The sequence below is a fragment of the Aestuariimicrobium ganziense genome (genome assembly GCF_015352975.1).
GTDB classification, from domain to species: domain Bacteria; phylum Actinomycetota; class Actinomycetes; order Propionibacteriales; family Propionibacteriaceae; genus Aestuariimicrobium; species Aestuariimicrobium ganziense.
Genome location: NZ_JACYIZ010000004.1, coordinates 229,920 through 286,334, shown reverse-complemented (window position 1 = coordinate 286,334; position 56,415 = coordinate 229,920). Strand labels below are relative to the sequence as shown.

The following is a 56,415-nucleotide window of genomic DNA, read 5'->3' as shown; positions in this document are numbered from 1 at the left end:
TTTATCGTTCGAGGTCTGACCGGGGGTGGCGTCCTGTCCCCGAGACACGCCCCCGGGTTGGTCGAGCAGGGCGAGGCACGAGCCCGTTGCCCTGGTTGGTCGAGTAGGGATGGTTGGTCGAGTAGGGCGAGGCACGAGCCCGTGTCGAGACCACCCCCCTCACTCCCCTGTACCGTCGCCCCATGAGCCAAACGCTGGGCAACCGCCTGCTGAACGCCCTGGGGCGGGCGCTGAAGGACACCTTCACCAAGCAGGTGAACCGCCGGACCACGGCCACCAAGCGTCGATCGACCACCAAGCGCAGGACCACCACCCGCGCCAGGCAGACCACCCGGACGACGCAGAGGACCACCCGGCGCAGCCCCGAACTGTCGCGTGACTACCCCGGCGACTTCACCGGCAGGCCCGACATCAGCTACGCACCGGTGCCCGGCAACCGGCCTGACCCCGGCGAGGTGGTCTGGTCGTGGGTGCCCTACGAGGAGGACCACACCGAGGGCAAGGATCGTCCGGTGCTGCTGATCGGACGAGACGGCGACTGGCTTCTCGGGTTGCCGCTGACCAGCAAGGACCACGACCGCGACGAGGAGCAGGAGCGCCGGGCCGGCCGCCACTGGGTCGACGTCGGCAGCGGTGCCTGGGACCGCTCGCGTCGTCCCTCGGAGGCCCGGGTCGACCGGATCGTGCGGATCAATCCCGATGACGTGCGCCGCGACGGCGGTGTGCTGGACGAGCACCGCTTCAACGAGGTGGCCACTGAGGTGCGACGCCACCACCCCTGAGCCCAGCACCGGCTGAAACTCGCTGTCACACCTCCTCACCCCCCTCGATGCGTCGGTAGGCCAAGGACCCCTTCACGAATCGAGGTCGACCGACGCGAAGCCCATCGATCCCCCCGGCCCCAAGGCCTACAGCTGGCTCGGTGTGCTCTCGAACAGTGCAGGTGCAGAAGAGGTCGAGTTCACCTACAGCGAGGACCTGGTCACCGACGACGGCACCGCGAAGAAGTACGGCAAGGGCTGGTACGTGGTCGAGGAAGCAGTGATCGCCGACGACAGTGCCCCTCCCGCAGATCCTCGGCGCGAAGCGCGCACGGTCTGGTTCGTCAAGGACGGCAAGATGGTGATCCTGACCCAGCGCACCAACCACCCAGAACTGCTCAAGAACAACCCGGTGCTCGACGAGCCTCTGATCACCGTCGAACAGGTGCTGCAGGTGCTCGACACCGTGATCTGAGCTCCCCTGGGGCGACGAGTCGAGACCACCTTCACCCGGGTGGTCTCGACTCGTCGTCAGTGCGCCCGGCACCACGGTGACAACGCCGAATGGGCATGAAGAGAGCGGGCGACGGGAATCGAACCCGCGTGTCCAGCTTGGGAAGCTGGCGCTCTACCATTGAGCTACGCCCGCGTGACCTGAGGTCGGACCCGACTCTAGCGCACCGAGCAGCCGGGCTCACCAGCACCCGTTGACCAACACTTGCACAGGATCAGGATCGGGCCATGACCGAAGAAGAACGCGCACTCAGTGGACAACTGTTCGCTCCCGGACACCCCGACCTGGTTGCGCTCAAGACGAAGTCGCACCTGCTCAGCCAGCAGTTCAACGCCCTGCCCGAGACCGACGCCGAGGGACGCCAGCGCATCCTGGAGGACCTGTTCGCCGGCATCGGCGAGAAGACCCGGGTTCAGGGCCCGATCCAGATCCATTACGGCTGCCACACCACGATCGGGCACGGCTGCTTCATGAACTTCAACTTCACCGTGCAGGACGACGGGCTGGTCACCATCGGCGACCACTGTTCATTCGGGCCCAACTGCACGATCGTGACCCCGCAGCACCCACTGATCGCCGAGGAGCGGCGCAGCGTGGTCGGCAGCGACGGGGTCGGACGGGCCCTGTGCTGGGCCGAGCCGGTGACCATCGGCAACGACTGCTGGTTCGGCGCCAACGTCGTGGTCACCCCCGGCGTCACGATCGGCGACAACTGCGTGATCGGCGCCGGCAGTGTGGTGACCAGCGACATCCCGGCCAACTCGATCGCCGTCGGGGTGCCAGCTCGGGTCGTCCGTCAGGTCAGCCCGGACGACACCATCCGCAACCGCTTCACCGACCTGCACTGACCAGTGGCCGCGGGCTGCTCGTCCAGTTCGCGGACGAGCAACCCGGCAGCCCAGTCGGTCTCGGAACCTGAGGTCACCAGACCAGACGCTCGGTGGGTGCGCTTCGCGCCGTGGCCGAGGCGTCGCGGTTGACCGAATCGCCCAGGACCTCGTCGATCCGGGTCAGCACGTCGGACGGCAACTCGATGTCGGCCGCGGCCGCAGCGGCGGTGATCTGCTCGGGCTTGGACGCCCCGGCGATCGCCGAGGCCACGTTGTCGTTCGCAAGGATCCAGGCCAGCGCGAGCTGGGCCATGGTGATCTCGAGTTCATCGGCGATCGGCTTGAGCTGCTGGACGCGCTCGAGCAGGGTCTGGTCCTGCAGCTTGTTGGTGAGGAAGGTGTTGACCCCCTCGGTGGCTGCGCGGGTGCCCTCGGCAGGGGCCTCACCCGGCAGGTACTTGCCGGTCAACACACCCTCGTACAACGGGGAGTAGACCACCTGCGAGACTCCGATCTCACACGAGGTCGGCACCACCTCGGGCTCGATCACGCGCCAGATCATGTTGTACTGCGGCTGGTTCGACACGAACGGGATGTGCAGTTCGCGCGCCAGCCGGTGGCCCTCGCGCAGCTGGTCGGCGGTCCACTCCGAGACGCCGATGTAGAGCGCCTTGCCCGAACGGACGACGTCGGCGAAGGCCTCCATCGTCTCTTCGAGCGGGGTGAAGTGGTCGTAGCGGTGCGCCTGGTAGAGGTCGACGTAGTCCATGCCGAGCCGCTTCAGCGAGGCATTGATCGACTCGTGGATGTGCTTGCGGCTCAGACCGGTGTCGTTGGGGCCCTTGCCGGTCGGGAAGTAGACCTTGGTGAACACCTCGAGGCTCTCGCGACGCTGGTCCTTCAGGGCCTTGCCCAGCACCTCTTCGGCGCGGCCCTCTGCGTAGGCGTCGGCGGTGTCGAAGGTGGTGATGCCCGCCTCGAGCGCGGCCTTGACGCATGAGAAGGCGATGTCCTGCTCGACCTGCTCACCGTGGGTGAGCCAGTTGCCGTAGCTGATCGCCGAGACCTTGAAACCCGAGTTGCCCAGGTAGCGGAACTTCATCGTGCATGTCCTCTCTGTCGTCCCGGCGGACGCCTGTCTCTGACGCTACTCGACCCTCACCCGACTAGCGGGTGGCTTGAGAGGTGCTGGGAGTGCCCCCTCCGCGACGGGCAGCGGACCCGGCGGTTCAGGACGTCCAGCGGCGCTGGTGCGCACCAGCGCCAAGTTCCTCCTGGCTGCCACCCGGACGACGCAGCACCGCCGGCACGTCGTCGGGGACGAGCACGTCGACCACGATGTCGTCGCCGTCGCGCCGCCAGGCGCACTCGACTCGTCCACGCGGGGTCTGGCGGGCAGCCTTCGCCCAGTCCAGTCCCTCACCGGGCACGGGCGCGAGCAGCACCGACGCATAGCCGGGAGCGCCGGGGCGGATCCCGCCGACCACCTGGTAGAGCCAGTCGCAGACCGCTCCGAGCGCGTAGTGGTTGAACGAGGTCATCTCGCCGGGGTTGATCGAGCCGTCGGGCAGCATCGAGTCCCAGCGTTCCCAGATCGTGGTGGCACCCATGGTCACCGGGTAGAGCCACGAGGGGCACTCCCTCTCGAGCAGTAGGCGGTAGGCCGACTCGGGATGACCGTGCTCGCTGAGGGCCCACGTGACGAACGCGGTGCCGGCGAAGCCGGTCGACACCCGGTGGTCGGCCTGCTCGACCAACTCCGCCAGCCGGTCAGCGGCCGCCTGGACGAGGTCGTCCGGCATCAGGCCGAAGTGCAGGGCGAGCGCGTAGACGGTGGCGCAGTCCGACAACACCTGCCCGTTCTCGGACACGTAGTGCTCGACGAAGGCAGCCTTCGTCTGATCGGCGAACTGCTGCCAGCGGGGGGCGTCGTCGTCCAACCCGAGCACTCGGGCGGCCTCGGCGGTGAACGACGCCGAGCGGTACAGAGACGCTGTCGCCACCACGCCCTTGTCGGCCTTGGCGGCGGCGGGGTCGTCCGGCGGGGCGTCCGGGTCGAGCCAGTCCGCGAACTGGAACCCGGTGTCCCACAACCCGGTGGGCGAGAGCACCTTCTCGACGCCCTCGAGGTGCTGCACCATGCCCGAGTACTGCTCGTCGAGCCGGGCCGGGTTGCCGTAGGCCCACCACAATGCCTGCGGCACCCACACCGACGCGTCACCCCAGATCGCGGTCGGGGTCTTCATGGCGAACGGCATCTTGTGGGCGACCAGCTTGAGCGCATCGGGAACCACGTTGGGCACCAGCCCGGAGTGGCGGGTCTCGAGCTCGAGGTCGACCAGCCACGAACCGAGGAAGTCGGCCACGTCGAACTGGCCCGCGGCGGTGGCGGCGTAGGCGGCGATGTCACCGGTCCAGCCCAGCCGCTCGTCGCGCTGCGGGCAGTCGGTCGGCACCGACAGGAAGTTGCCCTTCTGCCCCCAGATCGAGTTGCTGACCAGTTGGTTGACCTGGTCGTCGGAGCACTCGAACCAGCCGGTGCGCTCGAGTTCGGAATGGACGACCACGGCCTCGATGGCGCCGTAGTCGACCGCGGCGGCCAGGTCGCCCGGCCAGCCTGACACCTCGGCGTAGCGGAACCCATGGAAGGTGAAGGTCGGCTCGAACACCTCCGGCTGGCCCGAGCAGACGAAGGCATCGGTGGCCCGGGCCCCGCGCAGCGGACGCACGCCCAATTCGCCGTGCTCGAGCACCTCGGCGTGACGCAGGGTGATCTCGGCACCGGCAGGACCGTCGACGCTCACCCGCAACCAACCGACCAGGTTCTGACCGAAGTCGAGCAGCTGGGCACCGCTCGGCGAGGTGCTCAACGTCGGGCGGAGCACCTCGTGTCGGCGCACCGGCGGCGAGGCCTGCGCCACCAGGGTCTCGCGGTCGAGGTCGAGGGTGGTCACGTCGAGCGCGGTGGCCGGTTCATGGCGCAGCCGGGCGTCGATGGTCTGGCCGTTGTAGAGGGAGTTGGCGACCGTGTCGGTGGTGGTGCAGGTCCAGTCGGGGCTGGTGGACAGTCGCTGGATCGCGCCGTCGCCATGCTCGACCTCGAGCACCGCTGCCACCCCGATCCGGTCGCCGTAGTTGGCCTCGGCACCGAGGAAACCCAGGTCGCCCCGCCACCAGCCGTTGCCCAGCCGCAGCCCCACCTCGACGGCGTTGTCACCGCCCCGGACGAGGTCGGTCACGTCGTCCTCGATCACCTGCAGCCGCCATTCGTAGGCGGTCCAGCCGGGATTGAGCACGGCATCGCTGGTGGGCTGGTCGTTCACGGTGGCCTCGAAGACTCCGTGCGCGGTCGTCCACAACGTCGCGCGGCGGATCTGGTCGGCCGGGGCGTCAAGTTCGACTCGACCGGTGAACAGCAGCACCGCCCCGTGGTCGGCGTCGGCGGACAGCAGTTGCGCTTCGGCGAACAGTTCGGGCAGGGCGGGGGTGGGCGTGGGCATCAGGTGTCCTCAAACGGGCAGAAGTTTGGTCGGTCACACCAGCCTGCCCCGGTCACCGCCAACTTGTGCCGGTTTCCGGACATCAGATGACGGCCAACCCAGCTGGCTGCAACGGCCGAGGGCGCCCGCGAGTATTGAGTACATGGGTGTCGACGACGTCGAGCAGTGGTACCGCGACCACGGCCGCGCGCTGATCGCCTTCGCCCATCTCGTCGCGGGTGAGCGGGAGATGGCCCGCGACGCCGTCCAGGAGGCCATGTCACGCTGCCTTCCACACTGGCCTCGCATCGAACCGCGTGGCCGGCTGGCCTACGTCAAGCGCGCCATCGTCAACCACGTCTCGAGCGCACGCAGCCGCGGGCCGCATTTGGTCCTGGTCGACGACCCTGTTTCGCTGCAGGGCTCGGCGACCGACCCCGACCCGGCAGACGACGCGCTCTGGGCCCTGTGCCGAGAGCTGCCTGCCAACCAGTGGGCCGCCCTGGTGCTGCGCTACCACGACGACGCGTCCTACGACGCGATCGCCGCAACGCTCGGGTGCACCACCAGCACCGCCCGCTCACACGTCCACCGTGGCCTCGCCACCCTCAGGAAGCAGTTGGACCATGACTGACGACGACCTCGAGACCAGACTCCGCTCGATGATGGCGCGTCGGGCCGCTGATGCCGGTGCTCCGCCCCCGCTGGCGGCCCCTCCAACCCGCCAAGGCGGGGGACGACGCAGCCTGGTGGTGCTGGCCGCCGCGGCAGTGCTGTTGGTCGCCCTGGTGGTGGGCGTCTCGCAGTTGACGGGGGGTCGCAACGGCTCCCCCGCGCAGACAGCGGCTCCCGCCACGACCAGCACCGCCCCGAACCGCACGACTTCACCGTCGACGCCCCCACGTACCCCTGCGCCCACGTGGCGCACGGCCTCTCCCTCGCAGACCGAAGTCGACGGCAAGCGTCAGGAGAGCTGGCAGACCCCGTGCGGCCCGGTCAGGCTGGTCGACGGTCGCGTGCACCTCACCGACCAGCCAGCGTCGCTGTCGCCCGGGGCCACGTCGATGCTGCTGTGCGACGCCGGCTCCCACGGACTGCAGGTCCAGCCACCAGCCGAGGTCCTGACCACAGGTGTGGCCGGGATCATCGACGCCTACAACCAGAGCCCTGACGGTTCGTGTGAACCCGAACTGTTCCCCGCCGCCTTCCAACTGATGTTCAGCTATCCCGACGGCCACACCGAGGCGGTCACCGGCCAGCTCTCGTCCTGTGGGCCGGTCGGGAAACGCACCGGGGCGGCAGGAGTGATCACCGCGGTGCGAGCCGCCTTCGACCAGCAGCAGACGCCGTCTACAACGCTGGAACCACCCGCCGACCCGTGCTCGATCCCCCGGGACAGCTGGTTGCCCGCTGATCCGAGCACCACGGTGCGCGTGTACCGCTGTGCCTTCCCGCAGGTGGTGGGAAGGACCGCCACCCAGTTCGAGGTCACTGATCGTGCGACGCTGGACGAATTGCGGACGGGCCTGCGCCGACAGACGAGCGATGAAATGGGCGGCTCTGCCGATGGACCGTGGTTCGTCGCCGTCGACCAGCGGGGACGGACCTACCAGTTCGACCTGGTCAGCGACACGGTCTGGGCAGGCATCGGTGGGAAGGCTCACAAGTGGCAGCCGTCGCCGACTGCACTGGCCGCCCTCAACGAGCCGTGCTCGTCCACCGTCGCCTGCCAGACGCCGACGGCACGGGCCCCGGGCCGCTGACCGGCGGCTGGGAGGGCACCCTGAGCGACCCCCGAGATCGTCCCTGAACAGCCTCACGCGGTGCTGACACCGACCCGACGGCCGCTTACGGTGAGTCCATGACCAGCCATCCGCTCCCCCAGCCCAGCCACGACCCGGGATCCATGCGGGTCTCCGACGCCGACCGTGACCTGGTCACGCAGGTGCTGAACTCGGCCTACGCCGAGGGGCGGATCACCCACGACGAACTCGACGAGCGGATGGACCTGGTGCTGGCGTCCAAGACGTTCAACGACCTGCGCCCGATCACCGCCGACCTGATGCCGTCGCCGATGACCGAGCAGTACGCGACTCGTCCGGCCGGCATGGTCAACCCGGTCGAGTCCACCGGAACCGGCCTGGTGGTGCTGGACGATCCTGCCGCGGGCCACACCAGCGACACGATCACCGCAATCATGGCCACCCGCCGCCGCGAACCCGGTTGGCAGATGCCGCGGCGCACCTCGATCAACGTCGTGATGGGCGATGCGATCCTCGACCTGCGCGGTGGGGTGATGCAGGCCCGCGAGTGCGAGATCAACGTCAACTGCGTGATGGGCGACGTCAAGCTGCACGTGCCCGACGGTGTCATCGTGATCGACCGCACCACCTCGGTGATGGGTGACATCACGGTCAAGGGGATGCGTCCTGCTCCGGTCGGCTCACCCACGATCACGATCACTGGCTTCGTGATGATGGCCGACGTGAAGGTCTACGGACCCGACCACGAGAGCTTGGGCGTGAAGCTGGGCCTGACCAAGAAGAAGTGACCACGCGGTTGTGCCCGTGACCGCCGGGGCTGGCAGGCTGACCGGCATGGACGAGCTCTTCGCACCCCCCACCGAGCAGTGGCGCCGGCTCTCGCCGCGCTACGCGTCGATGAAGCGGGTCAGCGTGCTGATCGGTTGGGGCATCTTCGCCCTGATCGTGATGACCCCGCTGGTGGTGTGGGCGCCGTGGTGGGTGTCAGTCGCGGTCGGTGTGGCGCTGCTCGTCCTGGTCGCCTGGCGCTACGTCCGTCAGGGACGGCTGGCAGCCTCGTGGGGCTACGCCGAGCGGGACGACGAGCTCTACGTCACCCACGGGCTGTGGTTCCGCCACCTGTCGATCGTCCCGTACGGCCGCATGCAGGTGGTCGAGGTCAGCTCAGGTCCGGTGATGCGCCACTTCGGACTGGCTCGCGTGCAACTGGTGACCGCGTCGGCGTCGACCGATGCCAGCATCCCCGGCCTGACCGCGGACGACGCGATCGCCCTGCGTGACCGGCTCACCGAGCGCGCCCAGCACCGGCAGGCCGGCCTGTGACCCAGCCACCTCGGTTCCCCGATCCGCCGTGGGGCTCGCAGCCCCCGCAGGTGCCGCCAGTGCCCCCGGTTCCGCCGGGGCCTCGGGCACCCGGCCCGGACGAGCGCCCCACACCCCCGACCGGCCACCAGCCGCCGGCGCACGGCCATGACCTGCAGCCGGGGCAGCAACCCCTCGCTCCGTGGACTCCGCCGGCACCGGCCTCGCCGCCCGACCCCGGGCAGCGCCCGCATCCGCTGAGCCCGTTCGTCCAGGGGTGGATCGGTCTGGTCGCACTGATCTTCTTCCTCGGCCGCGACGTGCTCGAGAACGGCTTCGACCCCGAGAACTGGACCGGGGCACGGTTGTGGGTGAGCCTGGGCGTGCTCGTGTTCATCGGCCTGATCACCGTGGTCATCGGCTACTTCAGCTGGCGCTACACCCGCTTCGTGCTCGACGACGACGGCCTGCGGATCGACCACACCTTCATCCAGCACCAGTCCGACCGGGTGCTCTACAGCAAGATCCAGTCGGTCGACATCGTCCAGCCGTTCGCCGCGAGGCTGCTCGGTCTGGCGGCGCTTCGCGTCGACGCCGGTGGCGAGGCCAAGAAGATCCAGTTCCTCAAGCGGACCGCCGCCGAGCAGTTGCGTGACGAGTTGCTGCGGCGTGCCACGGTCACCCGCCACCCCCAGACCGCACCCGCGATCGCGCCCCCACCGGCCCAGCCGACTCAGCCGGGTGCCGCACCGTCGTGGACGCCCGGGTCGACCGGTGCACCGGTCCAGCAGCCGGCACCGGCCACCTCGGGGCAGCCCGGTGACCCGGCACCGTGGACCCCACCGGGTCAGTGGCAGCCGACCGTCGTCCCCTCCGCACTGCCGCAGGAACCGACGCGGGTGCTCGTCCGGCTCACCCCCGCACAGCTGGTGCTCGGCGCGGTGACCTCGCCCGAGTTCGTGATGTCGGTGGTCGGCCTGCTCGCCTTCGGGCTGGTGCCCTACCTGATCACCGGCGAGGTCTGGAGCGCGGGCATCGTCGTCCCGGCCGCCTTCGGCCTGTTCGGGTTCATCTCGAACCGGCTGATCAAGGAGTGGAACTACCAGCTCAGCGAGTCGTCCTCAGGCACGGTGCGCATCGGACGAGGCCTGACCACCACGGTCACCCAGACCGTTCCGGTGCACCGCATCCAGGGGTTCTCGATCAGCCAGTCGGTACTGGCCAAGCCGTTCGGGCTGTGGCGGGTGCAGATCGAGGTGCTCGGCTACAGCGGTGAGGAGGCCGACGAGGGTGGCTCGACGGTGCTGATGCCGGCCGGTTACTGGCCGCAAGTGCTGACCGCGCTGCAGGCGGTGTGGCCGGGCTTCGACCCCGAACAGGTCGCCCTTGAGCCACTGCCCGAGCGTGGACGAAAGCTTCGTCCGCTCACCTGGCACACCCACCGCTGGGGCCTGGACGACCAGGTGCTGCTGCACCGGGGCGGGCTCGTCCAGCACACGGTGTCGGTGGTGCACCACGCGAGGGTGCAGTCGGTGCAACTGTCGCAGGGGCCGTGGCAGCGTCGTCTGGGGCTGGCCAGCGTCCATGCCCACATCACCAATGGCCCGGTGACGCTGTCGATCCCGTCGATGGACGCAGCCGAGGCCGGGCACCTCGTACGCACTGAACTCTCGCGTGCCCGGCAGGCCGCGGCCTTGGCTGCCACACCGGATGGGGAACGGCCGGTCGGTGGTGTTCCACCCACGGCGGCGCCGCCCGCTGCCCCCAGCAGCTGGGACGCACAGGCCCCGCACCCCGGGAACCCGAACTCGTCGCAACAACTGTGACGCATGGTCGAGGCTGATCCATTGTTCGGGTCGCCGCGTTCTGCAAACCCCCAGGCTCTAGGCTCAGCGCATGAGCATTGTTCTTGGCATTGACATCGGCGGCTCGGGGGTCAAGGGCGCCCCGGTCGACCTGGAGACCGGCGAGTTCGCCGAGAAGCGGCTGCGGATCGAGACGCCCTCGAAGTCGACGCCGGAGAACGTCGCGAAGGTCGTCAAGGAGATCGTCGACAACTTCGCCGACGTCATCGGCGACTCCCCGGTCGGCATCACCGTGCCGGCCCCGGTCGTGCACGGCAAGATCCCCTTCATCGCCAACCTGCACAAGGACTGGACCGGGCTGGAGGCCGAGAAGTTCTTCACCGAGTTCCTCGGGCGTCCGACCACGATCGTCAACGACGCCGACGCCGCGGGTCTGGCCGAGGTGCAGCACGGCGCGGCCAAGGGCGTGCCCGGGTTGGTGCTGCTGACCACGCAGGGCACCGGCATCGGCTCGGCGCTGATCTACGACGGGGTACTGATCCCCAACACCGAACTCGGTCACCTCGAGATCGACGGCCACGACGCCGAGAGCCGCGCGGCCAGCTCGATCAAGGACAAGGAGAACCTGTCGTACAAGGAGTGGGCCGAGGAGCGGCTGCAGCGCTACTACTCGTTCCTGGAGTTCCTGTTCTCCCCCGACCTGTTCGTGGTCGGTGGCGGCGTCAGCAAGGACCACGCGGAGTGGATGCCGCTGCTGAAGCTGAAGACCCCGATGATCCCCGCGGCGCTGCGCAACAAGGCCGGCATCATCGGTGCCGCCGCCCAGGCCGACTACCGGCGCGCCCACCCCGACATCGTGGTCAGGGTCGACTCCGACAACGAGGTCGTGTGAGGCCCAGCTCCTGAACTGATCTGCACGAGCGGCCGCCGGAGTGATCCGGCGGCCGTTGTGCATGATCAGGCCAGGGCCGACGTCACATCCGCTCGGGAGCCTCGATGCCCAGCAGGTCGAGCCCGGTCGCCAGCACCTTCTGGGTGGCTCGGCACAGCGCCAGCCGGGACGAGCGCACCTCGCCTTCGCTGCGCAGCACCGGGCACTGCTCGTAGAAGGTCGAGTAGGCACCGGCCAACTCATACAGGTAGCCACACAGCTTGTGCGGGGTCAGCGACTGCGCGACCTCGTCCACGATCTCGCCGAAGCGCGACAGCAGCAGCGCCAACTGGTGCTCGGCCGGTTCGGCGAGCACGCTGATCGCTCCGACGGCATGGCCCTGGGCCTCGGCGGTGCGCAGGATCTGCGAGCACCGGGCGTGAGCGTACTGCAGGTAGGGGCCGGTGTCGCCGGTGGTCTTGGTCATCCGCTCGGCGTCGAAGGTGTAGTCCTTCTGCAGCCCCGACGACAGGTCGGCGTACTTGATCGCCGCGATCGCGATCGAGGGCGCGGCATTCTGTTCGGCCAGGTCGAGCAGGTCGCTCAGCTTGGCCGCCGACCCGTCACGCGACTTGAGCGGACGACCGTCCTCACCCAGCACCATGCCGTAGCCGACGTGCTCGGCCACCACGTCACCGGGCAGGAAGCCGGCCTTGCGGGCGGCGGCGAAGACCTGGGCGAAGTGGCCGGACTGGCGGGCGTCGGTGACGTAGATGATCCGGTCGGCGTCCAGGTCACGCACCCGGTGGCGGATCGCGGCCAGGTCGGTGGTGGCGTAGCCGTAACCACCGTCGCGCTTGCGGACGATCAGCGGCGCCTCGAACCCGTCGACGAACACGCACAGCGCACCGTCGTCGACCACCGCGACCCCGGAGCGCTCCAGTTCGTCGACCAGCACCGGCAGGTCGGCGTTGTAGGTCGACTCACCGGCCAGGTCGTCGTCGGTGAGCAGCACGTTGAGCCGCTCGTAGGCGGCGTCGAAGCCGACCTTGGAGACGTCGACCAACTGCTGCCAGATGGCCAGCGACTGCTCGTCCCCACCCTGGAACTGCGAGACCCGGGCACGTGAGCGGTGGGCGAACTCCTCGTCGGCCTTGAAGTGGGCGGCGGCCCGCTTGTAGAGCTCGTCGGCCTCGGCCAGGGTCAGCGTCGAGGCGTCGATCCCCTCGTCGGTGATCTGCTCGATCAGCATGCCGAACTGGGTGCCCCAGTCACCGATGTGGTTCTGGGCGATCACGGTGTGGCCCTGGGCCCGCAGCACCCGGTGGAAGCAGTCGCCGATGATCGTGGTGCGCAGGTGGCCCACGTGCATCTGCTTGGCCACGTTCGGGGCGGAGTAGTCGATCACCACGCGGCGGGGCTCGTCGGTCTGGACGATGCCGGCGTGCGGGTCGTCCAACACTGCGGCGGCCTCGGCAGCGAGCACCTCGGCCTTGATCCGGAAGTTGATGAAGCCAGGGCCGGCGATCTCGAGCGGCTCGCACAGGTCGTCCAGGTCGAGTCGGCTGACGATGTCGGCGGCGACCTCGCGCGGGGGTCGTCCCTCGGTCTTGGCCAGGCGCAACGCGACGTTCGACTGGAAGTGACCGAACTGGGGCTTGGTGGCCGGACGCATCTCGGGATCGACCCCGGCGACGGCCTCGACCCGCTGGGAGAGCTTCGAGGGCAGAGACGACATGGGCGCCATTCTTCCACGAGCGAACGACTGCCCTGCGCGACCGTCTGACCGGCCACCGCAGCTGCCATAGGGTGGTGCTGAACCCCCATTCAGAAAGGTGCGGCATGTCTGTTCCCCAGATCACCCTCAACGATGGCGTCCAGATCCCCCAGCTCGGCTTCGGCGTCTGGCAGGTCACCTCGGACGAGATCGTCCCGGCCGTCTCGAAGGCCCTCGAGGTCGGTTACCGCCACATCGACACCGCGGCCGGCTACCAGAACGAGGACGGCGTCGGCAAGGCCATCGCCGAGTCCGGCATCGCGCGTGACGAGCTGTTCGTCACCACCAAGCTCGACAACCCCGACCACAAGCGTGACGACGCCCGTCGCGGCATCGAGAAGAGCCTCAGCCTGCTCGGGCTCGACCACGTCGACCTCTACCTGATCCACTGGCCGAGCGTCATCAAGCACGGTGAGGCCTACATCGAGGCCTGGGACGCGATGCAGGAGTTCAAGGCCGAGGGCCTCGTCCGCTCGATCGGCGTCAGCAACTTCAACATCGAGCACCTCGACAAGCTCAACGGCGCGGTGCCCAGCGTCAACCAGATCGAGATCCACCCGACGTTCGTGCGCGAGGACTTCCTGGCCCAGCTGCGCGAGCGTGGCATCGCCCCCGAGTCGTGGAGCCCGCTGGGCAACTCGACCGAGCCCAAGGACATCGACCACGAGGTGATCAAGGGGATCGCTCGTGAGCTCGGCGTCGAGCCCGCCCAGGTGATCATCCGCTGGCACCTGCAGAAGGGCCTGATCGTCATTCCGAAGTCGGTCACCCCGGCCCGGATCGAGCAGAACTTCGACGTGTTCGGCTTCGAGCTGAGCGATGCCCAGGTCGAGCGGATCACCGCCTTGGACGCCGGCCGCCGCATGGGTGGCGACCCGGTGACCGCCACCTGGTGACCCATTCCCCCGCACGACAATCGAGTCCCCGCACCAACGTTGGTGCGGGGACTCGATTCTTGTGCGGGGGAACGGGCTGTGGCGGTGCATCGTCCGCGCTGCACACCACGCGTTCGCTGACCACCCCACTACCCTCGGAACCATGAAGATCGCCATCGCAGGGCTCGGCTACGTCGGCATGTCGATGGCGGTGACCCTGTCGCAGCACCACGAGGTGATCGGGGTCGACGTCAACCCCGAGCGGGTGGCGATGGTCAACGAGCGCCGCTCGCCGATCATCGACGCCGACCTCGAGCGTTACCTCGCCGAGGTCGAGCTGAACCTGCGGGCGACCACCGACGCCGCCGATGCCTACACCGGCGCCGACGTCGTCGTGATCGCCACCCCGACCAACTACGACGAGGTGGCCAACTTCTTCGACACCTCCACCGTCGAGTCGGTGGTCGCCCAGGTCGCCCAGTACGCCCCGTCGGCCCTGGTGGCGATCAAGTCGACGATCCCGGTCGGCTTCACCCGCCGGCTGTGCGCCGACCACCCCGGGATGACCATCCTGTTCTCGCCGGAGTTCCTGCGCGAGGGACGAGCGCTGCACGACAACCTGCACCCGTCACGGATCGTGGTCGGTGACGTCACCGAGGTCGGACGACGCTTCGCCGACCTGCTGGTCGAGGGCTCACTCGAACCCGACGTGCCGGTGCTGCTCACCGGGTCGACCGAGGCCGAGGCGATCAAGCTGTTCGCCAACACCTACCTGGCGATGCGGGTCTCGTACTTCAACGAGTTGGACTCCTACGCCGCCGCCCACGGCCTCGACACCCGCCAGATCATCACCGGCGTCGGGCTCGACCCGCGCATCGGCGACCACTACAACAACCCGTCCTTCGGCTACGGCGGCTACTGCCTGCCCAAGGACACCAAGCAGTTGCTGGCCAACTACGCCGACGTGCCCCAGGTGCTGATCCGGGCGATCGTCGACTCCAACACCACCCGCAAGGACTTCATCGCCAACGACGTGCTCGCCCGTGACCCGAAGGTGGTCGGGGTCTACCGGCTCACCATGAAGGCCGGCTCGGACAACTTCCGGGAGTCGTCGATCCAAGGGATCATGAAGCGGATCAAGGCCAAGGGCATCACCGTGATCGTCCACGAGCCGGCACTGGAAGCGCCCGAGTTCTTCCACTCCGAGGTGGTCAACGACCTGGACGAGTTCAAGCGCAGGGCCGACGTGATCATCGCCAACCGCCGCACTGACACGCTCGACGATGTCGCCGACAAGGTCTACACCCGCGACCTGTTCGGCTCGGACTGACCGTTCGCGGGGAGTCGTTCGGGATGAGCCAGCCGGTGCGCGCACTGCGGGTGGTGTTCGTCTGCACCGCCAACGTCAGCCGCTCGTCCTATGCCGAGCACCGGGCCCGGCAACTGTTCGCTGACTTGGGCGTCGAGTACAGCAGCGCCGGCATTCCCGGCCTGGTCGACCAACCGATGGATCCCAACATCGCCCGTGAGATCGAGGCCCGTGGCGGGTCGGGAGCGAGCCACCGCAGCCGTCAGATCACCCGCGAGATCGTGGACGAGGCCGACCTGCTGGTGGTCGCGGCGCGACTGCATCGCAACCTGCTGCTGCAGCGCTGGCCGGACGTCGGTGCGAAAGTGGTGACCTTCGGTCAGGCCCGACGTGCGATCCGTGAGGGCGGCGAGGACGACGACCTGCTGGTTCGGCTGCGTGACCACCAGCCGCGCCCCCGCTGGAGGGAGGACGTGCTCGACCCGTTGTGGATCGGGCCTTGGTCACCGAAGCGCTGCGCGCGCGTGCTGGACGACCATCTGCGCACGATCATCCCGAGGCTGGCGAAGTCAGCGGCCCGTTGAGTCTGCGACTCTCTGGACACGGTGCTCGTACCCTCGCACCCACTCGATCACCCCGCGGGCGTGGGCCTCAGCCACCTGCCAGGGCGTCACGCACCGCACTCGACGGGGCACCCAACTCGTCCCCGCTGACCAGGTCGTAGGGCAGCTTGAGGTTGGCGGCCCACTCCCGCGAGACGCCGTAGTCCCAGGTGGAGCGGTAGGTCTTGACAGTCGAGTCACCCAGGCCCTGCACATCCAGACCCACCATGCGGCAGGTCGCCACCGCCCGCGGCAGGTGGTAGCTCTGGGTGACCACGGTCAGCCGGTCGACGCCGTAGACCCGCTTCGCGCGCAGGCAGCTGGCGTGGGTGTCGAGACCGCCGGGGTCCTCGACGATCCGTCCCTCAGGTACCCCGTTGGCGACCAACCAGCGCTTCATCGCCCGCGGCTCGTTGTAGTTCGACTCCCGGTTGTCGCCCGAGACCAGCACCACCTTGGCTCGTCCGGTCTCGTACAACTCGGCCGCCAACTGCAGCCGCGCCCGCAGGAACGGGCTGGGCTCACCCGAGGGCTCCACCCCGGCTCCGAGCACCAGCACCACGTCGGCCGATGGCACGTCACCGACCGCGTCGTGCACTCGGCCCGCGGCCAGCGCCCGCACCGCAACCTGGGGGCCGAGCCCTGCGAGCAGCGCCAGCACCAGCGACGACACCAGCAGCGTGCGCACCCAGCGTCGTCGCCGGGCCACCTCAGTCCTTCCGCTGGCTGCGGTACCAGCGCACCAGGGCAGCGGTGGACGAGTCCTGGCCCTCCAACGCCGACTCGTCCCCGTGCACCGCGGGGGCGATCTGCAGTGCGAGCTTCTTGCCCAGCTCGACACCCCACTGGTCGAAGGAGTCGATGCCCCAGATCACGCCCTGGGTGAAGGTGATGTGCTCGTAGAGGGCGATCAACTGGCCGACCACGCTCGGGGTGAGCGCGGGCGCCATGATCGAGGTGGTGGGCCGGTTGCCCTCGAACACCCGGGCGGTGACGATCTCTTCAGCGGTGCCCTCGGCGCGCACCTCGTCCTCGGTCTTGCCGAAGGCGAGCGCGGCGGTCTGGGCGAAGAAGTTGGCCAGGAACAACTCGTGGACGTCGACCTCGCCGTCCTTGGTGGGGTGCGCGGGGTTGGCGACGGCGATGAAGTCGGCCGGGATCAGCCGGGTGCCCTGGTGGATCAGCTGGTAGAAGGCGTGCTGGCCGTTGGTGCCGGGCTCGCCCCAGAAGATCTCGCCGGTGTCGCAGGTGACCGGGGTGCCGTCCCAGCGCACCGACTTGCCGTTCGACTCCATGGTCAGCTGCTGCAGGTAGGCGGCGAACCGGTGCAGGTACTGCGCGTAGGGCAGCACGGCGTGGGAGTCCGAGCCGTGGAAGTTGACGTACCAGATGTTGAGCAGACCCATCAGCAGCGGCACGTTGGACGGCGGCTCTGCGGTGAGGAAGTGCTGGTCGATGCGGTGGAAGCCGTCGAGGAAGTCGCGGAAGTTGTCCGGGCCGATGGCCACGGCCACCGCGGTGCCGACGGCGGAATCGACCGAGTAGCGCCCGCCGACCCAGTCCCAGAAGCCGAAGGCGTTCTCGGGGTCGATGCCGAACTCGGCGACCTTGTCGAGGGCGGTCGAGACGGCGACGAAGTGCTTGGCGATGGCGGCGGAGTTGCCGTCGAGGTCGCCGTTGATCGCACCCTGTTCGGCCAGTCGTCGCAGCAGCCAGTCACGGGCCATCCGGGCGTTGGTCAGGGTCTCGAGCGTGGTGAAGGTCTTCGAGGCGACGATGAACAGCGTGGTCTCGGGGTCGAGGTCGCTGACCTTCTCGGCCAGGTCGTTGGGGTCGATGTTCGACACGAAGCGGCAGGTCAGCCCTTCCTGCTTGTAGGGCAGCAGCGCCTCGTAGACCATCACCGGGCCGAGGTCTGATCCGCCGATGCCGATGTTGACCACGGTGCTGATCGACCTGCCGGTGACACCCTTCCACTCGCCGCTGCGGACGGTGTCGGCGAAGGCGTAGACCTTGTCGAGGGTGGCGTGCACATCGGCGACCACGTCCTGGCCGTCGACGCTCAGTTCGGCGTCACGGGGCAGGCGCAGGGCGGTGTGCAGCACGGCGCGGTTCTCGGTGACGTTGATCCGCTCGCCGCTGACCATGGCCTCGAGCCGGGCCTTGACCCCGACCTGGTCGGCCAAGGCCACCAGGGCGTCACGGATCTCGTCGTTGATCCAGTTCTTCGACAGGTCGACGTGCAGGTCTGCCGCGTCGAGGGTGTAGCGATGGGCGCGGTCGGGGTCGTCGGCGAAGGCGGCGCGCAGGTCGGGGGTGTAGTCGTCCGACAGCTGGGCCAGCCGGCCCCAGGCAGCAGTGGTGGTGGCGTCGACGGGTGCAGTCATGGCTTCAGACTAGTTGCCACCCGCTCGCAGCGTCAGGCGACCTGGAGGGTGGTGACGCAGGTGGGGGCGTCGTCGTGGGTGGTGATCGGCTGGCTGCCGGTACGGCCGTCGGCGGTGACCTTGAGCGTGCCCTCGATGCCGCGGGGCAGCCAGAACCCGACGAAGCCGTTGGCGTGGGTGCGGGTCTCCTCGTCGACCAAGGTCTTCCCGCTGGCGTCGGTGAGGGTCACGTGCACGGCCGCGTCGGTCAACTCGCCCTGGCAGGTGCCCAGGTTGTGGAAGAAGCAGTCGTGGGTGCGTGACGCGTAGGGCGCCAGCGACAGGTAGAACAGGTCACCTGGCAACGGCAGCGACTGGGTGAGCTCCCCCTCGGCCAACTGCACCTCGGTGACCCGCACCGAGGCGGACAGACCGGTGGGACGTTTCGCGTCACTCGCCTCGAGCGTCTCGACCACCTCGCGTCCGGACTTGCCGCCCAGACCGTGCTTGGTGAGCAGGTCGTCGGGGCTGGACGCATCGTCCTGCCCGGAACAGGCAGCCACAACGGGGACGAGCAGCGAGGTCAGGAGCAGGGTGCGTCGGCTCGGCATGGTCCGATCCTAGACGCCCCCCGGGGGTATCCCAAGAGGTGGAACGGCGTCAGCGTCAGCGGACGGTGACGTGCACGTGGTCGTAGTGGTTGGCGGTGGTCGAACCACGGTCCGACATCCAGCGCCAACCCTCGCCCGAGCGCTGGGTCGTCCAGATCTTCTGGGAGTAGATGACCTCGGTGATGCCGAATGCCCCGGCATTGGCCCGCAGCCAGTTGGCGATCGTCCAGCCCAGCGGGCCAGTGACCATGATGTCGAGAGCGCGCCCGGCGCCGTGGGCGTCGGCCGAGGCGCGCGCACCGCCGTAGCTGGTGATGCTGGGCCACTTGGCGCAGACGGCTCGGTGCACCCGGATCGCGTTCGAGACCAGGCCCGACTCGACACCTGAGCCCGACGCACAGGGCGCGGTGGAGTAGCCACCACTGCTCGATGACGAGGACGAGCTCGAGCTGGACGAACTCGACGACGTACTGGGCTTCTTGCTGGTCAGGTAGGTGTCCTTGACCCAGACGGGGCGCTGGTTGTGGGCGACCTGGCGGTAGCCCGAGACGACCGTTCCGGTCACCTTGACCGCAGTCCCCCCACCCAGGACGACCACCACGTCATGGCCGGTGGACGGGCCCGAGCGGGCGTTCAGCGACGAGGTCAGGTACCGCGTGCCGATGATCGGGCCGAGCCTGGTGGGGAACGACGCCTTGACGACCTTCTTCGTCTCGGGCGTGGCCTTGGTGCTGCTGGGCGCCGCGAGGGCCTTCAACGCCGGGGGCTTCGCGGGGGTGGTCTGGGTCGTCTGGCTCGGGGTGGCCGAGGGGGTGGCCTTCACCGACGCCGACGGGGTGACGGTGGCCGAGGGCGTGGGGGTGGCCGACCCGAGGGCGGGACGAGCGGTGTTGCGGCTCACGGTGGTGGACTTGCGCACCGCGTCGGTCGAGGTCACGGCCGGCTGGGCATCGAGCCCGTCGCTGGCGTCGCGGTTGATCGCGGTGGCCCCCAACCCCGTGCTCACCAGGGCGAGCAGGGCCAGCGGCAGCGCCACGCGAGGGCGCCACGACCGCGGCGCCGAGTCGGCGAAGTCGCCGTCGTCGGCCATCTCGACCGCAGGCGCCTCGATGGCACGCTGGGCGATGGTGGGAACGTCAGGGTCGACGACGGTCGCGGGGTCGGCAGCACGGCGAGGTGCCGTCGACCGGTTGCGGTGTGTCATGAGGGCGGGTGGCCTTTCGTCGCCTTGAGCTCAATGATGATTCCTGAGAAGAGTGTAGGTGTTTTCTCAGGATTTTCCACCTTTGAGCGAAGTGTTCCCTGTTCGCAGTCTCAGGTACTACTGTCTGTGCGAGCCCGACGACGTCGTCGGGTGGGCTGGGGGTCTGGTGAGGCGCGCCGCTGCAATCGTGGCTGCCGGGATGGTCGCTGCCCTGCTGCTGCTGTCCGGGGGGACGACCACGGCAACAGCGGCCCAGCCCAGCACCTTGGCCCTGGACGCCGCGCAGGCCAGCGGTGGCGTGCGCGTCACTGGCGCGCTCTACGACTCCCGCCGCCGCGCCATCAGTGGGCGCACGGTGACCCTGTCAGTCAGCCGAGGCGAGACCCGGGCGGTGACCACCGACCGTCGAGGACGGTTCCAGACCACGCTCCGGGTGCCCTCGTCGGTGCCCACCACCGTGCTCACCGTCTCGGGACGATTCCGCGGCGACAACCAGTTCTCGGCCACCTCGACGGCCGTCAACGTGACTTGGCGCAACGGCTCGTCCGGGTCGACCAAGCCGCCGCCCACCAGCGCGACCTCGACCCGGCCACCGACCACGACCAGCAAGCCGCGTCCCCCGACCACGGCGCCGCCCCGCACCACGGCCCGACCACAGGTGGTCGAGTTGCAGGCGACGGCCTCGGATGACCGGGTGCGCCAGGGCTACCCGTTCTCGGTCTCGGGCGTGCTCACCGTTGACGGCGTCCCCATCCAGGACGGGGCGATCAGGGTCGACGTGCCCGGGCTGGCCAGCCCTGACTTCTCGGTGCTGACCGGCCCCAACGGTACGTTCGTCAGCCACTCCCAGGTACCCGTGGACGCACGCCCGGGCCGCCGGCGGGTCACGGTGACCTTCCTCGGCGGGGGCGGTTTCCCCCAGACCCGTACGCAGGTGGTGATCACCGTCGTCAAGGCGCCCACGCCAACCCCGACACCCACCCCGACGCCGAAACCGAAGCCGTCGACCCCGCCGGTCTCCTCGACGCCGAGCACGGTCGCAGCGCCACTGGTGACCACCGGTTCCCCCTCGCCCACCCCGGTTCCGCAGGGCGTAGAACTCGACGTCAAGGGCCGTCGCACCCTGGCGTTGGGAACACTGGGACTGGTCCTGGTGCTGGGAGCGGCGAGCTCAGTGGCCTACTTGGCTCGCTCGCACGGCGGCGCCAGCGACCACACCCCCACCGACCACCTGATCGACTGAGGACGCGGAGCTGCCGCCGAGTCAGGCCTTGGGTTCGGCAGCCTTGAGGAAGGTCCGGCAGCGCTCGCGCAGGTGGGCCAGGTTGCCATCGGGGAAGACATCGGAGAACAGACCGTCGTCCAGGCCGCACGCCACGGCACCGGCCTCGTACCAGCGTCCGGCCGACCACCCACCCAGTCCCCCGCGAGGCACCAGCGCGACACCGGGCACCATCGCCGCAAGTGAGGCCGGGTAGGTACCGCCGAGCAGGTCGCCGGGCACGACCTGCACCGCCGCAGCGCCCCGGGAGGCGGCGCGGCGCACCTCGTTGGGGGTCAGCGCCGCCGGCAGCACGCACACCCCCGACTCGAGACCGACCTGGACGAGCTCGGGGTCGTCCACCTCGAGCAGCACGAACTCGGGCTCCATGGCCAACGCGTCGTCCAGCGCGGCACGGGTACCGACACCGTGCATGCCGAACCAGAGGCGGTGGCTGAACATCTCACGCAACTCGTTCAGCCGCGATCGTGAGCCGAAGGGCAGGCTGATCACCTCGATGCCCTCCTGCGCCATGACCTCGAGCACGACCAGCAGCCGCTCTGCGTCGCCGACCTCATTCAACGGCGGCAGCACGGCGAACAGGCGGCTGCGGGTGAGCACTTCCGGCAGCGCGGGTGGAGACGTGGGCTCAGCGGTCATGTCGCCCATCGTAGGGTGCCGCCGTAGGGTGACTGCGTGAGACTCGACCCGGCCCGGCTGCGCGGCCGCTCCCCCGACGAGGTCGGCGAGGCGGTCACGGCGGCGGCCACCGCTGACGGGCTCACCCTCTACCCCCACCAGGAGGACGCCCTGCTGGCGATCCTGGCGGGCAACCACGCGATCGTCACCACCCCGACCGGGTCGGGCAAGTCGCTGATCGCGGTCGCGGCCCACGCGGCCTGCGTGGCCGCCGGCGGCAGGAGTTGGTACAGCGCACCGATCAAGGCCCTGGTCAGTGAGAAGTTCTTCTCGTTGTGCGACATCTTCGGCGCCTCGAACGTCGGCATGGTCACCGGCGACGCCGCGGTCAACGCCGACGCCCCGATCATCTGCTGCACCGCCGAGGTGCTGGCCAACCTCACCCTGCGTCAGGGACCAGACGCCCCGGTCGACCTGGTGGTCGCCGACGAGTTCCACTTCATCGCCGACCCCGACCGCGGCTGGGCGTGGCAGGTGGCGCTGACCGAACTGCCGCAGGCCCAGCAGGTGATCATGTCGGCCACCCTGGGTGATGTCACCGAGTTGGCCGAGTCGCTGACGGCGCGCACCGGCCGTGAGACCTCGGTCGTCGCTGGGGCTCACCGTCCGGTGCCGCTGACCTTCGACTGGTCGCTGCTGCCGCCGGCCGAAACCCTGACCGAACTGCTGCACGACGGCAAGGCGCCGGTCTACATCGTCCACCCCAGCCAGGCGATGGCCACCGAGCGCGCCCAAGGGCTGCTGTCGACCCCCTTGGTCGACACCGACCACCGCCGCCGGATCAGTGACGCGATGGGGCACTTCCGGTTCGCACCGGGCTTCGGCCGTACGGTCGAGACGCTTGTCAGGGCGGGCATCGGCGTGCACCACGCCGGCATGCTGCCCCGCTACCGTCGCCTGGTCGAGACCTTGGCCCAGCGCGGACTGCTGCGGGTGATCTGTGGCACCGACACCCTCGGCGTGGGCATCAACGTGCCGATCCGCACCGTGCTGTTCAGCCAGTTGACCAAGTACGACGGACGACGGCAGCGCGTGCTGCGGGCCCGGGAGTTCCACCAGATCAGTGGGCGGGCCGGGCGGGCGGGGTTCGACACCTTGGGCCACGTCGTCGCGCAGGCCCCCGAGCACGTGGTCGAGAACGAGCGGATCGCTGCAAAGTTCGCCCACGACCCCAAGAAGCTCAAGTCGGTCAAGCGCAAGCGCCCGCCGGAGGGCTTCGTCAACTACACCGAGGAGACCTTCCTCCGGCTGCAGAACGCTGCGCCCGAGACATTGCACGGCCGGCTGACCATCACCCACGCCATGCTGCTGAACCTGTTGCAGCGCGATGCCGACACCGCGGCCGCCGTGGTCGGTCTGGTCGAGGCGTCGACCAGCGACCCTTCGGTGCGGCGCAGGCTGCTGCGTCGCGCGGTGTCGTTGGCACGGTCGCTGCTCGCCTCGGGCGTGGTCGTCCCGCTGGAAGAGCCCACGCCGGGCGGCAGGCGGTACCAGTTGGCGATCGACCTGCAGGACGACTTCGCGCTCAACCAGCCGCTGTCGGCGTTCGCCACCGAGGTGCTGGCGGTGCTCGACCCCGAGGCGCCGGACTACCCGCTCGACGTGGTCAGCGTGATCGAGGCCACTCTGGACGACCCGATGCCGGTGCTGCTGGCACAGCAGTTCCGGGCACGCGGTGAGGCCGTGGCCGAGATGAAGGCCGACGGCATGGAGTACGAGGAGCGGATGGCCGCCCTGGACGAGGTGAGCTGGCCTCGTCCGCTCGAGGAGTTGCTGGGGGCGACGTTCGCCGTGTTCCAGCCCCGGCACCCGTGGGTGGCCGACCACGACCTGTCACCCAAGTCGGTGGTGCGCGAGTTGTACGAGCGAGCGATGACATTCGGTGAGTACATCGCCTTCCACAAGCTGCAACGCAGCGAAGGCCTGGTGCTGCGCTACCTGTCCGACGCGTACCGGGCGCTGCGCCAAACCGTGCCGGAGTCGTTGCGCACGCAGGAGTTCGACGACCTGCTGGAGTGGCTGGGTGAGGTCGTCCGGATGACCGACTCGTCGCTGCTGGACGAGTGGGAGGCGCTCACCGCCTGGGACGGACAGGGGCCGCTGCCGCAGGTTCGTCCGGTCGAGCGAACGATCACCAGCAACACCCGAGCGTTCCGGGTGCTGGTGCGCAACGCCATGTTCCGCCGGGTCGAACTGTGCGCCGACGACGACATGGACGCGCTGACCGCGCTCGAGGCCGACAACCCCGACTGGTCGGGCGAGGACTGGGACGCCGCCCTCGAGGACTACTTCGACGAGCACGAGACGTTGCCCGACGGCCCGGCAGCGCGCTCGCCGGCGTTGTTCGTGGTGGACGAGAGTGCGCCCAGGAGGTGGCGGGTGCGCCAGATCATCGACGACCCCGCCGGTGATCACGACTGGCAGATCCACGCCGAGGTCGACCTGGATGCCTCCGACGCCGACCACACCCTGGCGTTGAGGACGACCTGGTTCGGTCAGCTCTGAGCCCGTCCCCCGCGGTCGGGCTGCACTAGGCTCGAGACACTGGCCTGCGACGAAGCAGAGGAGCTGACATGTTGCTGGAGAGCACCGCGATCCCGGCCAACTCCGAGATCGCCCTGAAGTACACCGAGCCCGACTCCGGTGGCGAGAACATCGTCCCCGACCTGACCTGGTCGGACTTCCCCGCCGAGACCAGGTCGTTCGCCATCACCGTCTACGACCCTGACGCCCCCACCGGTTCGGGCTGGTGGCACTGGGTCGCGGTCGACATCCCCGCCTCGACCACCTCGATCCCCGAGGGCGGCCCGCTGCCCGACGGTGCCCGCGAGTGGGTCAACGACTACGGCTACGTCGGGTACGGCGGTGCGTGCCCTCCACCCGGACCCGCGCACCACTACATCCACACGGTCTACGCGTTGCCCACCGAGACCCTGGGTGTGCCGGACGAGGCCACCTCGGCCCAGGTGAGGTTCACGATCCTGGCCAACGCGATCGACTCGGCCTCGTTCACCGCGACCTTCGCCCAGCCCGAGAGCTGACCTTCTGGGTCACCGCTCGAGGTGAGGCAGCGAGCGCCGGCGAGTGGTTGGGGCCACGTGCTGCTGAAATGTCGTGAAATGCGTGACCAACCCTCTCCAGAGGGGCGTTGGTCGAGCCGGCGTCGACATTTCAGCAGCCGCTGGCCATGGCGGGGGGCCTGTATGCGAGTTCGGTCGTCGGCGCCGCTCTGCCGCGCCCTACAGTGGACGACGTGACCTCCACCCCCACAACCACGCGGCGCCGCCGTGCCCCCGGGACCCCCCGGGTGCTGGCGGCGTTGGTGCTGGCGGGGTGGCTGGCTCTCGTCCCCGCCACCCTCGGACGAGCGCACGCCGACCAGCCGACCGGCTGGCAGGAGGCGCCCACGGCCTCGTCCAAGGCTGAGGAGCAACCCTGCTCGGACTACCTGTTCATCGGGGTGCGCGGGTCGGGCGAGCGGGCACCCTATGGCCCCACCGTCACCCGGGTGCGTGACGGGCTGGCCCAGGAGTGGAAGCAGGGCGAGGTGCGCCAGGTCTGGCTCGAGTACCCCGCCGGCGACCCGCACACCCTGTCGCGAGTGCCGCTGCACCAACTGATCTTCGAACGTCCGATGCCCTCGACCACCTACTTCGACTCGGCGATCTCGGGTGGCCGGACGCTGGCCAGCCTGCTGGTCAGCGAGCACGCCCGCTGCCCCCACGAGCGGGTGGTCATGGCCGGCTTCTCCCAAGGTGCCCAGGTGATCACCAGGGCGCTGGCGCTCAACGCCGGCCACCCGCTCAACGTGGTGGCCTCGATCCTGGTCGGCAACCCCAGCCACTACCCCGGGCAGTCGGTCCGTGAACTCTCCGGCGACGCGAACGCCTACGCCACCGGCCTGGGCGCCTTCCTCTACGTGCTGCGCGAGCAGGCTCGGGTGGGTGACCAGACCAGCCGCAACGACGCCATCCGCAACCTGATCAAGGTCACCATCGAGCTCAGCGAGGGACGCATGGCCACCGCCACCGTGCGGGCCGCGATGCTGCGCGAGCACGCCGAGATCCCGCCCGACAGCTATGCCCGCACCTACTCGGTGTGCCGCGCCGGCGACATGGTCTGCGACGCCGGCCCGGCGATGGCCCAGATCATGGTGCAGAACTCGACCATGGCCGACGAGATCGACCGCACCCGCCCGATCCACGGCAACTACTCCGAGGCGGTGCTGGCCCCGACCCTGACCGAGGTCAACCGCTTCGTCGGCGGTCTGCCGCCGGTGCCCACCCCCACCCCGCCGCCGTCGGCTCCTCCAGTGCCCACACCCGCGCCGGACGACGACACCACCTGGTGGTGGGCCGCCGGTGCCGTCGCCGTGGTCTCGCTGGGGTTGGGCTGGTTGCTGGGACGACGCTCCGCCCGCTGACCGAGCCGAGGTCCTGGCGGGTGACGGCAGTCATGCAGTTCTGCAACGACGCGGCCCATTTGCATCACGCAGTGTTCACCTTGTGGTAGGCACGGTGCTGGTTCGTGTTCACTGGCCAAGACCCGGTTGCGGCTACGTTCGCAGTCGACCACCCCTTCGACAAGGAGTCCCCATGACCCTCGCTCGTCGTTCATTCCTCTCGCTGGCCGCGGCCGCGACTGCCGGCGTCGTCGCCGGTTGCGCCACCAAGTCCACCGAGATCGGCGCCACTGACGCCCCCGCCCCGACCACCTCCGGCTCGGCCGGTTCGGCCGGATCGTCCGCCGGTGGCGGCGCCCCGCTGACCGTCCACCTCTCCGGCGACACCAACATGCAGGAGCTGTGGGAGAAGGCGCTCGTCCCCGCGTTCGTCAAGGCCAACCCGGGCTACACCGTCAAGGTGCAGCTCGACCTGCACGGTGAGCGTGACGCCCAGACCCAGGCCAAGCTCACCGCCGCCCAGGCACAGAACCAGGACGCGGGCATCGACCTGGTCGACGCCGGCTTCGTCCAGACCCTGGCCGAGGCCGGGATCATGGAGCCGATCTCGGTCTCGAACGTGCCCAACCTCGAGGGCATCCCCGAGGACGTCGTCAAGGCCGGCAACGGCGGCGGCGTGCCCTACCGGGGCTCGTCGGTGCTGCTCGCCTACGACCCCGAGGTCGTCAAGGAGGTGCCCACCACGCTGGACGAGGTGCTCGCCTGGATCAAGGCCAACCCCGGCAAGTTCACCTACTGCCCGCCGAAGTCCGGCGGCTCCGGTGGCGCCTGGGTGACCACTGTGCTCGACCAGAACATGGATCCGGCCGATGCCGAGAAGCTGCGCACCACCTACGACCAGGAAGCCATGAAGGGCTGGGACAAGGGCTTCGGTGTGCTGCGTGAGCTGGGCCCCTCGATCTACCAGAAGGGCGTCTACCCCAACGGCAACAAGCAGGTGCTCGACCTGCTCTCCAGCGGGCAGATCGCCATGTGCACGGTGTGGAGTGACCAGTTCATCTCCGGCCAGAAGAGCGGTCTGGTGCCCGAGCGCATCAAGGCCACCCAGATCAGCAACCCGAGCTTCACCGGTGGCGCGGCCTACCTGGGTGTGCCCAAGGGCTCGGCCAAGAAGGAGCACGCCATCAAGCTGGTGGACTTCGTGCTGTCGGCCGAGGCGCAGACCCTGATCGCCAACCAGATCGCCGGCTTCCCGGTGATCCCGCTCGAGAAGCTGCCGGCCGAGACCCAGCAGATCTTCCGCGAGGCGCACCCCGACGTGCTGCGTCCGGGCTACCTCGACAAGGTCGGCAAGGACATGAACAACGAGTGGGACCAGAAGGTTCCGGGCAACTGAGCCGATGAGTTCTGATCCCGACGCGGGCGCACCCGTGGCGGGGGCGGTCGACGATGACGCGCCGGCTGCCGCACCGACCAGTGCGGCAGCCACCGGCACGCTGACCAACCCCCGACGGGTGCGCCACCGCGCCCGCGTGAGGTCGCTGCGCGGCCTGCTGATGGCCTCCCCGCCGCTGCTGCTGATCGCGGCGTTCACCGGCTTCCCGATCGTCCTGGCGATCGCCTACTCACTGGGCCACACCGGTGGACTGAACTCCACCACGGCCCTGATCGCCCAGCACCAGCACGTCAAGACCGAGTGGTGGGGCACGTTGGGCGCCTACCGCGAGGTGCTCACCAATGAGCGCTTCCAGCGTGACCTGCGGGTGACCCTGCTGGTCACCGTGGTGTCGACCACCGTGGTGCTGGCCCTGGCGTTGATCATCGCGCTCTACCTGCGCCTGGCCGGGGGCTGGGCGGCGAAGGCGCTGACCGTGGTGTCGGTGGTGCCGATGTTCATCCCGGTCGTCATCGCCTCGTGGGCCGTGCTGATGTTCTACGCCCCCGATGGGTTCCTGCGGTCACTGTTCGCCCAGGTCGGGCTCGAGGGTCCGACCTTCGGCTACACGGTGACAGCGATCATCATCGCCCAGGTCTGGTGCTCGCTGCCGTTCGCGGTGCTGATGTGCGCCTCAGGCGTACAGGCCGTGCCGGACGCGCTGATCGACGCCGCCCGCGACTCCGGTGCGGGCTTGGTGCGCACCACCTTCTCGGTGATCCTGCCGATGGCGTTCGTGCCGATCGTGATCGCGGCGACCTTCACCGCGATCGGCATCATCGGCTCGTTCACGGTGCCCTACTTCACCGGCCCGACCGCCCCGACCATGCTGGGCGTCGACATGGCCAACTACTTCACCGCCTACAACCGTCCCCAGCAGTCGATCGTGATGGCCGTCGTGGTGTTCGTCGCTGCCTCGCTGATCGCGGTGACCTACGTGTGGGCCAACTTCCGCTCGAGCAAGGAGAGCGGCGCATGAGGACTCTGGTGAAGGTGCTCATCTCGCTGTTCATGTTCCTGCTGGCGGTGTTCATCGTCGGCCCGCTGGTCTGGCTGGCCTCGCGGGCCTTCGCCGCCGAGTGGCGCTACCCCGACCTGTGGCCCACCGGCTTCACGCTGCGCTGGTGGCGCGTGGTCGTGGACGACCCGATGGTGGTCGTGGCACTTCAGAACTCGGCGACCTTCGCGTCGCTGACGGTGCTGATCTCGGCGGCGATCTGCCTGCCGGCGGCCTACGCCTTCAGCCGCTACCAGTTCCCCGGACGACGCTTCATGCTGGTGGCGCTGTTCGCGGTGAACGCGTTCCCCAAGATGGGCCTGTTCGTGGCGCTGGCCAGCCTGTTCTACGCCCTGCAGTTGATGCAGACCGTGCTGGGCGTGCTGATCGTCCACGTGCTGGGCACGGTGGTGTTCATGACCTGGATCCCGGCCGCCGCGTTCTCGGCAGTGCCGCGATCGCTGGAAGAGGCCGCGCGTGATGCCGGCGCCGGACCGTTCCGGGTGTTCTGGTCGGTGACGCTGCCGATGGCGCTGCCGGCGATCCTGGTGGCGGCGATCATGAGCTTCATCGCCAGCTGGGACGAGGCGCAGGGCACCTACCTGGTCGGCGCACCCGACTACATGACCATGCCGACCCAGATGTACTCGCTGGTGCTCAACTACCCCAGCCAGGTCTCGGCGGTGTTCTCGATCCTGCTCTCGGTGCCCTCGGCGGGCCTGCTGCTGCTGGTGCGCAAGCAGATCATGGGCGGACAACTCGCAGAAGGGTTCCAGATCAAGTGACCACAGGACTGCAACTGGAGGGCCTGCACAAGGAACTCGGCGGACGCACGATCGTCGAGAACCTCTCCCTCGACGTGGCCACCGGCGAGTTGGTCTGCCTGCTCGGGCCGTCCGGGTGTGGCAAGACGACCACGCTGCGGATGATCGCAGGGTTCCTCGAGCCCGAGAGCGGCCGCGTGGTGGTCGCCGGGCATGACGTCACCTCGCTGCCGCCCGAGAAGCGCCCCTCGGCCATGGTGTTCCAGAACTACGCGCTGTGGCCGCACATGACGGTCACCAAGAACGTGGCCTTCCCGCTGAGGCTGGCGAAGCGTCCTCGCGCCGAGATCGCCGAACGGGTCGCGAAGGTGCTCGAACTGGTCAACCTGACCCACCACAAGGACTCGCGCCCAGGCCGGATCTCGGGTGGCGAGCAGCAGCGCACCGCACTGGCACGTGCGCTCGTCCAGGAGCCTGCGGTGCTCTTGCTGGACGAGCCGCTGAGCAACCTCGACGCCAAGCTGCGGGTGCGCGTGCGCGAAGACATCCGCGAGATCCAGCAGCGACTGGGCATCACCACGGTCATGGTCACCCACGACCAGGACGAGGCGATGGCCATGGCCGACCGGATCGCGGTGATGAACGACGGCAGGATCGAGCAGGTCTCGAGCCCACAGGAGTTGTACTCCGACCCGCAGACCGAGTTCGTGGCGACCTTCGTGGGGTCGTTGAACAAGGTCGAAGGACGACTCGAGCCGCACGGGCTGACCCCCGAGGCGGGGTTGACGTCGGCGATTCGTCCCGAGGCGGTGGCGGTGGTTCCTGCCAGCTCCGACGGTGCGCTGGACGCCGAGGTGGTGCGGGTGACCCCGCACGGCCACTTCGCCGAGGTCAAGGTCAAGACGCTGGGTGAGGTCGAACTGGTGTCGTTCGTCACCGGTCCCCCGCCGGCCGAGGGCGACCAGGTCGGGGTGCGGCTGGGTGAGGTCTGGCGCTTCCGCGACGGCAAGCGGGTGCGCTGAGCCGTAGGCTCGTCCGATGAGGTGGACACACGTGGGCCCGCCGATCGCCGTGGTGACCGGGGCCTCGTCCGGCATCGGCGAGGCGATCGCCCGGCGAGTGTCGGCCGATGGCATGAGGGTGGTGCTGCTCGCCCGGCGGGCCGACCGACTGCAGGTGCTGGCCCGCGAGATCGGTGGGGTGGCGATGCCGGTCGACCTGTCGTCGGAGTCGGCTGTCGCTACGGTCTGCCGACGGATCCTGGACGAGGTCGGCGTACCTGATGTCGTCGTGAACAACGCGGGCTCTGGACGCTTCGTCAGCATCGACGAGACCGAACCGGGTGAGGCGCAGGCCCAGGTGACGTTGCCCTACCTGGCGGCCTTCTGGGTCACGCTCGGGCTGCTCGGTCCGATGCTCGAGCGCGGCACGGGCGTGGTGTTCCAGGTCAACTCACCGGTGGCGGTCGTCCCATGGCCCGGTGCGGCAGAACGCGTCCCCAAGGTCGAGGCGTTGGTGGGGACGATGACGCCCGAGCAGGTGGCCGACGCCGTGGCGACCTGCCTGCGGCACCGTGCGAACCGCGACTCGCACGCGCCTTGGCGGTGGGCGCTGATCGCACCGCTGGCGCGGGTGTCCCCCGGGGCGGTGGGGTGGCTGTTCCGGCTGACCGGGCACCGGCGGAGTGGGCGAGGGTAGCTGCTGGTCGGCGGCGTCCCTCGGTTGGCGAGCGCTCTCGACGCCGTGCTAACCTTCTACGGCTGGAGCGATCCAGTGATGCGCGAGTGGCGGAATGGCAGACGCGCTGGCTTCAGGTGCCAGTGTCCCTTGGGACGTGGAGGTTCAACTCCTCTCTCGCGCACAACGATGTATGGTCCCCTGACTACATCAAATCCCCTCTGACAAGGACTTCGGTCCTTCTCAGTTGTGGACTCTCATGGACACGGATGGCCTTCAGAGGCCTCCCATTCCCCACGGTTCCCCACGTATTCCCCACGACATCCGGGGCGTGGGGAACGTTGCGAGGGCCGCCCGCTGTCCACCCGACCGTCCTCGTGCCCGTTACGAGCGTGACGGGAGGGGCAGATCATGGGTAGGCCACGGGCCAAGGTCAAGCGAGGCTTCGGTGAGGTCGGCCAGTTGCCGAGTGGGCGCTACCGGGCGCGCTACACCGGCCCCGACGGCGGCCGGCACAGTGCTCCGATCACCTTCGTCGCCCGGATCGACGCCGAAGGGTGGCTGGTCGACCAGGAACGGATGATCAGTCGCGGCGAGTGGGAGCCGCCGGCGCGTCAGGTCCGGGAGGTTCCGGAAGCACCCCTGCTGCTCAGTGAATACGCCACCACCGTAGTGGCCCGCCGGCGGATTCGTCCGGGCACGGCGGCGCTGTATGCGAAGCTGCTCCGGCTGACCAATCTTCCGGCGTTCGCCAAGCAGCCCCTGGGCGAGATCACCGCCGCGGAGATCTCCACCTGGTACGCCGGGATGCGGACGACGCCCACCCAGCAGGCCAACGCCTACGGGCTGCTGAAGTCGATCTTCAAGGAGGCCGTCGAGGAGCGGCTCGTGGAGGTGAGCCCGTGCCGGGTGAAGGCGGGCACCCAGAAGGAACGGGCGCGTGAGATCGAGGTGCTCACGGTCGACCAACTCAACCGCTACCTGGCTGCCGTGCCCGAGGCGCGGCGAGCGCCCCTCTTGCTGGCCGGTTGGTGCGGATTGCGGTCCGGCGAGGTGCGCGGGCTCCGCGGGCGCGACCTGGATCTGGACATCGGCGTGGTGCATGTCCGTCAGGCCGTCGTGCGACTCAAGGGGCAACTCCTGATCGGTCCACCCAAAACGGACGCCGGGGTCAGGTCGGTGTCCATCCCTCCCCACCTCCTTCCGGCGTTGCGGGAGTGGGCGGCGCGCCAGCCGGTGCGTGAGCGGGAGGCGCTGCTGTTCCCGGCCAGGGACGGGCACTCCCCGCTCAACGACAGCGTTCTGCGTGTCGCCCACAACAAGGGCAAGGCGGCCATCCACATGCCCGGCCTGACGGTGCACGGGCTGCGTCACACCAGCGCGACGCTGGCGGCGCAGTTGGGAGCCACGTTGGCTGAGCTTCAGGCGCGGATCGGGCACAGCACGCCGAACATGACAATGCGCTATCAGCACGTCGCGGCCGAACGCGATGCCCCCAGTTGGCGGCCAGGATGTCTGAGTTCGCGACGGGTCGTGCCACCTGACAAGCCATGTCGGGGGGCGCGATCAACCCGGATTGCCGAGCGATGGTGGCGACATCGCGACAGCGAGGCAAGGAAGTCACGTCGGTGTCCAACCACAGGTCACCATCTTCGACGAAGCGGGACGGGGTCTTTGGGCGCGCCGATTCCGTCGGGGTGCATCACCCTGGCGTCGCTGCCGGACGTCCGTCCCTGGCTCCCGGCGGTTTGTGTGCCAAGGCCGCCACTCAGCGGACGATGAGTGGCGGCCTTGCGCGATCCGTAGGGTCGGGCTTGAATGGGGGTGGATCCGGGGACCGGCAAGTCAATGGGTCCACCCCCTACCTAATAGGGCTCAAGCGCGATCTTGAGCGTCGTGCCGTCCCACTCGATCGTGAGACGGAACTTCGTGACGCGCACTCTCATCACCTCCTCGGTGCACCGCCCTGAGGGGCGAATGCTGCTCGCTACTTGCCTCTCTTGCGGGGGGCCTTGAGGCGAGCTTCCTCCATGGGGTGTCGATGAGCAACCGGCACACCGTCACTTCGGTGGCGGTATGAGAGGGTCTTCCTTGGCGTAGAGAGAGGTACTGGGGACGCGGGGAGAGGAGTACTCTTCTGGCGGTATGAGGGGTGCACGTGTTGCGGCTATAGTTACACAGTAGGCCCTAGCACCCCTCAGCAGCCCATGCACCCCCGGCACTTCATGTGCCCCCGCTAAGCCCGTAGGGGTGCCCGTCACACAGGAGGTCAAGAGGTGCCCCCACCGAACTCCGAGGCCGTCCAGCGACTGGAGAAGGCGGTGACCAAGTCTCAACGTTCAAGGTCGGTCCGATTCCCAATTGACTTCGTCCGTGGTGATGACCCGCCATTGGCCAGGATGATGCGTGGCGGACAGGGAGGAGAGAGCCGGCTCCGGGTGTACCTCCTGATTCGAATGATCGCGACGGCAGCGCCCCACGACGTACCGATCACCGCGACCGACATCGCGTCTTGCCTGGGGTTCCCCGATCCCTCCGTCGTGGGTGCTAGGCGCGTCAACAGCGCTCTCAAGGTTCTCGCTAGCAATGACCACAGGCTCGTCGCGATCGAGGCTCCGCCGGGCCGCACTCGGACCATCAAGATCCTGCGGCCAGATGGGTCGGGAGAGGAGTGGAACGACGCTGACCTGAAGGCCCCCTACGTCACGCTGCCAATAGCGCTCTGGAAGAAGGGATGGCTCCTTGCCCTGTCTGGCCGCGCCCTCGCCATCTTCATTGTCCTCAGGGAGTTGACCGGTGGGCGCAAGACCAAAGGCGCGTGGGCCGACGGAATCCGCAAGCGACAGTACGGCTTCTCCGACGATACGTGGACGCGCGCGACAGAGGAACTGCGGGACCGAGGTTTGCTGACGGTCGAGCGTGAGACTTATCAGTCGCAGGGGGAGCCCCGTCAACGCAACGTATATCAGCTCCACTTGGACGTGCTGGAGACCTTCAGGCCCTTTGAACACCCCCTTGACCCAATGACGCAGAAGGCCCGGCCTCGCAAGCAGGCAAAGCCCGCAGAGGTTCCCATTCGCAAGGCTGCACGCATCCACGTCTAGCGTCGCTTTCTCGCCTCAACCCCGACCGTTACGAATGGGTTCGGTGCCAGAACGCTTTCGGTCCTGTGCCCCCCGGTCGGGGGTCCGGCGTCGCGGTAGCGGACACCGGTGGTCAGGGCCAGTACTTGCTCGGCGGGTCGGTGGCCGGGTTGGAGACGATGAAGCGCTTGGTCCGTGCCGAGATGGCCGTGATCTTGACCACCCGCTGTGAGTTCACGGGTTCGAGTGCCTCGACGATGGGTCGGATTGCAGCGCATATGGATGCGGAGGCGCGAGCGAGCCCATCGAGTCCGTCGTCGATCTGGTAGGAGATGTGATGCAGGCCGGAGCGCTGGATTGCCTTGCACTCCTCCGGATCGTTGAACTGGCCGATGTTGTTGGTCAGAATCGCCTCGAACCCTCTTCGCCGCGCATCCGGGAACAGGTCAAGGTCCTTCTTGCTCTTCCACTTCAGGTCGCGGACATGCTGCACGTCGTGTCCGCGAAGTAGGCGCCCGAGGAGCGGAACAAGGGGTTCAGGAACGTCCTCGTCCAGGAGTACCTTCACGCCGCGCGGGCATACGCGACGCGACCGGCGAGTTCCGTGGCCCCCTTCACCGCCTCGGCGGACACTCCCGGGTAGAACTTATGGATCTCGGCCAGAGTCAGACCGTCTTGCGCGAGTCCGGCCAGTAGGTTGTAAGTGATGCGGGTCCCGTCCACAACGGGCACCCCTCCCCGGATTTCGGGATCGACCAGCAACCCCGAAGCGGGGTGCGTCAGGTCGGGCACTACGTCACCGCGACGGTTCGTAAACGGCCTGAACAGATCGCGCATCACGGCCTGGTGTCCGTACTGTCCCGGCGCCTTGCCCACATCCAAGAACTCACCGTCCTCGGAGAAGTAGACGATGGACTTCTTCTCTGGCACAGCAAGCAGAGTGCGCTCGGACAGGTCTTGCCCGTCGGTCAGGTGCTCCTCCATCCAGGTGACCGCTCTGCGGATCGTTTGGAGTGACACCTCACCGCGTAGTCGGGCGAACATGCGCAGGACGAGAACGTCGCGGTAGGAGTAGAGGGCGTGCGGCCGCGTGCCGTGCTCCGGCACGAGCAGAGGAGCTTCGCCCTTGTGTGACTGACGCCAGTAGCGGAGTTGGCTTTGGCTGGCACCGCTAAGCAGGGCCGCCATGTTGGCTGTGTACGCCATCGACGTCTCCTTCCGTGCGGTTGCTCCCTGCGACCAGTCTGCCAGTCGCTTACGACAACGGACCTCCGAACACGTTGCATCCCAGCATCGGGCATGACCGTACGTACGCTTGTGCCGGCGTGTGGTCTCCCCGAGCCAACTAGTTCGTGCGCCGGGCGGTCTGAAGCGGTGTCGCGACCCGCGACGCGGATGACCAAGTCGGGTAGCGGCGGAACATGGCGTCGACGTCGTCAGGGTCCGGCCTGAGGATGCGGCCGCACCGGTAGACGGGGAGGACACCCTCGGCGATCCTGCGGCGGATGGTCTTCACGCTCACTCCGATCCGGGCGGCGGCCGTAGGCAACGTCTCGTAGGTTCGCATGGTCATGGCACTGTCCCTCCCTGGGCCCACGCGGGCCTCGAAGGACACCAGACCAGTTCGACGTACTCCCGGCCGCAGCCCCTTGGTCAGTCTCCTGGAACTGCAGGGCTGCATCCGGGGCGAACGGCGAGCAGTCGGCCCTTGTGGGGGCGGAGTTGCGTGGTCCACGAGGCCGGAGCGAGATCAAGAGCAAGGTGAGGCCGTGCTCGTGCCGGACGGCTGACCCGGTGGTCGTGCCCAGCAATCGCAGTGTCGCTGCGCAACGGCATCACGCGAACGACATGCCTTGTGGGCCGGGAGTTAGGCCTACTGCGCCAAGGAGCTGACGACTCCCGTAACCCAACTCGCCCAGGGAGCTTCGGGTTCGATCACCGACTGCCCCCGTCGCCCGTCAACCCGTCGCGGTCGGGGATTCGTCGGTGGGCGTGGTGGCTTGGATGAGCGCACGCAGGTCGGCGTGGAGCGTCTCCTGGTTGAGCGTCCAGTGCGTGCGTCGGCGACGGCGCTCGTCGCGGGGAACGTCGCCGGTAACGTAGCCGTGGTCCTCGAGCTCGGTGAGGTTGCGCGCGATCGTCGTACCAGCGACCCCCTCGCCGAGCGCGGCGAGGAGCTCCGGGGTGCTGAGACAACCCCCGTGTTCGGCCAGCGCCACGGCGATCGCGAGCTTGACGCGGTTCATGCCCATGCCGACCAACGCGTCCAACCCGACAGGGAGCGGGGCGTCGGAGTAGGCAGGCACGCGCCCATTGTTCCAGTGGTCCGCGGCAAGGGGAGACGAGACACGATGAGCAATCTATACCGCTAAACGGTGTAGATGTGCTGGCGTGACACGCGGAGAGCGAAGCTCGAAATCCGCAAGATCTCCGAAATCCATGCTTAGCCTTCCCGTACAAGGTCCACCCCCTGGAGAGCTTGGAGCCAGCGATGGCCGCTTCTGACATTGGCAGTACCCGCGACAGCGCCACACGAGCGCCGAGCGCCTCCGGGATCGGCGCTGCCGCCTTCCACGAGAAATCACCACGCACAGGATGTCCGCGAGGTGCCTCCGCGCCCCGTTATGTCCCGTAGGCGAAGGAGGATGGGATGACCCACCTGGGACTGGCCACCAAAGCGGTGGGCGCCATCATGGCCGCTGCCCTGATCGGTGGCTGCACAGCCACGCCCACCACCAGCCCGACACCGACGGGCCCGTCGCAATCGCCGTCACCCACGGACGCCGACACCGACTCTTAGCCCCGAAGACCAGAAGCTCGAGGACGCGAAGGCGCGAGTCGTCCTGCTGTGGCAGACCCTCGACGGCCTCTTGGCCGACTCGAGCAGGAGCATCAACGAGCTCGACACCCTTGCCTCGGGCGAGGCGCTGAGCAGCCTGCAGGTGATGCTGACGACGGTCCGCCAGCGGGGGCAGGTGCAGGTCGGAGCCACGAAGATCCCGTCCCAAAGCGCCTTGGCCAAGGGCGACGGGTGGGTCGTCACCTCCTGCTGGTGAGTGCGGACGCCGCTCCTGATCTGGCAGCGCGGGCTGCGACAGGCAAGGTGGCCGTGGTGCTCGACTCCCGGGAACGGTGACGCCATGCCCGTCTTCACCGTCGCGTCCGTCTCGGGCTCGCTGGGGGTGACGACCCTGGCGGTCGGTCTCGCCCTGACGTGGCCCCGCCCGGTGGTGTTGGTGGAAGCCGACCCGTCGGGCGGCTCGGCGATCCTGGCGGGCTACTGCACCGGGGTCGCGCGGCCGGGACTCTCCGAGCTGGTGCTGGCGCACCGGCACCACCAGTTGGCCGACGAACTGCCGTCACGGCTCTTCCCCCTGGCCGACTCGAACGCGAGTCTGTTGCCGGGGCTCCGCGCGCACCAGCAGGCCGCGTCCCTCCTCGGCGTGTGGGACGCGCTCCTGGAAGCCCTCCGCGGACTCGAGGTCGACACGGGCGTGGACATCGTCGTGGACGCCGGCCGGCTCGGCATGGTCGGCAGCCCGGAGCCGCTGATCTCGGAGTCGGACGTGACCATGATCGTGACGGGGACCGGGCTGCCCGAACTGGCCCGGGTGCGGTCATGGCTGCCCGGTCTTCAGGAAGGCTCGCTGGGCGAGGTGCGGTTGGTCATCGCGGGCCCGGCACGTCGGTACAGCACGTCCGAGGTCACCAAGACCCTGGGCGTGCCCGTGGTCGGCGAGGTCGCGTGGGATCCGGACGCCGCGCGGTGGTGGTCCCACGGGGAGCCCCAACGTCGGTTCGACCGTTCGGCGCTACCTCGCTCGGTGGTGGCGCTGGGTGAGTCGCTTCGAGCCCTCGCACCGCGCACCAGGGCGGAGGCGGAACGATGACGAAGCAGCCGCAGCCCACCTGGGAAAGGCCCGACCTGGCCAGCGTGCCGCTGTTCACCGCCTTCGGCGACGGCACCGATCCGGCACGGCCGGGCCGCGTCCGCTCTGGCTTCACCCTGTCGACGGCAGTCGCACCGACATCGTCGTCACTCCACGTCGTGGGCCGCAAGGCGAGGTCGGGCGTCGACGGTCGACCCTCTGGGCGGGCGCCCGAGGTGGACTGGGACGAGGCGTCGGAGCTCCGCGCGCTGGCGTCCAAGCGCTTCTCCGAGCGGATCGGACGTTCCCCCTTGGCGGACGAGATCGCGCGCCAGGAGTTGGGGCGGACCGTGATCATGGAGGTCGTCCAGGAGGCGACCGAGGCGCGGTTCGCCGTCAACGGCTACGTCAGCTCCGCCACCGCGCAGGACGCCTTGGCGCAGGCCGTCTTCGACCTCATGTTCGGGCTGGGCCGGCTGCAGCCGTTGGTCGATCGCCCGGACGTCGAGAACATCATCGTCGTCGGGCACGACCGGGTGTTCCTGGATCTGGTGGGCGGCGAGAAGGTGCCGGGGCCGCCGGTCGCGGCGTCCGACGATGACCTGATCCAGCTGCTGCAGGACCTGGCGTCCCGGGCCGATCCGCCGCGCGTGTTCTCGGACGCCAACCCCGACCTCCACCTGAACCTGGACGGCGCTCGGCTGGCGGCGTCCGCGTTCGTCACGCATCGGCCGAGTGTGGTGATCCGACGACACCGTCTGGTGCGCATCACCCTCGACGACCTGATCGGCCTCGGCACCCTCAGCCCCCTGCTCGCGTCGTTCCTCGCGGCCGCGGTGAAGGCTCGGTTGTCGATCGTGGTCTCCGGCCAACAAGGCGATGGGAAGACCACCCTGCTGCGGGCGTTGTGCGCCGAGATCGGGCCGGAGGAGGTGCTGGGCACCTTCGAGACCGAACGGGAACTCGGTCTGGAGCAGCTGGTCGACGAACACCCCGTCGTGTTCTCGTGGGAAGCGCGTCCCGGCTCGGGCGAGCGGGGACCAGACGGGCGTCCGGTGAACGAGTTCACCCTGCAGGACGGCATGCACGCCTCCTTCCGGTACGCGCTCGACCGCCAGATCGTCGGCGAGGTCCGCGGCCGCGAAGTCGCGCAGATGATCATGGCCATGGAGTCCGGGTCCGGCTCGCTGTCGACGACGCACGCCGCGTCGGCGTCCGACACGATGGAGAAACTGGTCAGCTGCGCGATGCAGTCCGGCGAGTTCACCCGCGATTCGGCGGTGATGAAGCTGGCTCGCTGCCTCGGCCTCGTGGTGCAACTGCGGTCCATGTACGTCCGCGGCCGCGACGGCTCCGTCCGCAAACGGCGCGTGATCGACGAGGTGCTCGCGATCACGCCGGGCGAGGAGTCCGCCGGCTACGCCGCGACCACAGTATTCCGCAGTGACCCCGACGGCCCGGCCGTCGCCTTCGTACTACCCGATCACCTACGCATGCTCGCGGGTCACGGGTTCACCGCGAACGAGTTCCTCCTGGAGGCGCAACGCCACGGCGGTGTCGCATGAACCCGCTGGTTCCCGCGCTAGTGAGCGTCCTTGGCGTGGGTGGCCTGATGGGGCTGGTCGCGGGGCTCCGGCGCGTGCCGGTCCCGACGGCCGCTCCGGCGACGCCCCGCCTCCTGGTGCGGCTTGCTTCGGTCCCGCGCCGTATCCTCGTCGCCGGTGTTCTGGCGGCGGCTGCCGGTGTGGTGGTGGCCTTGCTGTCCGGCTGGGTGATCGCCATCGTGATCTTCCCGCTCGCGGCGGTCGGCCTGCCGGTGGTCCTGGGCGTCTCGGATGAGTCCCACACGATCGAACGCCTCGAAGGCCTGGCGGAGTGGACGCGCAACCTGGCCGGCGTGATCACTGTCGGTGTCGGCCTGGAGGGCGCCCTCGTGGCCACGCTGCGCACCGCACCCGACGTCATCCGTCCGGAGGTGACCACCTTGGTGGGCCGGATCCGGTCGCGGTGGAACACGGCCGAGGCGCTCCGGGCGTTCGCCGACCAGTTCAACGACTCGACCGGTGACCTGGTGGCGGCCACCTTGATCCTTGCGGCCCACAAGCGGGCGGACGGTCTCTCCCAGATCCTGTCCGGGCTCGCCGAGTCGGTGTCCGCGGAGGTCGCAGCCCGGCGCCACCTGGAGGCCGACCGCAGCAAGCCGCGCCAGACCGCGAGGATCGTCACCCTGATCACCGTGGTGTGCCTGGTCGGGATGGCCGCCACCGGCCAGTACCTGGAGCCGTACCGCTCACCGATGGGGCAGGTCGTCCTGTCGGTGCTACTCGCGCTCTACGTCATAGGTCTCGTAGTCATGCGACGGATGGCCCGGGTCAAGCCCCTGCCCAGACTGTTGGCGTCCGGAGAACCGTCATGACCGGCCTGCAACTCGCGGCCCTCACAGGCCTGATGCTCGCCACGAGCGTCCTGGGCGCGGTGTGGTGGCTCGCTCCGACCGTCCCGGCGCTCGGTCCCGCGCTGGACCGGCTGACCGGCGTGCCGACAGCTCCGGCCCTCCTGGGCGGCGTGGACGCCCAGGACCGGGTGGGTGCGTGGGTCGCGCGCTGGGTGCCGAGGTGGGTGTGGATGACGCCGGTCAAGGAGCTGGCGCTGCTGCGCCGGACGGAGGCCAGTTTCTACGGCGAGAAGCTGATCCTGGCTGCCATCGGGCTGGTCGCGCCCCCGCTGTTGTCGACGCTGTTCAACGTGTTCGGCTTGCGGTTCCCGATCGCGGTCCCGTTGATCGCGTCGCTGGTCGGTGCCGTCGGGCTGTTCGTGCTGCCCAACCTGGATATCCACGGCAAGGCGAAGGCGGCCCGCCTCGAGTTCAACCACGTGTTGACCGGCTTCATCGACCTGGTGGCCCTCGAACGTCGAGCCGGGTCGGGGCCCCGGCAGGCGCTGGAGAACGCGGCGCGCGTCGGCCGAGGCCAGTGGGTGTTCGACCGTCTGGCGGAGGGCTTCACCCAGTCCAGCGTCGACGGCCGCCCACCGTGGGACGTCCTCCGCGCGATGGGCGACGAACTGGCCCTGCCCGAGCTCGACGATCTGGCCAACATCATGGCGCTGGCCGAGCAGCAGACGATGCCCGTCTACCAGACCCTCCGGGAACACAACCGAGCGCTGCGCGTGGCGCTCCTGACCGACGAGCAGGCCCGTGCGAATGCCGCCTCCGAGCGGCTCACCATCCCTGCGACCATGCTGGCGATCGTCTTCATCGCCATCCTGCTGGGGCCATCCCTGATGACCCTGATGAGCAACACCTGACCCCCAAAGGAAGAAACCCCTTCAGGAGAGGAAACCCCATCATGATGCTCAACCTGTACGTGGAGAGCCAGCTCATGCGCCGCGACCTCGAGTCGTGGCTCGCCAAGCAGCGCAAGCGGATGCTTGCCGAGGACGGCATGTCGGAGACCATCCAGAACGTCCTCTGGGCGATCTTTGCCATCGCGATCGTGGGGGTCGTCGCCGCGATCATTCAGGCCTACGTCGTCGGCAAGGCCAACGAGATCCGGTAGGCGACGACGACCATGCGACGGTCCAGGTCCAACCGGTGGCTGATGCGGGGTGAGCGCGGCTCGTCATCGGTCGAGATGGTGATCGCGCTCCCGCTCGTGCTGACCGTTCTGTTCCTGGCCGTTCAGGCCGGCACATGGTTCCACGCCCGGTCGATCGCATTGGCGTCCGCCCAGTCGGGTGCTCGCACGTCGGCGATGCTCAACTCCTCCCTGGAGGCCGGGTTGTCGAGCGCGAGGTCCTTCGCCACCGACGTGGGAGGGACCACGCTGACCGGCGTGACCGTGTGACCGGCGACAGGACCGCTACCAGCACCACCGTGACGGTGACCGGCCACAGCGTCCGGCTCGTGCCGTTCATGGACGTGACCGTGTCCCAGTCGGCCACCCTGCCGATCGAGAGGTACACGCGATGAAGCAACGAGTTCACGAATCCCGACGCTTCAGGCTCGGGAGGCCCAAGGCTCGGGGCTGGAAGACCGCCGCCGATGAGCGCGGCTCGGCGGCGATCGAACTGGTGTTGTTGGTGCCGGCACTGATGCTCCTGCTCATGTTCGCCGTGGCCGGCGGCCGGGTGGCCATCGCCCACGGGAGCGTCCAGCAGGCAGCTGCGGACGCCGCACGCGCGGCGTCCATCGCCCGCACCGCGGGTGCCGCGCAAACCACCGCAGTGGCGGCGGCGCGCGCCACCCTCGCCAACCAAGGGCTGACGTGCGCGTCCATGACGGTCACGCTCGACACCTCGGGGTTCCCCAGGCCGGTGGGAACGCCCGCCAGCGTCGCGGCGACCGTGAGCTGCACCGTGGAGTTGTCAGAGCTGGCCCGGCCCGGCTTACCGGACCGGGTGGTGAGCGCGACGGTCACCAGTCCGCTCGATGTGTTCAGGGGGCGATGATGCGCCACCACGATGAACGAGGCTCGGTCACCGTCTGGGGCGTGCTGATCGCCCTGATCCTCACCCTCGTGATCGGCATCACCGTCGACCTCACCGGACAGGTCAACGCCCAACAGCGCGCGCACGACCTGGCCCAGCAGGCGGGACGAACGGCCGCGAACCAGGTCCAAGCCAGCCAGATCATGCGCGGCCAATCCCCGCAGATCGACACCGCCACCGCCCGCACGGCCGCAGCGGCCTACCTCCATGCCGCCGGCGTCGACGGCAGCGTCAGCATCACCGGACCGACCACCCTGTCGGTGCACGTCACCATCGTCTACCAGCCGAAGTTCCTCGGAACCGCAGGCATCGGCCCCAAGACGGTCAGCGGCGACGCCACCATCCTGCTGTCGCGTGTCGTGAACGGAGCCCCCCGATGAACCAAGGACTTCGTCACCCCCGTCTGGTCGGATTCGCCGCCTCCGTCGCGCTGTTGGTCCTGCTCGTGGGGCTGCCGGCCGTGCTACTGGCCCTCGGATGGGGGCCGACGCCCTCCGGCCTGGACGGCTGGTGGGCGGCGCTCACCACGCCGGATGACGGCCACCTGACCGTGTTGATCTTGAAGGGCGCGGCGTGGATCGTCTGGGGTCTGCTGGCGATCACGATCCTCACCGAGGCAATCGCAGCCCTCCGAGGCCTGGAGGCACCCAAGCTGCCCGGGCTCCGGTGGTCCCAGCTGCCGGCGCGCCGGCTCGTGACAGCAGCACTGCTGCTGTTCATCACGGTGCCTGCGGCGGGGATCGAGACGGCATCCGCGGTTCCGGACAGCCCGAACCCGGTGGCCTCGCCGACGGCAACGGCCGCACCCCAGCCGGCGAAGCCCGCCCGGCCCCACGCCGAGCGCCGTGGCGCTCTCGGTAGACGCCACCCCGCCCCTCACCCACACGGTCAAGCGTGGCGAGACCCTCTGGTCGATCGCCGAGCACCACCTGGGGTCCGGGAACCGCTACCCCGAGATCCTCAAGCTCAACCACGAACTCCTCCGGGGCAAGGCCCAGTTCCTCAAGCCGGGCTGGGTGCTCGCCTTGCCCGCGGGTGCGCAGGCCGACGGCGAGCGGGCCACGGCAGCGAACGACCGCGAACCCTCCGGCTACACCGTGGTCAAGGGAGACACGCTGAGCGAGATCGCCCAGGAGCACCTCGACGACGCCGACGCCTGGCCCCGGATCTTCGAGGCCTCCCGGAAGCTCACCCAGCCGGACGGCCGTCGCTTGACCGACCCGGACCTCATCCTCCCCGGCTGGCACGTACTCATCCCGGCCGCTGCGGGAGCGACGCCCGACCTGCCCACCTCCCCCGAACCCGAACAAGCCGAGCCGACACCCCAGACCGCGGAGCCCTCGCCGGCTGGCGCAGTCCCCTCCGCAACCGCCACGCCCACGCCGGTGTCCGCGACGTCGCCTGCGACGTCCGAGACGGCCGGCGCTGTTCCCGTCGCCCCGTCGAGCGCCCCGGCAGCGCCCGCCCCGTCCGCCTCGGCGACCGTGTCCACGGATGTGAGCAGCGACGACAAGCCGGCGAGCGAGGCGTCCGACCGGGACGCCGACGCGCTGGCCCTCTGGTTGTTGGTCGGGCTCACCGGAGCGGGCGGCGTCCTTGCTGCTGGGCTGCTGGCCGCCCTGCGTCAGCGCCGGAGGGCTCAGTTCCGTGCCCGTCGTCCGGGGCGGACGATCCAGGTGCCGCCGCCGGAGTTGGTTCCGGTGGAGAAGACCGTGATGACCGAGGGGCTGGCCGCGACGCCCACCCTGCTCGCCATCGACCACGCGCTCAGGCTGCTCGCCGCCTCCGGCGAGGACCGCCTCGCCCCGCCCCCGCTCCTGGCTGTCCAGCTCCTGCCGGGCGAGGTGGCGGTGCAACTGGTCGAGCCCATCACGCTGGCGCATCCGTGGCGCCCGGACCCGGCCGACGGCCGTCGATGGCTGCTGGCCACCGGCGCGCACGAACAGGAGTCGACCGCCCGATCCGCCTACCCGCAGCTGGTCTCCGTGGGACTGGACGACGACGGTGCCACGTGGCTGGTCAACCTCGAACAGCTCGGCACGATCAGCCTGACCGGTGACCCCACCTACGCCGCCGACTTCACTCGCTACGTGGCTGCCGAGATCGCAGTCAACCCGTGGGCACGCCAGGTCCAGGTCGACTGCGTCGGGATCGCGCCGGAGGCCGTGCCGCTCGACCCGGCCCGCATCCGCCACCACCGTCTCGAGGACCCGGCCGCACTGGACGTCGCGATCGCTGCGGCCCGCACGACCGTCGACAAGTGCGCCGACCATGGCGTGACCGCAGCGGCCGGGCGCGTCGAGGACCTGGGCGGCGACGTGTGGGAGAGCTGGCTCGTCCTGGTCAACGGGGCGTTGTCGAGCACTCCGCTCGACCAGCTGCTCGCCTTCGTAGGGAAGCATCCCGGGCGGACCGGCACCGCTGTCGTCATGGTCGCCGACACCGAGCCCGTCCGTGGCCTCGGCGTCCGACTGACCGGGCAGGGGCGGGTGCTCATCCCGTCCCTCGGCCTCGAGCTGATCGCCAACGGACTCACCCCCGCCGAAGCCCAGGGCTGCGCGCTGCTCCTGGCCCACGCGGACCTGCTCGACGACATCCAGATGCCGAGCGACGGCGACGACGGCTGGCGCGAGTACTGCGACGCCGCCGGAGCGATCCGGGACGCACTGGTGATGCCCCGCGACACTGATCCCAAATCCTAGCCGGGGGCGACGGTGCTTCCAGCCCCGGACGCCGAGGTCCTCGACGTGGCTGCGACCACCACGGACGACTTGCAGCAACTCGCGCCGCACGTGCCCGACAAGGTCCGGGCAGCGGTCGAGGGCGCCGACCCGGGTCTGGACGCCGACCTGGCGGCCTGGGCTGCCGGCACCCGACCGCACCTGCGGCTCCTCGGCCCCATCCAGGCGCGCACCGGTACCACCGGCAAGCCTACGGCGGTCGCGAAGCGCAAGGCCTTCTACACCGAGTTGTTGGCGTTCCTGGCGCTGCACCCCCAGTGCGTCACGATCGATCAGGTCGTCGATGCGTTCGGCTCCGATGCCACCCAGATGAGGGTCCACCTGTCGAAGGTGCGGAGCTGGCTCGGCGTCGACCCCACGACTGGTGCGCAGTACCTCCCTGAGGCGACCAAGTCTCCGGGCGGCATCGCCCGAGGCATGGGCATCTACCAACTGGTCGGCGTCCTGGCCGACATCGACCTGTTCCGCCGGCTCCGGGCGCGTGGCCAAGCACGCGGTCCCGAGGGTCTCAGCGACCTGCGGGCGGCGTTGGGCCTGGTCACGGGAGAGCCGTTCACGGGACAACGAGGGCGCGGCTGGGCCTGGCTGGCCGACGGTGTCCGCATCGACCAGCACATGGTTTGTGCTGTCGTCGACGTGGCCCACACAATCACTATCTCGGCGCTGCACTCCGGCGACCTGGAGTTTGCCCGCACCGCCACAGAGACAGCCCTACTCGCGGCCCCGTACGAGGACACCCCTCGACTCGACCTGGCCGCTGTCGTGGCCGCGGAGGGTGACCGGCAGGCTGCCGAACGCATCCTCCGAGATGACATCACCAACCGCGCCGAGGAGGGCGAGGCGCCCGACGATCTCCCTGCCCGAACAGCCGATCTAGCCTCCAGCCCGCTGTGGCTAAAGACGGGGCGTGTCGCCTGAACTGAACGGGTAGCACCGGACCTTTGGTCGCCCGCGGCGCGGTGCAGAGACATTGAGGGTGGAATGGCGAGGCAGTGGCGATGCGGCCTCCAAGCGCGCCTGCTCGCTCGTGCAGGGGGCTGGCAACCGCCGCGTCACATGGTCGGGGACCTTCCGCGGATCTGGAGACATCGACATCGATGGGCGTGATCTCGCGGTCATGCCGAGGAGCGACAGGCGGGGGACAGCAACGTCAGAGGTCGTCGTCGGGTCGCCCGTCAGGCGAACAGAATGGACGTGGTGGGTTGCGACCAACCAGCCAGGCGCATCTCCGCGCGATCCGAAGAATCTTACGGACACCACCGCTGCGGATTGGCCCGCCGGCCCGTCATTCTTCACCGAGCATCCCATCCCGGCGCTATTCGAGGACACTGCTGCGAACTGACACACGTCTCTGGATGCACAGCGCTGCGACCACAGATGGATGCCAGTCACATCGACTCGCGCAGGTTTGGGTGCGCGCGAGCCAAGTCAGGCGGCCTCGTCGAGAATCTCACGGATCTGCCGGGGCAGCGCATGCTTAGCTGTGAAGTAGCCGCTGTACCAGTGAGCTGCGGTTCGATCTTCTCTCATCACGTCGGCCGCCATCAGGATCTCATTAGGGTCCTTTACGGAGCTCACGAGCCGGGCGAACACCTCGCCGACGTAGAAACGGTTGTGCGAGGCGCCGACCGTCATGATCCGGTGAAGGGCGAGTCGCCGAATCATCGCGTTCTCGGCGATGCGGTAGACCATCGCAAAGAAGTCGGCGATGACGTCGACGTAGTTGAAGGGGTGACCGCCCTCGCTGTACTCGTTGAACGTCTTGATGAGCTCCTCAAACGCGGGCTTGTTCGTCGCCTGCATCGCTGCCAGCATCGGCTCGGGCAACTTCGCGACGAAGGAAGTGTAGAGCGCCTCGTCCCCGGCCTCGGCAAGCAGCAACGCCAGCAGCTCGGCCGTGGCGCCGGTGTCGCCCTTGATGCCCCGGGAGAGAAGGTCTTTGCCTCTGTCCTCCACGGAGCGCAGCGTGTCCGACTTCGCCGCAACAAGCTCGATCTGGCGGCCGAACTCCGCGACCGTCGCATGGCGGTCCGCGGGCCTTTCGGCGAGCGCCTTGGTCAGAAGGTACTTGTACTCCGCTGGGACGTACTCGAGTTGAGTGTACGGAAACGGGCGTCGCCCGGTCAGGAGGTGAATGAAGACCTTGCCGAGGGCGTACACGTCAGCACTTGCCTCGATGGCGTGGCCGTCGTCGTATTGCTCAGGGGCCACGTAGGCCACGGTGCCGACGATCGTGTTGGGCCGAGTTATGGTCGTCGAGTCGGTCGAGAGGTCCCGGCACATGCCGAAGTCGCCAACTACCCAGTGGCCGTCAAGCCGCAGGATGTTCGCGGGCTTGAGGTCCCGGTGGTATATGCCCTGCGCATGGGCGTAGGCGATAGTGTCGATCACTGTGAGAATGATTTCGGCCGCCTCTGTTGGGCCGACACCGCTGGGATTGCGCTCAATGAGGTCCTCAAGCGTCATCTCGGCCTCGGGCATGAGGTAGAACGGCGGGTCAGCCTCGAAGTTCCAGCCGAGTATCGGCATGATTCCCTCGTGCTCCATGGCGTTCTGTGACCGGACCTCGCGACGGAATCGGCGCATCTCGCCGTCCGAGTCGGCAAGCTGAGGGGACTTGAGGAGTCGCTTCATGATTGCGAGTTCACCGGTCTCCTGGTTCTGCACCCGGTAGATCTCGCCCTGCCCAGTGACCTTAAGGCGCGCCAGCTTTTTCCACGTCGCCATGGTGGCGCTCCGTTCGTGAGATTTCACTTCGTGTCGTGCGAAGCCATTCTGCCGCATCCAAACTGGGCATGGAACGCTCACGAATCGTCCGGGGTTTCTCGGGCACAAGGTCCCGGCAGGCCGATGCGGCCGCTTGGGGCTACAGCCGGCTCGATCCTTGGCTCCGGGGGGGCGGGGGTTTACGCGCCTGAGCCCGAGGTGACCGTCCTTCAGGGTGGTCAGGCGGGCAGTCCTGGCCGGTTCATTGCCGACATCAGGGCGGGGCGGCGGCGGTAGACCTCGCGCAAGCGGGTGATCTCGGCGTCCGCCTCGGCTCGGTGGCCTGCCGTGTCGTGGAGGGCGCGTGCCTTGACGAGGAGATCGACGATGGCCGGGTACCGCTTGGAGTCGGGTGTGGTGAGGGACTCCAGTACCTGAGCCAGGCACAGGCGGCCCGCCCGGAGCGGGAAGTCGTCTTCCGAGGCGTCTACTAGTTCGCGCCACGCATGGCCGGCGCCGAAGGCATCCGCCGCCTCCCACGCGCGCGTGACGTTCCCGTCGGCGAGGTGGAGCCTGACGAGGTGGGCGCCGCCGCTGCTGTGCGCCCGCAGGGTGGCCTGCTCGAACGCCCACGTGCGTTGTTCGTCCTCAGATCCGCACCGTTCCGCCACGGAGATCAGCAACCTGAACGCGTCCACGGTGAGGTCGCGGTCGAACAGCGTCCGCGCGATCGCGAGGGCGGCCTCCGGACGCCTACCCTCCAGGTAGGCGTCGACGGCGTCCTCGACGGGCACGATGGCGGGTCCCGCCCGCCAGGCGACATCCACGCAGCCTTGGGTGACTGCTCGGTCCAGCCACGCGAGGACGTCAGCCGGCCGTCCGGCGTCACGCAGTCGGCGGAGGATCTCCCGGTAGTACGAGTGGTCACCTCCGGACAGCAGGGCGACGGCCCGGTCAACGTCGCCGTCGTGGTCGGCCAGTTCCAGCAGCATGTGGTCGATCTCGCTGCGGTAGGGGTCGGCTGCCGGTCCACCGCCGCCGAAGGTCGCGACACTAATGCGGTAGGCGTCCCAGGCGGGCTCGTCGAACGCGTGGGCCACGGCGTCCAGCGCGAGCGATGGCCAGCCGCCGTACTCGACCCGGAAGTCGACCACCCAGCGGGCGAGGGTGACCGGGTCGGGGTGCCCTTCGGCCGCGCGGCCGAACAGTGCCGACGCTCGTTCGGCCACCTCGAGCAAGGCGTCCGCGTTGTCGGCGTCCCGCGCCAGGTCGCCGAGCCGGGTGAGTAGGTGCTGGAGCACTCGTCGCACCACGGGGTGGGCGCCGCCGTCGAGGTGCCGCTCCAGTTCGTCGACGGACTCCTCGACTCCTTGGATGCCGTCGTCGACGTCTTCGTAGAAGGGGTCGTGGTAGTCGAGGTCGACTCCGGCCAGCGCTGCGTCGACGGCCGCCAGGAGTTCGGAGGCGGTCGGTTCGTCCTCGGGTGTGGCGCGCAGCTGCAGCGATCGCATGGCCTCGGGGCTGTACCCCGCCATCTCGAGTACCAGCGACTGCAGCGCATCACGGTCCATCGAGCGCAGGAACCGCTCGATGTCTCGCGTGACCGGATACCGCACGCCGCCGGGCCCGATCACGTTCCTCACCCGCTGATTATCGCGAACCGTCGGCACGCGGCCCTGCGCCGTCCGCGTCGTCGCTTCCGTGAAGCGTCAGGCCGACTTCACGCGCGCCGGCGCATCACAAGCCTCTGGCAGGTCGTGTCGGGGGCTACGCGGGGCAACGCAGGTTTGACTACCCGCTTTGGTCAGCTCCGGCCGTGTCGTGAGTCGCGTTTCGATGCCGCGGAGCCCGGTGGGGCTACGTCAGTGACAACGGCGGATTGGTGGTCTTCCCGCGAACCCACGCGGAAGGACCACGGCCATGAACATCACCGAGATGTTGGGTTTGCAGGACGAGCGGATGGCGTCCGTCGCCAACGAACACTGGGCAGGATGGGTCGCCTTCGAGCCCCGGTTGGGGGTCGTCGACGACCCGGCCGGGCTGGACGCCTGGCGACGAGCGGCCGATCCCGCGATCGCCAACGACGTCCTGCTCGGCCTGGCCCGGTTGGCGGCCTTCGATGGCGCCGACGACAGGGAGGCAGCGCTGGTGCTCGCGTGGCTCCTCCTCCCGATCGCCCTGCGTGTGCGCCGACGGTTGGGACTGGCCGACGATCGGGTCGACGAGGTGCTGGCCGCCCAGTTGTGGGTGGAGGTCCGCGGGCTGCCGTGGCGGCGTCCGCACTGGGTGGCGGCGAAGGTCGCAGGTCAGCTGCGTGAAGGGGTGCTACTTGATTGCGGGGCGCCCACGCACCACATGCCCCATCGGCTCTCGATGGTCTTGCTGGGCCCCGTCGACCCGGCTGACGATCGGTTCGTCGAGGACGACGACCCGGCGGCCGAGTTGGCTGAGTTGCTCGCCTGGGCGTGCGCCGAGGACGTCATCACCAACGAGGACCGCGAACTGCTGGTCAATCTCATCGAGGCCGCGAAGACCCTCCAGGCCGAGGGCCGAGCCCGTGAGGGCGGAGTGGCCGGCCTGTCGAGCCGTCAGCTGAGCGCCGTCGTGGCCCAGGAGTGGGGCGTGTGCGCCCGGACCGTGCGGCGTCGCACTGCTCGCTGTGTGGCGGCTCTCAGCGGAGCCGCCGTCGAGTACCTGAACGCCGTGGGCTGACTGTCCACCGATGACGGGCGCGGCCCGTTAGGGATGGCGGAGGTGATGCCGAGATGACCAGCACTCCGGCCGAGGTGGCCGCCCTGTTGAAGATCGCGGCCATGGAGCCGGAGACCCTGGACGACCTGGACGGCTGTCTGCGCAGGCTCCGCGACGTGCAGAAGGCCAGACGTGAGCTGGCCAAGGTGCCCCCGGCCATGCTTTTGTCCGGACTGCTGGATCGGCATCCTCGGGGCGGTGACCCGTCGTGACCGCGCACAGCGTGGCCGAACTTCGGGACGCGTGGCGCGCGATCGAGGCGGGCGAGTTCGCACACGGACCCCGGTCCGCGCCCGTCGCCCGGAGCGCCGCGACCGTCTGGACGCCGGCGCCAGGCGAACGGGTGGTCGCCGTCGTGGGCTGCGCGGGCGGAGTGGGTGCGTCCACGGTGGCGCTCGCGCTGGCCACCGCAGCCGGGGTGCCGGCCCGGGTGGTGGAGTGCTGCTCTCCGTTGGCGTCCGGCTTCCCAGCCGCAGCGAATGCCGAACTGGGGACCGAGGGTACTTGGCGCCGCGGCAGTCGTGGCGACGTTCTACTGGAGCGCCCCGTCACCAGCGACGCGACCGTGCCGGTTCCGACCGAGTCGTCGGTCGAGTGGACGGTCGTGGACGCCAACTGGACGACCGCGTCAGGCATGGGCGCCGGGTGGCTGGGGTCAGTGCTGCGCACGCTCGACGACGTCGTCCTCGTCACGAACGCCACCGTGCCAGGGGTCGGCCGCCTGCAGTCCTGCGCCGAACTCCTCGGCCGCGACGCGCTCGGGGTGGTCGTGGGACCCACGATCAAGCGGTGGCCGCGTCCGGTCAAGGTCGCCTCGGCCGGGATCCCCGCGCGCGTGCACATCGCCGACTTCCCGCTCGACCCACGCCTGCAGGTCACCGGCCTGACTCCCGACCCGTTACCCGCCCCGCTGCTCAAGGCGGCCCAGAACGTCCTCGCCCTCCTCCGAAAGGAACCGACATGAACCCGCTGATCGTCCCGCTGAAGATCTGCCCGGTGGCGCCCACGGGCGTCGCCGCCTACACCGACCAGATCTCAGGCATGGTCCTGTGGTCGGTGCTGTGGCTGTTCGGCATCGCCGCGCTGGTGTCCGTCGGGGCCATCCTCGTCTGACGCGCCACGCACTCCCCGCACCTCTCGAAGGGCGGCATCATCGGCCTCGCGGGCGTCCTGGTGCTCGCCGTGGTGCTGATGGGTGGCTACGGGATGCTCAACGGCATCCTCGGCGACGGCTGCGTCGGCTGATGTTCCGCGGTCGCCCACCCCGCCCGGCGAGGTCAGCCGAGGTCGTCCCGCTCTCGCGCACCCAACTGCTGGCCGTCCTCGCGGGGCTGCTGCTGGTGGGCGGCGTCCTGCTGTGCGGGTTGGGCTACACCCTGGTGTCCAGCTTCTCGGCGGGAGCCGCGCCTGACGGCGTCCAAAGCAGCGCTCACCCGGACGCCGACCCTGACCAGCGGCGCGACCTCATCGCCGCAACGCCGATGGCTGAGGTGGCCCAGGACGCCGGCCTCACGCCGGGGGGGGGCGATCTCCCCGCCTCCCGCGATCAGGCTGCCCGCCGCCACGACCGTCGGCGCCACCGGGGTGTCGTCCGGCTTCCCGCGCACCCCCGAGGGCGCGGCCGCCCAGCTGGCGGCCATCGAGGTGCGGGTGCTGTCGGCGATGTCGCTCCCGTTGGCCACGGAGATCTACCGCGACTGGTCAATGCCCGGCGGGGTCGGCGCGGCGGACTGGTCCCAGACCCGCAACGTGCAGTCGTTCCTGACCCACGCCCGGCAGTCCTCGAACCAGTTGGACCCCGGCACCCTGGTCAGCGTCACCCCCGCGGCCCTCCAGATCAAGGGGACCGACGGCCCCGACTGGGTGGTCGCGTGCGTGCTGCTCGACGTGCGCGCCGCACCCAAGGCGGAGGCCCGCATGGGTTACGGCAGCTGCGAACGCATGCAGTGGGCCGGCGACCACTGGCTGATCGGCCCCGGCGCCCCGCCCGCTCCGGCCCCGTCGACGTGGCCTGGTTCGGACGCCTCCGTCGAGGCCGGCTGGCAGCCGGTCGCCTCCAACTGAAGGAGCAACCATGCCCATCGATCCGTTCGGCCTGCTCGGCTCGGCCATCGCCAACGCGGTGACCGACAGCCTGACCGCGGCCATGCTCGCGCTGTGGAACGCCGGCCTGTGGGTGCTCCGGGCGGTCCTCGAACTAGAGGACGCGATCCTCACCCCGAGTCTCGGCGAAGGCGGACCGGTCGGCGAACTGTACGCGACCACCTTCTGGATCGCCCTCGCGCTGGTCGGGATCCTCATGCTCGTCCAGGTCGGCGTCGCCCTCGGCAAGCGGGACGGGCACAGCATCGGCCGGCTCCTCGTCGGCGCCGCCCAGTTCGGTTTCGTGTGGTTCGCGTGGGTGGGCTACGGCGTCACCCTGGTCGCCGCCTGCAGCGGCCTCACCAAAGCCCTCATGCAGTCACTGCTCAACGTCACCCGCTGGAGTGAATGGGAACCCTGGGAACCGTTCACCGCCAGCGACATCACCAACGGCACCGTCGCCGTCATCCTCGGCATCATGGGGATGCTGCTGTGGCTTGCCGCCATCGGACACACCCTGGTGATGGTGGCCCGAGCCGCCTCCCTGCTCGTGTTGGCCGCAGTCACACCGATCGCAGCGGCCGGGCTGGTCACCGACTTCGGACGCGGCTGGTTCTGGAAGTCGTTCCGCTGGTTCCATGCCGCCGCACTCACCCCGCCACTGATGGTGCTCGCGCTAGGCATCGGCGTGAGGATTACCACCGAGGTGGCGGTCGGCGGTGAGGACGACGTTCTCAAGTCGATCGGGACGGCTTTCGTCGGGGTCGTGTTGATCTGCGTCTCCTCGTTCTCGCCGTTGGCGCTCTACAAACTCTTCGCGTTCACCGACCCCGGCAGCACGTCCGGGTCCGCCCTGCGCGCGGGCCTCGCAGCCGCCGGTGGCATCGGCGGCGTCCTCGCCGGTCGCCAGACCGGCAGCAGCGCTGCCACCACCACCGACGACGCCGGACGCACCGCTGGCGAGGACGGAGCCGCGGCGACCACGATCGGCCGATTCGCGGCTGGCATGGGCCCGGTCGGTCAGGCGCTCTCGACCGGTATCGGCGTCATGGCCGCCGTGGGCGGAACCGTCGCGGCCATGGGCGCCGATCAGACCAACCAGATGGGGGTCGGCCACAACAACTTCCCGCCCGACTACTCACGCCGCGGCGTCCGGGCTGGCAGCGGTCAGGCGGGTTACCACGACGGCGCCACCAGCGAGCCCACCAACCCCGGCGACCGCAGTGTGGACAACGGCTTCGACGGCAGCGGGTGGGGCGGCCCGCCCCCGGACGGCGACCCGACAGTCTCGCCTTCTGGACCCGGCGCGCTGCTGCCTTCAGGGACGCCAGCGGTCACGGGGGCGCGTGGAGGCACAGCCCCGAGGGGTGCTGCGAGCACGTCTGAGGTCGTGGAAGTCGCCGAAGTGGCCGCGTTGTAGCTGCCCGACGCCCATCCGCTCAATCCACAGCTAGTCTCACCGGGCGGCTCAGCGCGTGAGGGAGAGGTCGAAGCGGCGCGGTTCCCAACTGATCAAGCCAGCAAGGCTACCGCGGGCCCGTCAGGGGTGTCTGGGATTCCCATTGGAACACAGCTGGCGCTGTTGGGTACCCGGTGTAGCCCGCGGCGATTCCTTCCAGAGCCTTCGTCTCCACCACGTTGAGTCGACGAAAGGTCAGGTAGTCCGGTCCTCCTGACTTGCACACCTCAGGCCAACTTTGTGGATTCGCCGGCTCATCGCTCCTTGTCAAAGCGATTTGGCCGCCCACTTCGGGGCACTAATGCGAGGCTGGAGTTGGCCGCTGAACGCCATCAGAGCCGGGCAGATGGATGACCGCTTCGAAGCCGTGGCCCTCATCAACCTGAGCCGTGACGACCGTTCACGACGCCTTGGAGCGCCGGGTGTCGGCCACCACACGCTGACAGCAGCCCCCAGGGCGGACTCCAGAGACACGTTGAGACCCTGACGAGGGCCCTGCTGGAGTCGCACCTGGCAAGTTCCCGCCTCATAGGCCTCAACGACACCGAGGCCAACCTGCGCATGAAGCCCGCTGACGTGGCCTGGCCCCTACGTGAGCGGAACTCGCTGGAGATATCGACCCGCGTGGAGGGCACTAAACATGTGCAAGTCGGGCTAGACCGCGCCCAACGACGGTACGAGGCAACGTTCCCGCACGCGGCCCCGCGCGACCAAGATCGCAATCTCGGCCGTTGAGCACCGGGGCTCTTCTCGGCTACGAGCCGCCAATCTGTTGACCCACTGAATGCTTGACTCAGGATCGCTGCGAAGCGGGTAGCCGCTCCTGTCCGCCGTCGCTTAGGGACCGAAAGCGCCCAATAGCCGCCCGGCGCCGTTGCGCGTGACCGGGCGCGTCATCAGACAAACTTTCCTGCAAGCGGACCAATTCCAACAATAGTTCGTTGAACGTCGTCGATCGGCGTTCGCCAGAAAGTCCGTCGCTCTCCAGACCGAAATGCGGCTCCGAGAATCCAGAATGAGCGTAGATTTCAAGACCATGTACTGGTGCCCATCTGGTTACTCCTCTCGAAGCAGCCGTTTCTGCATCCGGGGAATCGTTGCGGCCACGTAGCTTGACGTTCAATGAAACGCACCTCCCGAAGAGCTTCCGTTCAGTGTACATGCACGGAGGTCCCGCGCCAGTGAATCCGTGCGGGCGACTGCCCAGAGCCCCGCAGCCAGCTGTGCCACAACGAAGAGCCACCCCCCGTAGGTGTTCCATGGTTGCCAAGGGGACGCTGGCAGCGACAGCCACAGTCCGAACATGCCTGCCGTTACTCCGATGAAGCCGGGCATGGCGCGCGACAGGATCGGGATGGGGACTCCGTTGTCGGCGCGCGGCAAGGGCTGGGCGACTGCGCCAAGCGCCAGCGCTGCCAGAAGGACTCCGGCGACGGCGCTTGGGTTATCCAATAGAACCAGGACGGCAAGGAGCACGGCAGAGACAAGCGCCAGGACGGCCATACGCATCGTTGAGCGCCCAGGGAGTTCCCGGTGCCGAACTCCGAGGTACAGAGGCAGAGGATAGAGGGAGGCGGATCCCAGGAAGCCAGCCAAATGGTCGCCGCCCCGGTGATCGAGCGACCACGACACCGGTGTCTCGGCCTCCGGCCGCAACTCGACCAGCCGTGGCAGCTCCCGCCGACGTTGAACGAAGGCCGCATGCGAGATGAACTGACCCTTGGGTGGCGTCAGCGAGCATGTGTAGTGGCCGGTTCTTTTCGCCCATGGCAAGTGAAGCCTCAGGGTTGTGGGCATCGCCCCGAACAGATAGAAGCGCGCCGGAAACTGGATCGCGTTGTCGCCTTGGTCGCTGATCTTGCTGTCTGAGTAGTGCCGGCGAGTTGAGAACTCCACGGTCACTTCCCCATCGGTTAAAGGGACTCGAAGAAG

At 68.9% G+C, this 56,415-nt stretch carries 55 protein-coding genes, 2 tRNA genes and 1 pseudogene (1 of these 58 cut by a window edge); 41 read left to right on the top strand and 17 right to left on the bottom strand.

Annotated features, from left to right (window positions below; all coding sequences use genetic code 11):
• Positions 1-182: 182 nt before the first annotated feature.
• Positions 183-782: a type II toxin-antitoxin system PemK/MazF family toxin gene (locus IE660_RS09490; protein WP_203568115.1), complete on the top strand. Its 600-nt coding sequence runs from the start codon at positions 183-185 to the stop codon at positions 780-782.
• Positions 783-924: 142 nt separating this feature from the next.
• Positions 925-1,236 carry a hypothetical protein gene (locus IE660_RS09485; protein WP_203568114.1) on the top strand — a complete coding sequence of 104 codons (312 nt, stop codon included), beginning with the start codon at positions 925-927 and terminating at the stop codon, positions 1,234-1,236.
• A 103-nt stretch (positions 1,237-1,339) separates the two neighbouring features.
• On the opposite strand, the gene IE660_RS09480 is transcribed toward IE660_RS09485, so the two are convergent.
• Positions 1,340-1,410: transfer RNA gene (locus tag IE660_RS09480), tRNA-Gly, on the bottom strand.
• A gap of 92 nt (positions 1,411-1,502) precedes the next feature.
• Between IE660_RS09480 and IE660_RS16405 the strand changes: the two genes are divergently transcribed.
• Entirely contained in the window at positions 1,503-2,123 is a 621-nt protein-coding gene (locus IE660_RS16405; protein ID WP_203568113.1) for a sugar O-acetyltransferase, read from the top strand.
• 73 nt (positions 2,124-2,196) lie between these two features.
• On the opposite strand, the gene IE660_RS09470 is transcribed toward IE660_RS16405, so the two are convergent.
• A complete protein-coding gene (locus IE660_RS09470; RefSeq protein WP_203568112.1) occupies positions 2,197-3,207 on the bottom strand; it encodes an aldo/keto reductase family protein in 1,011 nt (336 codons plus the stop codon).
• 127 nt (positions 3,208-3,334) lie between these two features.
• Complete coding sequence (locus IE660_RS09465; RefSeq protein ID WP_203568111.1) at positions 3,335-5,605, bottom strand: alpha-L-rhamnosidase; 2,271 nt, start codon at positions 5,603-5,605, stop codon at positions 3,335-3,337.
• A 142-nt stretch (positions 5,606-5,747) separates the two neighbouring features.
• On the opposite strand from IE660_RS09465, the gene IE660_RS09460 reads away from it, so the two are divergent.
• The 6 genes from IE660_RS09460 to ppgK all read left to right on the top strand — a co-directional run bounded on the left by IE660_RS09460 (position 5,748) and on the right by ppgK (position 11,346).
• The gene (locus IE660_RS09460) at positions 5,748-6,218 is read left to right on the top strand and encodes an RNA polymerase sigma factor (RefSeq protein WP_203568110.1); all 471 of its coding nucleotides are present in this window, start codon (positions 5,748-5,750) and stop codon (positions 6,216-6,218) included.
• The gene (locus IE660_RS09455) at positions 6,211-7,347 is read left to right on the top strand and encodes a hypothetical protein (RefSeq protein WP_203568109.1); all 1,137 of its coding nucleotides are present in this window, start codon (positions 6,211-6,213) and stop codon (positions 7,345-7,347) included. The genes IE660_RS09460 and IE660_RS09455 overlap by 8 nt, the downstream gene beginning before the upstream one ends.
• A gap of 98 nt (positions 7,348-7,445) precedes the next feature.
• Positions 7,446-8,135, top strand: coding sequence for a DUF1707 SHOCT-like domain-containing protein (locus tag IE660_RS09450; RefSeq protein ID WP_203568108.1), 690 nt, complete (start codon positions 7,446-7,448; stop codon positions 8,133-8,135).
• Positions 8,136-8,181: 46 nt separating this feature from the next.
• Positions 8,182-8,670 carry a PH domain-containing protein gene (locus tag IE660_RS09445; RefSeq protein ID WP_203568107.1) on the top strand — a complete coding sequence of 163 codons (489 nt, stop codon included), beginning with the start codon at positions 8,182-8,184 and terminating at the stop codon, positions 8,668-8,670.
• On the top strand, positions 8,667-10,475 hold the full coding sequence (locus IE660_RS09440; RefSeq protein WP_203568106.1) for a PH domain-containing protein: 1,809 nt from the start codon (positions 8,667-8,669) through the stop codon (positions 10,473-10,475). Before IE660_RS09445 ends, IE660_RS09440 begins: the two co-directional genes overlap by 4 nt.
• 70 nt (positions 10,476-10,545) lie before the next feature.
• The gene (ppgK, locus tag IE660_RS09435; protein WP_203568105.1) at positions 10,546-11,346 is read left to right on the top strand and encodes a polyphosphate--glucose phosphotransferase; all 801 of its coding nucleotides are present in this window, start codon (positions 10,546-10,548) and stop codon (positions 11,344-11,346) included.
• An 82-nt stretch (positions 11,347-11,428) separates the two neighbouring features.
• Here ppgK and argS read toward each other — a convergent pair whose 3' ends face one another.
• Positions 11,429-13,072, bottom strand: a complete 1,644-nt coding sequence (gene argS / locus IE660_RS09430) for an arginine--tRNA ligase (RefSeq protein ID WP_407929010.1) — start codon at positions 13,070-13,072, stop codon at positions 11,429-11,431.
• 95 nt (positions 13,073-13,167) lie between these two features.
• On the opposite strand from argS, the gene IE660_RS09425 reads away from it, so the two are divergent.
• The 3 genes from IE660_RS09425 to IE660_RS09415 all read left to right on the top strand — a co-directional run bounded on the left by IE660_RS09425 (position 13,168) and on the right by IE660_RS09415 (position 15,870).
• A complete protein-coding gene (locus tag IE660_RS09425; protein WP_203568103.1) occupies positions 13,168-13,998 on the top strand; it encodes an aldo/keto reductase in 831 nt (276 codons plus the stop codon).
• 142 nt (positions 13,999-14,140) lie between these two features.
• Complete coding sequence (locus IE660_RS09420; RefSeq protein WP_203568102.1) at positions 14,141-15,307, top strand: nucleotide sugar dehydrogenase; 1,167 nt, start codon at positions 14,141-14,143, stop codon at positions 15,305-15,307.
• 23 nt (positions 15,308-15,330) lie between these two features.
• Positions 15,331-15,870, top strand: a complete 540-nt coding sequence (locus tag IE660_RS09415; protein WP_203568101.1) for an arsenate reductase/protein-tyrosine-phosphatase family protein — start codon at positions 15,331-15,333, stop codon at positions 15,868-15,870.
• A 67-nt stretch (positions 15,871-15,937) separates the two neighbouring features.
• Here the strand turns inward: IE660_RS09415 and IE660_RS09410 are convergent, their stop codons facing one another.
• Genes IE660_RS09410 through IE660_RS09395 form a run of 4 tightly spaced genes read right to left on the bottom strand, consistent with a single transcriptional unit; the run spans position 15,938 to position 20,069 of the window.
• Positions 15,938-16,567, bottom strand: coding sequence for a SanA/YdcF family protein (locus IE660_RS09410; RefSeq protein WP_203568242.1), 630 nt, complete (start codon positions 16,565-16,567; stop codon positions 15,938-15,940).
• Positions 16,568-16,598: 31 nt separating this feature from the next.
• Entirely contained in the window at positions 16,599-18,275 is a 1,677-nt protein-coding gene (gene pgi / locus IE660_RS09405; protein ID WP_203568100.1) for a glucose-6-phosphate isomerase, read from the bottom strand.
• Between the two features lie 32 nt (positions 18,276-18,307).
• Complete coding sequence (locus IE660_RS09400) at positions 18,308-18,865, bottom strand: CueP family metal-binding protein (protein WP_203568099.1); 558 nt, start codon at positions 18,863-18,865, stop codon at positions 18,308-18,310.
• A gap of 55 nt (positions 18,866-18,920) precedes the next feature.
• On the bottom strand, positions 18,921-20,069 hold the full coding sequence (locus IE660_RS09395; RefSeq protein WP_203568098.1) for an SH3 domain-containing protein: 1,149 nt from the start codon (positions 20,067-20,069) through the stop codon (positions 18,921-18,923).
• 199 nt (positions 20,070-20,268) lie between these two features.
• On the opposite strand from IE660_RS09395, the gene IE660_RS09390 reads away from it, so the two are divergent.
• Positions 20,269-21,312: a hypothetical protein gene (locus tag IE660_RS09390; protein ID WP_203568097.1), complete on the top strand. Its 1,044-nt coding sequence runs from the start codon at positions 20,269-20,271 to the stop codon at positions 21,310-21,312.
• A gap of 21 nt (positions 21,313-21,333) precedes the next feature.
• Here the strand turns inward: IE660_RS09390 and IE660_RS09385 are convergent, their stop codons facing one another.
• Positions 21,334-21,990: a beta/alpha barrel domain-containing protein gene (locus tag IE660_RS09385; RefSeq protein ID WP_203568096.1), complete on the bottom strand. Its 657-nt coding sequence runs from the start codon at positions 21,988-21,990 to the stop codon at positions 21,334-21,336.
• Positions 21,991-22,022: 32 nt separating this feature from the next.
• Between IE660_RS09385 and IE660_RS09380 the strand changes: the two are divergent.
• The 11 genes and pseudogenes from IE660_RS09380 to IE660_RS09330 all read left to right on the top strand — a co-directional run bounded on the left by IE660_RS09380 (position 22,023) and on the right by IE660_RS09330 (position 34,408).
• Positions 22,023-24,534, top strand: a pseudogene (locus IE660_RS09380) (DEAD/DEAH box helicase).
• A gap of 68 nt (positions 24,535-24,602) precedes the next feature.
• The gene (locus tag IE660_RS09375) at positions 24,603-25,070 is read left to right on the top strand and encodes a YbhB/YbcL family Raf kinase inhibitor-like protein (RefSeq protein ID WP_203568094.1); all 468 of its coding nucleotides are present in this window, start codon (positions 24,603-24,605) and stop codon (positions 25,068-25,070) included.
• Between the two features lie 212 nt (positions 25,071-25,282).
• Positions 25,283-26,452: a cutinase family protein gene (locus IE660_RS09370; RefSeq protein ID WP_203568093.1), complete on the top strand. Its 1,170-nt coding sequence runs from the start codon at positions 25,283-25,285 to the stop codon at positions 26,450-26,452.
• Between the two features lie 172 nt (positions 26,453-26,624).
• The gene (locus tag IE660_RS09365) at positions 26,625-27,827 is read left to right on the top strand and encodes an extracellular solute-binding protein (RefSeq protein WP_203568092.1); all 1,203 of its coding nucleotides are present in this window, start codon (positions 26,625-26,627) and stop codon (positions 27,825-27,827) included.
• A gap of 4 nt (positions 27,828-27,831) precedes the next feature.
• Positions 27,832-28,845 (top strand): ABC transporter permease, encoded by a 1,014-nt coding sequence (locus IE660_RS09360; protein WP_203568091.1) that lies wholly within the window; start codon positions 27,832-27,834, stop codon positions 28,843-28,845.
• Positions 28,842-29,648 carry an ABC transporter permease gene (locus IE660_RS09355; RefSeq protein WP_203568090.1) on the top strand — a complete coding sequence of 269 codons (807 nt, stop codon included), beginning with the start codon at positions 28,842-28,844 and terminating at the stop codon, positions 29,646-29,648. The genes IE660_RS09360 and IE660_RS09355 overlap by 4 nt, the downstream gene beginning before the upstream one ends.
• Positions 29,645-30,649: an ABC transporter ATP-binding protein gene (locus IE660_RS09350; protein ID WP_203568089.1), complete on the top strand. Its 1,005-nt coding sequence runs from the start codon at positions 29,645-29,647 to the stop codon at positions 30,647-30,649. The genes IE660_RS09355 and IE660_RS09350 overlap by 4 nt, the downstream gene beginning before the upstream one ends.
• A gap of 16 nt (positions 30,650-30,665) precedes the next feature.
• Positions 30,666-31,325 carry an SDR family NAD(P)-dependent oxidoreductase gene (locus tag IE660_RS09345; protein WP_203568088.1) on the top strand — a complete coding sequence of 220 codons (660 nt, stop codon included), beginning with the start codon at positions 30,666-30,668 and terminating at the stop codon, positions 31,323-31,325.
• An 80-nt stretch (positions 31,326-31,405) separates the two neighbouring features.
• Positions 31,406-31,488 (top strand) — tRNA-Leu (locus IE660_RS09340).
• A 227-nt stretch (positions 31,489-31,715) separates the two neighbouring features.
• Complete coding sequence (locus tag IE660_RS09335) at positions 31,716-33,086, top strand: tyrosine-type recombinase/integrase (RefSeq protein WP_203568087.1); 1,371 nt, start codon at positions 31,716-31,718, stop codon at positions 33,084-33,086.
• Positions 33,087-33,580: 494 nt separating this feature from the next.
• Positions 33,581-34,408: a hypothetical protein gene (locus tag IE660_RS09330; RefSeq protein WP_203568086.1), complete on the top strand. Its 828-nt coding sequence runs from the start codon at positions 33,581-33,583 to the stop codon at positions 34,406-34,408.
• A 112-nt stretch (positions 34,409-34,520) separates the two neighbouring features.
• Here IE660_RS09330 and IE660_RS09325 read toward each other — a convergent pair whose 3' ends face one another.
• From IE660_RS09325 to IE660_RS09310, 4 genes are all read right to left on the bottom strand, one after another.
• On the bottom strand, positions 34,521-34,955 hold the full coding sequence (locus IE660_RS09325) for a DUF5615 family PIN-like protein (RefSeq protein WP_203568085.1): 435 nt from the start codon (positions 34,953-34,955) through the stop codon (positions 34,521-34,523).
• The gene (locus IE660_RS09320; RefSeq protein ID WP_203568084.1) at positions 34,952-35,593 is read right to left on the bottom strand and encodes a DUF433 domain-containing protein; all 642 of its coding nucleotides are present in this window, start codon (positions 35,591-35,593) and stop codon (positions 34,952-34,954) included. The genes IE660_RS09325 and IE660_RS09320 overlap by 4 nt, the downstream gene beginning before the upstream one ends.
• Before the next feature lie 139 nt (positions 35,594-35,732).
• Complete coding sequence (locus tag IE660_RS09315; RefSeq protein WP_203568083.1) at positions 35,733-35,960, bottom strand: helix-turn-helix domain-containing protein; 228 nt, start codon at positions 35,958-35,960, stop codon at positions 35,733-35,735.
• A 385-nt stretch (positions 35,961-36,345) separates the two neighbouring features.
• A complete protein-coding gene (locus IE660_RS09310) occupies positions 36,346-36,693 on the bottom strand; it encodes a MarR family transcriptional regulator (protein WP_203568082.1) in 348 nt (115 codons plus the stop codon).
• Between the two features lie 564 nt (positions 36,694-37,257).
• On the opposite strand from IE660_RS09310, the gene IE660_RS09305 reads away from it, so the two are divergent.
• From IE660_RS09305 to IE660_RS09255, 11 genes are all read left to right on the top strand, one after another.
• Complete coding sequence (locus tag IE660_RS09305; protein ID WP_203568081.1) at positions 37,258-37,443, top strand: hypothetical protein; 186 nt, start codon at positions 37,258-37,260, stop codon at positions 37,441-37,443.
• An 84-nt stretch (positions 37,444-37,527) separates the two neighbouring features.
• On the top strand, positions 37,528-38,277 hold the full coding sequence (locus IE660_RS09300) for a hypothetical protein (RefSeq protein ID WP_203568251.1): 750 nt from the start codon (positions 37,528-37,530) through the stop codon (positions 38,275-38,277).
• Positions 38,278-38,321: 44 nt separating this feature from the next.
• Positions 38,322-39,821: a CpaF family protein gene (locus tag IE660_RS09295; protein ID WP_203568080.1), complete on the top strand. Its 1,500-nt coding sequence runs from the start codon at positions 38,322-38,324 to the stop codon at positions 39,819-39,821.
• A gap of 35 nt (positions 39,822-39,856) precedes the next feature.
• Positions 39,857-40,672, top strand: a complete 816-nt coding sequence (locus IE660_RS09290) for a type II secretion system F family protein (protein ID WP_328701915.1) — start codon at positions 39,857-39,859, stop codon at positions 40,670-40,672.
• On the top strand, positions 40,669-41,562 hold the full coding sequence (locus tag IE660_RS09285; protein WP_203568078.1) for a type II secretion system F family protein: 894 nt from the start codon (positions 40,669-40,671) through the stop codon (positions 41,560-41,562). Before IE660_RS09290 ends, IE660_RS09285 begins: the two co-directional genes overlap by 4 nt.
• 41 nt (positions 41,563-41,603) lie before the next feature.
• Positions 41,604-41,813, top strand: a complete 210-nt coding sequence (locus tag IE660_RS09280; RefSeq protein WP_203568077.1) for a hypothetical protein — start codon at positions 41,604-41,606, stop codon at positions 41,811-41,813.
• Between the two features lie 12 nt (positions 41,814-41,825).
• The gene (locus IE660_RS09275; RefSeq protein WP_203568076.1) at positions 41,826-42,101 is read left to right on the top strand and encodes a TadE family protein; all 276 of its coding nucleotides are present in this window, start codon (positions 41,826-41,828) and stop codon (positions 42,099-42,101) included.
• 121 nt (positions 42,102-42,222) lie between these two features.
• Positions 42,223-42,705, top strand: coding sequence for a TadE/TadG family type IV pilus assembly protein (locus IE660_RS09270; RefSeq protein WP_203568075.1), 483 nt, complete (start codon positions 42,223-42,225; stop codon positions 42,703-42,705).
• Positions 42,705-43,124: a TadE/TadG family type IV pilus assembly protein gene (locus IE660_RS09265; protein WP_203568074.1), complete on the top strand. Its 420-nt coding sequence runs from the start codon at positions 42,705-42,707 to the stop codon at positions 43,122-43,124. The genes IE660_RS09270 and IE660_RS09265 overlap by 1 nt, the downstream gene beginning before the upstream one ends.
• Before the next feature lie 465 nt (positions 43,125-43,589).
• Positions 43,590-45,446 (top strand): LysM peptidoglycan-binding domain-containing protein, encoded by a 1,857-nt coding sequence (locus tag IE660_RS09260; RefSeq protein WP_203568073.1) that lies wholly within the window; start codon positions 43,590-43,592, stop codon positions 45,444-45,446.
• Between the two features lie 12 nt (positions 45,447-45,458).
• On the top strand, positions 45,459-46,403 hold the full coding sequence (locus IE660_RS09255) for an AfsR/SARP family transcriptional regulator (RefSeq protein ID WP_203568072.1): 945 nt from the start codon (positions 45,459-45,461) through the stop codon (positions 46,401-46,403).
• A 510-nt stretch (positions 46,404-46,913) separates the two neighbouring features.
• Here IE660_RS09255 and IE660_RS09250 read toward each other — a convergent pair.
• Both IE660_RS09250 and IE660_RS09245 read right to left on the bottom strand, forming a co-directional pair.
• On the bottom strand, positions 46,914-48,212 hold the full coding sequence (locus tag IE660_RS09250; protein WP_203568071.1) for a serine/threonine protein kinase: 1,299 nt from the start codon (positions 48,210-48,212) through the stop codon (positions 46,914-46,916).
• A gap of 218 nt (positions 48,213-48,430) precedes the next feature.
• Positions 48,431-49,834 (bottom strand): hypothetical protein, encoded by a 1,404-nt coding sequence (locus IE660_RS09245; protein ID WP_203568070.1) that lies wholly within the window; start codon positions 49,832-49,834, stop codon positions 48,431-48,433.
• A gap of 277 nt (positions 49,835-50,111) precedes the next feature.
• Between IE660_RS09245 and IE660_RS09240 the strand changes: the two genes are divergently transcribed.
• The 4 genes from IE660_RS09240 to IE660_RS09225 all read left to right on the top strand — a co-directional run bounded on the left by IE660_RS09240 (position 50,112) and on the right by IE660_RS09225 (position 52,055).
• Positions 50,112-50,903 (top strand): hypothetical protein, encoded by a 792-nt coding sequence (locus IE660_RS09240; RefSeq protein WP_203568069.1) that lies wholly within the window; start codon positions 50,112-50,114, stop codon positions 50,901-50,903.
• Positions 50,904-50,956: 53 nt separating this feature from the next.
• Positions 50,957-51,154, top strand: a complete 198-nt coding sequence (locus IE660_RS09235) for a hypothetical protein (RefSeq protein WP_203568068.1) — start codon at positions 50,957-50,959, stop codon at positions 51,152-51,154.
• A gap of 131 nt (positions 51,155-51,285) precedes the next feature.
• Positions 51,286-51,906: a hypothetical protein gene (locus tag IE660_RS09230; protein ID WP_203568067.1), complete on the top strand. Its 621-nt coding sequence runs from the start codon at positions 51,286-51,288 to the stop codon at positions 51,904-51,906.
• Positions 51,903-52,055, top strand: coding sequence for a hypothetical protein (locus tag IE660_RS09225; protein ID WP_203568066.1), 153 nt, complete (start codon positions 51,903-51,905; stop codon positions 52,053-52,055). Before IE660_RS09230 ends, IE660_RS09225 begins: the two co-directional genes overlap by 4 nt.
• Before the next feature lie 164 nt (positions 52,056-52,219).
• On the opposite strand, the gene IE660_RS09220 is transcribed toward IE660_RS09225, so the two are convergent.
• Complete coding sequence (locus IE660_RS09220) at positions 52,220-52,522, bottom strand: hypothetical protein (protein WP_203568065.1); 303 nt, start codon at positions 52,520-52,522, stop codon at positions 52,220-52,222.
• Between the two features lie 4 nt (positions 52,523-52,526).
• Between IE660_RS09220 and IE660_RS09215 the strand changes: the two genes are divergently transcribed.
• Positions 52,527-53,006, top strand: a complete 480-nt coding sequence (locus IE660_RS09215) for a hypothetical protein (RefSeq protein ID WP_203568064.1) — start codon at positions 52,527-52,529, stop codon at positions 53,004-53,006.
• 10 nt (positions 53,007-53,016) lie between these two features.
• Complete coding sequence (locus IE660_RS09210) at positions 53,017-54,444, top strand: hypothetical protein (protein ID WP_203568063.1); 1,428 nt, start codon at positions 53,017-53,019, stop codon at positions 54,442-54,444.
• 1,158 nt (positions 54,445-55,602) lie between these two features.
• On the opposite strand, the gene IE660_RS09205 is transcribed toward IE660_RS09210, so the two are convergent.
• Positions 55,603-56,415 carry the 3' portion of a hypothetical protein gene (locus tag IE660_RS09205; protein ID WP_203568062.1) on the bottom strand. 351 nt of this gene lie beyond the right edge of the window, so the window shows 813 of its 1,164 coding nt (coding positions 352-1,164); the start codon falls outside the window, past its right edge; it ends in the stop codon at positions 55,603-55,605.

Coding starts and splice junctions, on each gene's coding strand:
- IE660_RS09490 (WP_203568115.1), top strand. CDS start 183: ATGAGCCAAACGCTGGGCAACCGCCTGCTGAACGCCCTGGGGCGGGCG.
- IE660_RS16405 (WP_203568113.1), top strand. CDS start 1,503: ATGACCGAAGAAGAACGCGCACTCAGTGGACAACTGTTCGCTCCCGGA.
- IE660_RS09470 (WP_203568112.1), bottom strand. CDS start 3,207: ATGAAGTTCCGCTACCTGGGCAACTCGGGTTTCAAGGTCTCGGCGATC.
- IE660_RS09465 (WP_203568111.1), bottom strand. CDS start 5,605: ATGCCCACGCCCACCCCCGCCCTGCCCGAACTGTTCGCCGAAGCGCAA.
- IE660_RS09460 (WP_203568110.1), top strand. CDS start 5,748: ATGGGTGTCGACGACGTCGAGCAGTGGTACCGCGACCACGGCCGCGCG.
- IE660_RS09455 (WP_203568109.1), top strand. CDS start 6,211: ATGACTGACGACGACCTCGAGACCAGACTCCGCTCGATGATGGCGCGT.
- IE660_RS09450 (WP_203568108.1), top strand. CDS start 7,446: ATGACCAGCCATCCGCTCCCCCAGCCCAGCCACGACCCGGGATCCATG.
- IE660_RS09445 (WP_203568107.1), top strand. CDS start 8,182: ATGGACGAGCTCTTCGCACCCCCCACCGAGCAGTGGCGCCGGCTCTCG.
- ppgK (WP_203568105.1), top strand. CDS start 10,546: ATGAGCATTGTTCTTGGCATTGACATCGGCGGCTCGGGGGTCAAGGGC.
- argS (WP_407929010.1), bottom strand. CDS start 13,072: ATGGCGCCCATGTCGTCTCTGCCCTCGAAGCTCTCCCAGCGGGTCGAG.
- IE660_RS09425 (WP_203568103.1), top strand. CDS start 13,168: ATGTCTGTTCCCCAGATCACCCTCAACGATGGCGTCCAGATCCCCCAG.
- IE660_RS09420 (WP_203568102.1), top strand. CDS start 14,141: ATGAAGATCGCCATCGCAGGGCTCGGCTACGTCGGCATGTCGATGGCG.
- IE660_RS09415 (WP_203568101.1), top strand. CDS start 15,331: ATGAGCCAGCCGGTGCGCGCACTGCGGGTGGTGTTCGTCTGCACCGCC.
- pgi (WP_203568100.1), bottom strand. CDS start 18,275: ATGACTGCACCCGTCGACGCCACCACCACTGCTGCCTGGGGCCGGCTG.
- IE660_RS09400 (WP_203568099.1), bottom strand. CDS start 18,865: ATGCCGAGCCGACGCACCCTGCTCCTGACCTCGCTGCTCGTCCCCGTT.
- IE660_RS09395 (WP_203568098.1), bottom strand. CDS start 20,069: ATGACACACCGCAACCGGTCGACGGCACCTCGCCGTGCTGCCGACCCC.
- IE660_RS09390 (WP_203568097.1), top strand. CDS start 20,269: ATGGTCGCTGCCCTGCTGCTGCTGTCCGGGGGGACGACCACGGCAACA.
- IE660_RS09385 (WP_203568096.1), bottom strand. CDS start 21,990: ATGACCGCTGAGCCCACGTCTCCACCCGCGCTGCCGGAAGTGCTCACC.
- IE660_RS09375 (WP_203568094.1), top strand. CDS start 24,603: ATGTTGCTGGAGAGCACCGCGATCCCGGCCAACTCCGAGATCGCCCTG.
- IE660_RS09365 (WP_203568092.1), top strand. CDS start 26,625: ATGACCCTCGCTCGTCGTTCATTCCTCTCGCTGGCCGCGGCCGCGACT.
- IE660_RS09360 (WP_203568091.1), top strand. CDS start 27,832: ATGAGTTCTGATCCCGACGCGGGCGCACCCGTGGCGGGGGCGGTCGAC.
- IE660_RS09355 (WP_203568090.1), top strand. CDS start 28,842: ATGAGGACTCTGGTGAAGGTGCTCATCTCGCTGTTCATGTTCCTGCTG.
- IE660_RS09345 (WP_203568088.1), top strand. CDS start 30,666: ATGAGGTGGACACACGTGGGCCCGCCGATCGCCGTGGTGACCGGGGCC.
- IE660_RS09335 (WP_203568087.1), top strand. CDS start 31,716: ATGGGTAGGCCACGGGCCAAGGTCAAGCGAGGCTTCGGTGAGGTCGGC.
- IE660_RS09320 (WP_203568084.1), bottom strand. CDS start 35,593: ATGGCGTACACAGCCAACATGGCGGCCCTGCTTAGCGGTGCCAGCCAA.
- IE660_RS09315 (WP_203568083.1), bottom strand. CDS start 35,960: ATGACCATGCGAACCTACGAGACGTTGCCTACGGCCGCCGCCCGGATC.
- IE660_RS09300 (WP_203568251.1), top strand. CDS start 37,528: ATGCCCGTCTTCACCGTCGCGTCCGTCTCGGGCTCGCTGGGGGTGACG.
- IE660_RS09285 (WP_203568078.1), top strand. CDS start 40,669: ATGACCGGCCTGCAACTCGCGGCCCTCACAGGCCTGATGCTCGCCACG.
- IE660_RS09280 (WP_203568077.1), top strand. CDS start 41,604: ATGATGCTCAACCTGTACGTGGAGAGCCAGCTCATGCGCCGCGACCTC.
- IE660_RS09275 (WP_203568076.1), top strand. CDS start 41,826: ATGCGACGGTCCAGGTCCAACCGGTGGCTGATGCGGGGTGAGCGCGGC.
- IE660_RS09270 (WP_203568075.1), top strand. CDS start 42,223: ATGAAGCAACGAGTTCACGAATCCCGACGCTTCAGGCTCGGGAGGCCC.
- IE660_RS09265 (WP_203568074.1), top strand. CDS start 42,705: ATGCGCCACCACGATGAACGAGGCTCGGTCACCGTCTGGGGCGTGCTG.
- IE660_RS09250 (WP_203568071.1), bottom strand. CDS start 48,212: ATGGCGACGTGGAAAAAGCTGGCGCGCCTTAAGGTCACTGGGCAGGGC.
- IE660_RS09240 (WP_203568069.1), top strand. CDS start 50,112: ATGAACATCACCGAGATGTTGGGTTTGCAGGACGAGCGGATGGCGTCC.
- IE660_RS09235 (WP_203568068.1), top strand. CDS start 50,957: ATGACCAGCACTCCGGCCGAGGTGGCCGCCCTGTTGAAGATCGCGGCC.
- IE660_RS09225 (WP_203568066.1), top strand. CDS start 51,903: ATGAACCCGCTGATCGTCCCGCTGAAGATCTGCCCGGTGGCGCCCACG.
- IE660_RS09210 (WP_203568063.1), top strand. CDS start 53,017: ATGCCCATCGATCCGTTCGGCCTGCTCGGCTCGGCCATCGCCAACGCG.